The 57,671-nt window shown below is 72.1% G+C and carries 41 protein-coding genes (1 of these 41 running past the window's edge); 31 read left to right on the top strand and 10 right to left on the bottom strand.

The window, feature by feature from the left end; translation table 11 throughout:
* From ACWEF6_RS09680 to ACWEF6_RS09615, 14 genes are all read left to right on the top strand, one after another.
* Positions 1–137: the final stretch of an NAD(P)H-dependent oxidoreductase subunit E gene (locus tag ACWEF6_RS09680; RefSeq protein WP_449682514.1), read on the top strand. 1,609 nt of this gene lie to the left of the window's left edge; 137 of the gene's 1,746 nt are visible here — the last part of the coding sequence; its start codon lies off the left edge, out of view; its stop codon occupies positions 135–137.
* Positions 134–991: a 2Fe-2S iron-sulfur cluster-binding protein gene (locus ACWEF6_RS09675; RefSeq protein WP_449682513.1), complete on the top strand. Its 858-nt coding sequence runs from the start codon at positions 134–136 to the stop codon at positions 989–991. The genes ACWEF6_RS09680 and ACWEF6_RS09675 overlap by 4 nt, the downstream gene beginning before the upstream one ends.
* A gap of 140 nt (positions 992–1,131) precedes the next feature.
* Positions 1,132–1,944, top strand: coding sequence for a hydroxypyruvate isomerase family protein (locus ACWEF6_RS09670; RefSeq protein WP_449682512.1), 813 nt, complete (start codon positions 1,132–1,134; stop codon positions 1,942–1,944).
* Positions 1,941–2,828, top strand: coding sequence for an NAD(P)-dependent oxidoreductase (locus tag ACWEF6_RS09665; protein ID WP_449682511.1), 888 nt, complete (start codon positions 1,941–1,943; stop codon positions 2,826–2,828). Before ACWEF6_RS09670 ends, ACWEF6_RS09665 begins: the two co-directional genes overlap by 4 nt.
* 1 nt (position 2,829) lies before the next feature.
* Positions 2,830–4,518 (top strand): glyoxylate carboligase, encoded by a 1,689-nt coding sequence (gene gcl / locus ACWEF6_RS09660; protein ID WP_449682510.1) that lies wholly within the window; start codon positions 2,830–2,832, stop codon positions 4,516–4,518.
* A 193-nt stretch (positions 4,519–4,711) separates the two neighbouring features.
* Positions 4,712–5,581 (top strand): FAD binding domain-containing protein, encoded by an 870-nt coding sequence (locus tag ACWEF6_RS09655; RefSeq protein ID WP_449682509.1) that lies wholly within the window; start codon positions 4,712–4,714, stop codon positions 5,579–5,581.
* Positions 5,572–6,042: a (2Fe-2S)-binding protein gene (locus ACWEF6_RS09650; RefSeq protein ID WP_449682508.1), complete on the top strand. Its 471-nt coding sequence runs from the start codon at positions 5,572–5,574 to the stop codon at positions 6,040–6,042. The genes ACWEF6_RS09655 and ACWEF6_RS09650 overlap by 10 nt, the downstream gene beginning before the upstream one ends.
* Positions 6,039–8,330, top strand: a complete 2,292-nt coding sequence (gene pucD / locus ACWEF6_RS09645; protein WP_449682507.1) for a xanthine dehydrogenase subunit D — start codon at positions 6,039–6,041, stop codon at positions 8,328–8,330. Before ACWEF6_RS09650 ends, pucD begins: the two co-directional genes overlap by 4 nt.
* A 1-nt stretch (position 8,331) precedes the next feature.
* Positions 8,332–8,814, top strand: coding sequence for a nucleoside deaminase (locus ACWEF6_RS09640; protein WP_449682506.1), 483 nt, complete (start codon positions 8,332–8,334; stop codon positions 8,812–8,814).
* Between the two features lie 113 nt (positions 8,815–8,927).
* A complete protein-coding gene (locus ACWEF6_RS09635; RefSeq protein ID WP_449682505.1) occupies positions 8,928–10,373 on the top strand; it encodes an NCS2 family permease in 1,446 nt (481 codons plus the stop codon).
* 12 nt (positions 10,374–10,385) lie between these two features.
* Positions 10,386–10,763, top strand: a complete 378-nt coding sequence (locus tag ACWEF6_RS09630) for an allophanate hydrolase-related protein (RefSeq protein ID WP_449682504.1) — start codon at positions 10,386–10,388, stop codon at positions 10,761–10,763.
* On the top strand, positions 10,760–11,860 hold the full coding sequence (locus tag ACWEF6_RS09625) for a glycerate kinase (protein ID WP_449682503.1): 1,101 nt from the start codon (positions 10,760–10,762) through the stop codon (positions 11,858–11,860). Before ACWEF6_RS09630 ends, ACWEF6_RS09625 begins: the two co-directional genes overlap by 4 nt.
* Before the next feature lie 51 nt (positions 11,861–11,911).
* Complete coding sequence (locus ACWEF6_RS09620) at positions 11,912–12,607, top strand: TetR/AcrR family transcriptional regulator (protein ID WP_449682502.1); 696 nt, start codon at positions 11,912–11,914, stop codon at positions 12,605–12,607.
* Between the two features lie 264 nt (positions 12,608–12,871).
* Positions 12,872–15,094 carry a glycoside hydrolase family 15 protein gene (locus ACWEF6_RS09615; protein ID WP_449682501.1) on the top strand — a complete coding sequence of 741 codons (2,223 nt, stop codon included), beginning with the start codon at positions 12,872–12,874 and terminating at the stop codon, positions 15,092–15,094.
* Between the two features lie 66 nt (positions 15,095–15,160).
* On the opposite strand, the gene ACWEF6_RS09610 is transcribed toward ACWEF6_RS09615, so the two are convergent.
* Positions 15,161–16,030 carry a hypothetical protein gene (locus ACWEF6_RS09610; RefSeq protein ID WP_449682500.1) on the bottom strand — a complete coding sequence of 290 codons (870 nt, stop codon included), beginning with the start codon at positions 16,028–16,030 and terminating at the stop codon, positions 15,161–15,163.
* A complete protein-coding gene (locus tag ACWEF6_RS09605) occupies positions 16,027–17,028 on the bottom strand; it encodes an SPFH domain-containing protein (RefSeq protein WP_449682499.1) in 1,002 nt (333 codons plus the stop codon). The genes ACWEF6_RS09610 and ACWEF6_RS09605 overlap by 4 nt, the downstream gene beginning before the upstream one ends.
* Before the next feature lie 78 nt (positions 17,029–17,106).
* Between ACWEF6_RS09605 and ACWEF6_RS09600 the strand changes: the two genes are divergently transcribed.
* Entirely contained in the window at positions 17,107–17,784 is a 678-nt protein-coding gene (locus tag ACWEF6_RS09600) for an NUDIX hydrolase (protein ID WP_449682498.1), read from the top strand.
* A gap of 3 nt (positions 17,785–17,787) precedes the next feature.
* Here ACWEF6_RS09600 and ACWEF6_RS09595 read toward each other — a convergent pair whose 3' ends face one another.
* Complete coding sequence (locus tag ACWEF6_RS09595) at positions 17,788–20,625, bottom strand: glycoside hydrolase family 2 TIM barrel-domain containing protein (RefSeq protein WP_449682497.1); 2,838 nt, start codon at positions 20,623–20,625, stop codon at positions 17,788–17,790.
* A 99-nt stretch (positions 20,626–20,724) separates the two neighbouring features.
* Complete coding sequence (locus tag ACWEF6_RS09590) at positions 20,725–21,726, bottom strand: LacI family DNA-binding transcriptional regulator (RefSeq protein ID WP_449682496.1); 1,002 nt, start codon at positions 21,724–21,726, stop codon at positions 20,725–20,727.
* Between the two features lie 122 nt (positions 21,727–21,848).
* Here ACWEF6_RS09590 and ACWEF6_RS09585 point away from each other — a divergent pair, with 122 nt between their 5' ends.
* Positions 21,849–23,981: a restriction endonuclease gene (locus tag ACWEF6_RS09585; protein WP_449682495.1), complete on the top strand. Its 2,133-nt coding sequence runs from the start codon at positions 21,849–21,851 to the stop codon at positions 23,979–23,981.
* Between the two features lie 82 nt (positions 23,982–24,063).
* Here ACWEF6_RS09585 and ACWEF6_RS09580 read toward each other — a convergent pair whose 3' ends face one another.
* Complete coding sequence (locus tag ACWEF6_RS09580; RefSeq protein ID WP_449682494.1) at positions 24,064–25,452, bottom strand: amino acid permease; 1,389 nt, start codon at positions 25,450–25,452, stop codon at positions 24,064–24,066.
* A 160-nt stretch (positions 25,453–25,612) separates the two neighbouring features.
* Between ACWEF6_RS09580 and ACWEF6_RS09575 the strand changes: the two genes are divergently transcribed.
* Positions 25,613–26,518: a glutaminase gene (locus ACWEF6_RS09575; protein WP_449682493.1), complete on the top strand. Its 906-nt coding sequence runs from the start codon at positions 25,613–25,615 to the stop codon at positions 26,516–26,518.
* Positions 26,519–26,520: 2 nt separating this feature from the next.
* Here the strand turns inward: ACWEF6_RS09575 and ACWEF6_RS09570 are convergent, their stop codons facing one another.
* The gene (locus ACWEF6_RS09570; RefSeq protein ID WP_449682492.1) at positions 26,521–27,138 is read right to left on the bottom strand and encodes a helix-turn-helix transcriptional regulator; all 618 of its coding nucleotides are present in this window, start codon (positions 27,136–27,138) and stop codon (positions 26,521–26,523) included.
* Positions 27,135–28,244, bottom strand: a complete 1,110-nt coding sequence (locus tag ACWEF6_RS09565; protein ID WP_449682491.1) for a threonine synthase — start codon at positions 28,242–28,244, stop codon at positions 27,135–27,137. The genes ACWEF6_RS09570 and ACWEF6_RS09565 overlap by 4 nt, the downstream gene beginning before the upstream one ends.
* 769 nt (positions 28,245–29,013) lie before the next feature.
* On the opposite strand from ACWEF6_RS09565, the gene ACWEF6_RS09560 reads away from it, so the two are divergent.
* The 7 genes from ACWEF6_RS09560 (at position 29,014) to ACWEF6_RS09530 (ending at position 45,430) form a co-directional block, all read left to right on the top strand.
* Positions 29,014–35,766 carry an SDR family NAD(P)-dependent oxidoreductase gene (locus tag ACWEF6_RS09560; protein ID WP_449682490.1) on the top strand — a complete coding sequence of 2,251 codons (6,753 nt, stop codon included), beginning with the start codon at positions 29,014–29,016 and terminating at the stop codon, positions 35,764–35,766.
* Complete coding sequence (locus tag ACWEF6_RS09555) at positions 35,763–40,049, top strand: beta-ketoacyl synthase N-terminal-like domain-containing protein (RefSeq protein ID WP_449682489.1); 4,287 nt, start codon at positions 35,763–35,765, stop codon at positions 40,047–40,049. The genes ACWEF6_RS09560 and ACWEF6_RS09555 overlap by 4 nt, the downstream gene beginning before the upstream one ends.
* A complete protein-coding gene (locus ACWEF6_RS09550) occupies positions 40,046–40,351 on the top strand; it encodes an acyl carrier protein (RefSeq protein ID WP_449682488.1) in 306 nt (101 codons plus the stop codon). The genes ACWEF6_RS09555 and ACWEF6_RS09550 overlap by 4 nt, the downstream gene beginning before the upstream one ends.
* Positions 40,348–41,151, top strand: a complete 804-nt coding sequence (locus ACWEF6_RS09545) for an alpha/beta fold hydrolase (RefSeq protein WP_449682487.1) — start codon at positions 40,348–40,350, stop codon at positions 41,149–41,151. Before ACWEF6_RS09550 ends, ACWEF6_RS09545 begins: the two co-directional genes overlap by 4 nt.
* Positions 41,151–42,317: a glycosyltransferase gene (locus ACWEF6_RS09540; RefSeq protein WP_449682486.1), complete on the top strand. Its 1,167-nt coding sequence runs from the start codon at positions 41,151–41,153 to the stop codon at positions 42,315–42,317. The genes ACWEF6_RS09545 and ACWEF6_RS09540 overlap by 1 nt, the downstream gene beginning before the upstream one ends.
* 183 nt (positions 42,318–42,500) lie before the next feature.
* On the top strand, positions 42,501–43,337 hold the full coding sequence (locus ACWEF6_RS09535; protein WP_449682485.1) for an SDR family NAD(P)-dependent oxidoreductase: 837 nt from the start codon (positions 42,501–42,503) through the stop codon (positions 43,335–43,337).
* 62 nt (positions 43,338–43,399) lie between these two features.
* Complete coding sequence (locus ACWEF6_RS09530; RefSeq protein ID WP_449682484.1) at positions 43,400–45,430, top strand: DHA2 family efflux MFS transporter permease subunit; 2,031 nt, start codon at positions 43,400–43,402, stop codon at positions 45,428–45,430.
* Positions 45,431–45,495: 65 nt separating this feature from the next.
* On the opposite strand, the gene ACWEF6_RS09525 is transcribed toward ACWEF6_RS09530, so the two are convergent.
* A complete protein-coding gene (locus ACWEF6_RS09525; RefSeq protein WP_449682483.1) occupies positions 45,496–46,332 on the bottom strand; it encodes a PHP domain-containing protein in 837 nt (278 codons plus the stop codon).
* 65 nt (positions 46,333–46,397) lie between these two features.
* Between ACWEF6_RS09525 and ligD the strand changes: the two genes are divergently transcribed.
* Complete coding sequence (gene ligD, locus ACWEF6_RS09520; protein ID WP_449682482.1) at positions 46,398–47,339, top strand: non-homologous end-joining DNA ligase; 942 nt, start codon at positions 46,398–46,400, stop codon at positions 47,337–47,339.
* A gap of 113 nt (positions 47,340–47,452) precedes the next feature.
* Here ligD and ACWEF6_RS09515 read toward each other — a convergent pair whose 3' ends face one another.
* The gene (locus ACWEF6_RS09515; protein WP_449682481.1) at positions 47,453–48,649 is read right to left on the bottom strand and encodes a thiolase family protein; all 1,197 of its coding nucleotides are present in this window, start codon (positions 48,647–48,649) and stop codon (positions 47,453–47,455) included.
* A 130-nt stretch (positions 48,650–48,779) separates the two neighbouring features.
* Here ACWEF6_RS09515 and ACWEF6_RS09510 point away from each other — a divergent pair, with 130 nt between their 5' ends.
* The 5 genes from ACWEF6_RS09510 to ACWEF6_RS09490 all read left to right on the top strand — a co-directional run bounded on the left by ACWEF6_RS09510 (position 48,780) and on the right by ACWEF6_RS09490 (position 56,943).
* On the top strand, positions 48,780–49,220 hold the full coding sequence (locus tag ACWEF6_RS09510; protein ID WP_449682480.1) for a winged helix-turn-helix transcriptional regulator: 441 nt from the start codon (positions 48,780–48,782) through the stop codon (positions 49,218–49,220).
* 203 nt (positions 49,221–49,423) lie between these two features.
* Entirely contained in the window at positions 49,424–53,002 is a 3,579-nt protein-coding gene (locus ACWEF6_RS09505; RefSeq protein WP_449682479.1) for a discoidin domain-containing protein, read from the top strand.
* Between the two features lie 58 nt (positions 53,003–53,060).
* Positions 53,061–53,822 carry an SDR family oxidoreductase gene (locus ACWEF6_RS09500; RefSeq protein ID WP_449682478.1) on the top strand — a complete coding sequence of 254 codons (762 nt, stop codon included), beginning with the start codon at positions 53,061–53,063 and terminating at the stop codon, positions 53,820–53,822.
* 98 nt (positions 53,823–53,920) lie between these two features.
* Positions 53,921–56,215, top strand: a complete 2,295-nt coding sequence (locus ACWEF6_RS09495) for a glycosyl hydrolase family 95 catalytic domain-containing protein (RefSeq protein WP_449682477.1) — start codon at positions 53,921–53,923, stop codon at positions 56,213–56,215.
* Between the two features lie 59 nt (positions 56,216–56,274).
* Complete coding sequence (locus ACWEF6_RS09490; RefSeq protein ID WP_449682476.1) at positions 56,275–56,943, top strand: HAD family hydrolase; 669 nt, start codon at positions 56,275–56,277, stop codon at positions 56,941–56,943.
* Positions 56,944–56,949: 6 nt separating this feature from the next.
* Here the strand turns inward: ACWEF6_RS09490 and ACWEF6_RS09485 are convergent, their stop codons facing one another.
* Positions 56,950–57,111 carry a hypothetical protein gene (locus ACWEF6_RS09485; RefSeq protein WP_449682475.1) on the bottom strand — a complete coding sequence of 54 codons (162 nt, stop codon included), beginning with the start codon at positions 57,109–57,111 and terminating at the stop codon, positions 56,950–56,952.
* Positions 57,112–57,336: 225 nt separating this feature from the next.
* Here ACWEF6_RS09485 and ACWEF6_RS09480 point away from each other — a divergent pair.
* Positions 57,337–57,671 (top strand): IS110 family transposase (locus tag ACWEF6_RS09480; RefSeq protein WP_449682474.1); only part of this gene is annotated, 335 nt, incomplete at its 3' end.

Genomic DNA, 57,671 nt, shown 5'->3' with positions numbered 1-57,671 from the left:
TCGCCTCCGGTTCGGAGGAGCGGCCGCTTTTGCGCGAGGTCGGCGGCGTGCTGCGCGACTCGTCGATCTGCGGCCTCGGCCAGACCGCCTGGAACGCCATCGAATCCGCCATCGACCGGCTGGGGGCCCTGAAGTGACCATTGTGGACATCGGGATCCCGAAGCGGCTGGTCGAGTTCACTGTGGACGGTGAGCCGGTCCGGGTGCCGGACGGCTCGACGATCCTCGACGCGTGCACGGCGGCGGGCAAGGCCATCCCGACGCTCTGCTACGGCGACACCCTGGAGCCGGCGAACGCCTGCCGCGTCTGCATGGTCGAGGTCGAAGGCTCCCGGACGCTGGTGCCGTCCTGCTCGCGCCAGGCCGAGCCGGGCATGGTCGTCCGCACGGATTCGGAGCGGACGCGCACGAGCCGCAAGGTGGTCCTCGAACTCCTGGCTTCGGCCACGGACCTCTCGACGACGCCGGGCGTCGCGGAGTGGATGGCCGCTACGGGAGCCGATCCGGACCGCTTCGGCCCCGACGCGGCCACGGTGGCCCAGCCGGCCCTGGTGGACAACGAGCTGTACGTCCGGGACTACGGCAAGTGCATCCTCTGCTACAAGTGCGTCGACGCGTGCGGCGAGCAGTGGCAGAACTCGTTCGCGATCACCGTCGCCGGCCGCGGCTTCGACGCCCGGATCTCGACGGAATTCGCGAACCCGTTGCCGGACAGTGCCTGCGTGTACTGCGGCAACTGCGTCGAGGTGTGCCCGACCGGGGCGCTGAGTTTCAAGCGCGAGTACGACAAGCGTTCGGACGGCTCCTGGGACGAGTCCCGCCAGACCGCGACGACGACGGTCTGCACGTTCTGCGGGGTCGGCTGCAACCTGACGCTGCACGTCCAGGACAACGAGATCGTGAAGGTGACTTCGCCGCACGACAGCTCGGTGACGCACGGGAACCTGTGCATCAAGGGCCGGTTCGGCTGGCAGCACGTCCAGAACCGGTAGCAGGTACCCCGTTCGCCCGAAGGCGCCGTGACTCGACGAGTCGCGGCGCCTTCGCCGTCCGGGCGTTGACCCCGGCGCAGGTCAGCAGCTATTCTCGATATGCGAAAGAAAAATTCCGGATAGCGAAATTCGAGGTCGCGATGCCTGAAGAGGGCCACTCCCTGCCGTACGTCGCCAACCTGTCGATCCTGTTCAAGGAGGTACCGCTGCTCGAGCGCGCGGCCGCCGCGCGGGAGGCCGGGTTCACCGACGTCGAGTACTGGTGGCCGTTCGACACCGCGGTTCCCGCGCGCGACGAGGTCGACGCCTTCGTGCGGAGCCTGGACGGCGTCCGGCTGCGGGGGCTGAACTTCTACGCCGGGGACATGGCCGCGGGGGAGCGGGGCCTGGTGAGCTGGCTCGGGCGGGAGGCCGAGTTCGCCGACAGCCTGGTCGTCGCCCTCGGCATCGCCGAACGCACCGGGTGCCGCAGCTTCAACGCGCTCTACGGCAACCGGCTCGACGGTGAAGACCCGGCCGAGCAGGACGACCTGGCCCGCGCGCACCTGGACAAGGCCGCCGACGCCGCCGCGCGGATCGGTGCGCAGCTGGTGCTCGAACCGCTCTCCGGCGCGGACCGCTACCCGCTCAAGACCGCCGCGGACGCCGTGGCCGTGCTCGACGACCTCGGGCGCGAAAACGTGCGACTGCTGGCCGACCTGTACCACCTGGCCGTCAACGGCGACGACCTGGACGCCCTGGCGACGACGCACCTTTCCCGGATCGGGCACGTGCAGATCGCCGACGCGCCCGGCCGCCACCAGCCCGGCACCGGCGAGCTGGACATCGAGGGACACCTGGCGGAGCTGCAGAACGCGGGCTACGCCGGGTTCGTCGGGATCGAGTACGTCCCGGACCCCGACACCGTCACGTCGCTCGCCTGGCTGCCGAAAACCCGAAGGGGACGAGCATGAAACTGGGATTCATCGGACTGGGCGTGATGGGCGCCCCGATGGCCGCGCACCTGGTCGCGGCCGGCCACGACGTCGGCGGCTACGACGTCACCCCGGCCGCGGGCGAGAAGCTCGAGGCCGCCGGCGGGCGCGCCGCGACGAGCGTCGCCGACGCGGTCGCCGGGGCGGACGTGGTCATCACGATGCTGCCGAACCACCCGCACGTCGAGGAGGTGGTGCTGGCCGCGGGCGGCGTCCTGGACACCGCCGGGCCCGGCACGCTGCTGATCGACATGAGCACCATCCGGCCCGAGACGTCGATCGCGATCGCGGAAGCCGCCCGGGACAAGAAGATCCGCGTCCTCGACGCGCCCGTCTCCGGCGGGCAGGCCGGCGCCGAGCAGGCCTCACTGTCCATCATGGTCGGTGGCGACGCGGACGACTTCGAGGCCGCGAAGCCGGTCCTGGACGTGGTCGGCAAGACCATCGTGCACGTCGGGCCGCACGGCGCCGGCCAGGTCGTCAAGGCCGCGAACCAGCTCGTCGTGGGCGGGATCTACGGCCTGGTCGCCGAGGCGATCGTGCTGCTGGAAGCGTCCGGTGTGGACGCCGCCACGGGCCTCGACGTCCTCGCGGGCGGGCTGGCCGGCAGCCGGATCCTCGAGCTCAAGCGCAAGTCCATGGTGGCGCGGGAATTCACGCCCGGGTTCCGGATCGACCTGCACCACAAGGACATGGGGATCGCACTGGCCGCCGCCCGGCAGGCCGACGTCGCGCTCCCGCTCACCGGGCTGGTCGCCCAGCTCGTCGCCGCCGGCCGCGCCATGGGGTACGGCGCCGAAGACCACTCGGCCTTGCTGAAGGTCGCCGAACAGTTGTCGGGCCGCGTCCCGGCGGAGGTGTGACATGCCCCGGATCCCCGCGATGCAGGCGGTCGTCGACGTCCTGGAGAGCGAAGGCGTCGACACCGTCTTCGGCTGCCCCGGCGCCGCCATCCTCCCGCTGTATAACGCCCTGCAAGGCCGGCCGATCGAGCACCTGATCGTCCGCCACGAAGAGGGCGCGACGCACATGGCCGACGGCTGGGCCAGGACGAACGGCAACGTCGGCGTCGCGATCGGCACGTCCGGCCCGGCCGGGACGAACATGATCACCGGGCTCTACACCGCGCACGCGGACTCGATCCCGATCATCTGCATCACCGGCCAGGCCGCCACGGCCAAGCTGCACCAGGAGGCCTTCCAGGCCGTCGACATCGTCGAGATCGCCAAGCCGGTGACGAAGTGGGCGGTGCAGGTCAAGGAGGCCGCGCAGCTGCCGTGGATCTTCCGCGAGGCGTTCCGGATCGCCCGTTCGGGCCGGCCCGGCCCGGTGCTCATCGACCTGCCCATCGACGTCCAGAAGCAGGACATCGAATGGGACTCCTCGATCGACTCGCCGCTGCCGGTGACCCGGGTGACGCCGGCGCCCGCCCGGGTGGAGCGGGCGCTGGACCTGCTGCTGGCCGCCGAGCGCCCGCTGATCCTGGCCGGTGGCGGGGTCGTCCTCGGGGAGGCGAGCGAGCGGCTGCGGGCCGCGGCCGAGCGGCTCGACGTCCCGGTGCAGGTGACGTTGATGGGCAAGGGCAGCTTCCCCGAGGACCACGAGCTGTTCGCCGGGATGGCGGGCATCCAGACGTCGCAGCGCTGGGCCAACGCGGCCTTCCTGGAGTCGGACCTGGTGCTCGCGCTGGGCGCGCGGTTCGGCGACCGGCACACCGGCGAGCTGTCGGTCTACCGCGGCGACCGGAAGTTCATCCACGTCGACATCGAACCCACCCAGCTGGGCAAGGTGTTCGGCCCCGACCTCGGGATCGTCTCGGACACGCGGGAGTTCCTCGACGCGCTGCTGGCGGCCCTGGACAAGCGGGAAACGCCGCCGCGGCGCGAGTGGGTCGCCCGGATCGGCGAGCTGAAGGAGGCCCTGCCCCGGCGCGACGACTTCGACAGCCTGCCGATCAAGGCGCCGCGCGTGTTCAAGGAGATCAACGAGACCTTCGGCGAAGACACCTACTTCGTCACCGCGATCGGGCTGTACCAGATCTGGTCGGGCCAGTTCCAGAAGGCGCACCAGCCGCGCCACTACCAGGTGTGCGGCCAGGCCGGCCCGCTCGGCTGGGAGATCCCGGCGGCGATCGGCGTCAAGAAGGCCAAGCCGGAGGCGGAGGTCGTCGGCGTGGTCGGCGACTACTCGTTCCAGTTCCTGGTCGAGGAGCTGGCGGTGGCCGCCCAGTACGACGTCGGGTTCGTGCTGATCATGCTGAACAACGAGTACCTCGGGCTCATCCGCCAGGCCGAGACCGGCTACGAGATGAACTTCGAGGTCGACATCCACTACGACTCGATCGGCACGGACAACGTGAAGATCATGGAAGCCTACGGCTGCTCCGGCACCCGCGTGCACGAGCCGGGGGAGATCCGGACGTCCCTGGAATGGGCGCGCAAGGAAGCCGAGCGGACCAGCCGCCCGGTCCTGGTGGAAATCATGATCGAGCGCGAGGGCAACGCCGCGATGGGCGCCGCCCTCGACGCGGTGAAGGAGTTCGAGCCCGCGTAACACCCGCGTGACCACGGCCGCCGCACGAGTCCCGACCTCGTGCGGCGGCCTTGGCGTGCCCGCAATCAGGGCGTTGGAGGAAAGTACAAACGCGGGCCGGAAATTCACCCGTCTTTCAGGGGTTTTGCCGTGGTCGGGGCCACGCGGGAGCGTGTGTACTTCTTGCCGAAGCAGCCCCGAAAGGACGTCCACAGTGGAATTCCTCCGACCCGACTCGCTGGCCGCCGCGCTCGCCGCGAAGGCCGCGAACCCCGGTGCGGTCCCGCTCGCCGGCGGCACGGACGTGCTGGTCGAACTGAACTTCGACCACCGCCGCCCGGAGTCGCTCCTCGACCTCGGGCGCGTGCCCGAACTGCACGAGCACGGCACCGACGGCGGCCGGATCCGGATCGGCGCGGCCGTGCCCTACACCCGGATCATCACCGAGCTCGGCCCGCGGCTGCCCGGCCTGGCCATGGCCGCGCGGACGGTCGGCTCGCCGCAGATCCGCAACCGCGGTTCGGTGGGCGGCAACCTCGGCGCGGCCTCGCCCGCGGGCGACTCGCACCCGGCGCTGCTGGCCGCGGACGCCGAGGTCGAGATCGCCTCCGTCCGCGGGACGCGGGTCGTCGCGGCGAAGGACTTCTACGTCGGGGTCAAGAAGAACGTGCTGGAGCCGGACGAGCTGATCACCGCGGTGCTGCTCGCACCGGCCACCGGGCCGCAGCAGTTCAGCAAGATCGGCACCCGCAACGCCATGGTCATCGCCGTCGCGGCCTTCGGCCTGGCGTTGCACCCGGAACAACGCCGGATCGGCACCGGCGTCGGCTCGGCCGCGCCGACCCCGCGGCGGGCCTTCGACGCCGAGGAGTTCCTGGCCGCCGAGCTGGACTGGGACGCGCCGAAGCCGATCGCCGACTCGGTGAAACGCCGCTTCGGCGACCTGGTCGCGGCGGCCGCGTCGCCGATCGACGACGTCCGGGGGAGCGCGGCCTACCGGCGTCACGCGCTGAGCGTCATGGCGCGAAGGACGCTGACCTGGGCCTGGACCGAATACTGCGGAGGGAGCGCGAAGTGCGCGTGAACGTCACCGTCAACGGCGAACCCCGCCGGGCGGACAACGTCTGGGAGGGCGAGAGCCTGCTTTACCTGCTGCGCGAGCGGCTCGGGCTGCCCGGCTCGAAGAACGCCTGCGAGCAGGGCGAATGCGGTTCTTGCACGGTCTACCTCGACGGCGTCCCGGCGTGTGCCTGCCTGGTCGCGGCCGGACAGGCCGAGGGCCGCGAGGTGGTCACGGTCGAAGGCCTGGCCGACGGGGAAGCCCTGGACCCGGTGCAGGAGGCGTTCGTCGAGCGCGGCGCGGTCCAGTGCGGCTTCTGCACGCCCGGCCTGCTGGTGGCCGCCCACGACCTGATCGAGCGGAACCCCGAGCCGTCCGACGTCGAGATCCGCGAGGCCCTGGCCGGCAACCTCTGCCGCTGCACGGGCTACGAGAAGATCCTCGACGCCGTCCGCGACGCCGCCGCGCGCAAGGCCGTCCGATGAGCGCACCGGCCCGCTCCCCGCAGGAGCTGCACGACACGATCGCCGGCGGCATCGGCGAGAGCCCGCTGCGCCCGGACGGCACGCTCAAGGTGCGCGGCGAGTTCGCCTACTCCTCGGACCTGTGGCACGAGGACATGCTGTGGGGCGCGACCCTGCGCAGCCCGCACCCGCACGCCCGGATCGTCCGCCTCGACGTCTCCCGCGCGCTCGCCCAGCCGGGGGTGCACGCGGTGCTGACGCACGAGGACGTCCCGGGGGAGAACGTCTACGGCCTCAAGTTCCAGGACACCCCGGCGCTGGCCGCCGACCTGGTGCGCTACCAGGGCGAGCCGGTCGCGATCCTGGCCGCGGACCACCCGGAGATCGCGCGGCAGGCGCTCAAGGAGATCGTCGTCGAGTACGACGTCCTCGAACCGGTCACCGACCCCGAGCGGGCCGCGCACGACGACACGCTGCCGAAGCTGCACCCGGGCGGGAACCTGGTCCGCCACCAGCGGATCGTCAAGGGCGACCCGGCCGCGACCGCGGACGTCGTGGTGTCCGGCGTCTACGAGATCGGGATGCAGGACCAGGCGTTCCTCGGTCCGGAGTCCGGGCTCGCGGTGCCCGCCGAGGACGGTGGCGTCGACCTCTACCTGGCCACCCAGTGGCTGCACGTCGACCAGCGCCAGACGGCGAAGGCCCTCGGCCTGCCCCTGGAGAAGGTGCGGCTGACGCTGTCCGGGGTCGGTGGCGCCTTCGGCGGCCGTGAGGACCTGTCGATGCAGATCCATTCCTGCATGCTGGCCCTGCGCACCGGCCGTCCGGTCAAGATGAGCTACAACCGGCTGGAGTCGTTCTTCGGGCACGTCCACCGCCACCCGGCGAAGATGTACTACGAGCACGGCGCCACCCGCGACGGGAAGCTCGTCTACGTCCGGGCGAAGCTGTACTTCGACGGCGGCGCGTACGCGTCCAAGACGCCGGTCGTGGTCGGCAACGGCACGACGCTCAGCGTCGGCCCCTACGACGTCCCGAACGCGCACATCGAGGGCTGGGGCGTCTACACGAACAACCCGACCTGCGGGGCGATGCGCGGCCTCGGCGCGGTGCAGCCGACGTACGCCTACGAGTCCCAAATGGACAAACTGGCGGCCGCTCTGGGCCTGGACCCGGCGGAACTGCGGATCCGCAACGCGCTGAGCGAAGGGTCCACTGTGGTCACCGGACAGGTGGTCGACTTCCCGGCGCCGGTGGCGGAACTCGTCCAGCGGGTCCGCGACCTGCCGCTGCCGCCCGTGCCCACCGGCGCCCGGGACATCCGCGACCTCCCGGGCGGGGCGTCGAACACCACCCACGGCGAAGGCGTGGTCCGCGGGGTCGGCTACGGCGTGACGATCAAGAACATCTCCTACGCCGAAGGCCTCGACGACTACTCGACCGCCCGCGTCCGGCTCGAGGTGCTCGGCGGGGAGGCGGTGGCCATGGTGCACACCGCCGCCGCGGAAGTCGGGCAGGGGCTGGTGACGCTGCAGCAGCAGATCGCCCGCACCGAGCTGGGCGTGGCGCGGGTGAGCGTGCACCCGGCCGACACGAGCGTCGGCGACGCCGGCTCCAGCTCGGCGTCGCGGCAGACCTACGTCACCGGTGGCGCGGTCCGCAACGCCTGCCGCGCCGTCGCCGAAGCCGTCTGCGAGCGGCTCGGGGTGCCGGCCGAAGGCATGTCGCTGACCGGTGGGAAGGTCGTCGCGGCCGACGGCGAGGTCGTCGCGGATCTGGCCGAGCTGCTGGGGGACAGCGCGATCGAGGAGACCCGCGAGTTCCACCACCGGCCGACCTACCCCCTGGATCCCGAGACGGGCCAGGGCGACGCCCATGTCCAGTACGGCTTCTCCGCCCACCGCGCGGTGGTCGACGTCGACCTGGACCTCGGCCTGGTCAAGGTCGTCCAGCTCGACTGCGCCCAGGACGTCGGCAAGGCGATGAACCCCGACGCCGTCGTCGCTCAGATCCAGGGCGGCTCGGCCCAGGGCCTCGGCCTCGCCGTGATGGAGGAGATCCTGGTCAAGGACGGCAAGGTCCGGAACCCGTCGTTCACCGACTACCTCATCCCGACCATCCTCGACATGCCGCCGATGCGCGTCGACGTCCTCGAGCGCCCCGATCCGCACGCGCCCTACGGCGTCCGCGGCGTCGGCGAACCCCCCACGATCTCGGCCACGCCCGCGATCGCCAACGCCATCCGCGCGGCCACCGGCCTCGAGCTGCCGCGCGTCCCGATCCGCCCCGAACACATCACCGGAGTCTGAGATGACCGTGTCCCTTTCCGTCGAAACCGAATGGCTCGACGAAGCCGTCCGCATCGCGGAGACCAACGTCGCGAACGGCGGCGGCCCCTTCGGCGCGCTGATCGTCAAGGACGGCGAGGTCGTCGCGACCGGCGTCAACCGCGTCACGGCGAACCTGGACCCGACCGCGCACGCCGAAGTCGTCGCGATCCGCGCGGCCTGCCAGGCACTCGGCACGTTCAAGCTCGACGGCTGCGTACTCGTCTCCAGCTGCGAGCCGTGCCCGATGTGCCTGTCCTCGGCGCTGTGGGCGCGGGTGGACAAGGTCATCTTCGCCGCCGACCGCGACGACGCGGCCAAGGCCGGCTTCGACGACCGCGCCTTCTACGAACTCTTCGACCGCCCGCGCGAGACGTGGACGGTCCCGGTGACCCGGCTGTCCGCAAAGGACGGCTTCGCCCCCTTCGCGGCCTGGCTCGACAAGGCCGACCGCACCGACTACTGACCCACGAAGTCAGCAGCTGACCGGAGCACCACCGAATCGAACGTCCCGCTCGGCCAGGCACGGCGTGGTGCCTGGCCCTGGCCGAGCACCCCCCACCGGCAAGGGCAGGACGCATGACCCAGCTTGAAGTCCCCACCCCCGTAGTCGACGACGTACCCCCGCAACGCCGCTCGCTGCTCGACAAGCTCTTCGAATTGCGGGCCCGGCAGAGCACCATCGGCCGCGAAGTCCGCGGCGGCGTCACCACGTTCGTCGCGATGGCCTACATCGTGCTGCTCAACCCGCTCATCCTCGGCGCCTCCGCCGACATCACCGGCGCCCGGCTCTCGGCCGCGCAGGTGACCACGGCGACCGCGCTGGCCGCCGCCGTGATGACCGTCCTCATGGGACTCGTCGGCAATGCGCCCCTCGCGCTGGCCGCCGGCCTGGGCATCAACGGCATCGTCGCCTTCCAGATGGCCCCGGAGATGACCTGGGCGCAGGCGTTCGGCCTGGTCGTGCTCGAAGGCGTCTGCATCGTGCTGATGGCCGTCAGCGGGGTCCGCGAACGGATCATGAACGCCATCCCGCGGCCGCTCAAGATGGCGATCACCGTCGGGATCGGGCTCTACATCGCCCTGGTCGGCCTGGTCAGCGCCGGGTTCGTGACCCGGGTCCCGGACTCGGCGCAGACCACGGTCCCGGTGCGGCTCGGGGCGAGCGGGCACCTGCACGGCTGGCCGATCGTCGTCTTCTGCTTCGGCCTGCTGCTGATGATCGTGCTGATGGCCCGGAAGGTCCCGGGCGCGGTGCTGATCAGCATCGGGGTGGCCACCGTGCTCGCCGTCGTGCTGCACCAGGGCTTCGGCGTCGGCGGCTGGGGGCTCACGACCCCGGAACTGCCCGACCACGTCCTCGCCGCCCCGGACTTCGGGCTCTTCGGCCACATCGACCTCTTCGGCGGCTTCGCCTCGGCAGGCGCGCTCGCGGCGACGGTCTTCCTGTTCACCCTGGTGCTGTCGGGCTTCTTCGACGCCATGGGCACGATCACCAGCGTCTCCGACGAAGCCGGGCTGTCGAAGAACGGGAAGGTCCCGCGGATGGGCCGCATCCTGCTGGTCGACGGCGCAGGCGCGATCGCGGGCGGCGTCACCGGCTCGTCGCCGAACACGGTGTTCCTCGAATCGGCGGCCGGCGTCGGCGAGGGCGCGCGGACCGGGCTGGCCAGCGTCGTCACCGGCCTGCTGTTCGCCGGCACCCTGCTGTTCACGCCGCTGGCCGGGGTCGTCCCGGCCCAGGCCGCGGCGCCCGCGCTGGTGGTCATCGGCGGCATGATGGTCGCGCAGTGCCGGACCATCCCGTGGCACAACCCGGACTACACGATCCCGGTGTTCCTGACCGCGGCCCTGATCCCGTTCACCTACTCGATCACCAACGGCGTCGGCGCCGGCCTGATCGCCTTCGTGCTGATCAAGATCGGCCGGGGCAAGTGGCGCGAAGCCGGCTGGCTGCTCACCCTGCTGGCCCTGGTGTTCGCGGTGTACTTCGCCGTCGACGGCGTCGAAGCCCTCTTCCGGTAAAGGAGTTCCCTCGTGGCCCTGATGTTCTTCAACGGCGGCGCCATGCGCGGCGAGCCACTGCACCACCTGCTCGAAGGATCGCCGTTCGTGGGCGGCGCGCGGACCGCGGCCAAGTACCGGTTCTACGCGGTCGGCGACCAGTGCCCGGCGCTGTACCCGGTTTCCCACGGCGGCGCCGAGGTGACCGGCGAGGTCTACGACGTCTCGCTGGACGACCTGCGGGACCGGGTGCTGCCGTCCGAGCCGCACGAGCTGGAGCTGGGGGTGGTGGAGCTGGCGGACGGGAGTTCGGCGTTCGCGATGCTGCTGCGGCGGCCGTACACCTCGCACGTCGCCCTGCGCGACATCACCGAGATCGGCGACTGGCGGGCGTTCAAGGCGAGCGCGTGAAGGTCCTGATCGCGCCGGACAAGTTCAAGGGGTCGCTGACCGCGGGGGAGGTGGCGTCGGCGGTGGCGGCCGGTCTCGCCGACGTCGACCCCACGGCGGCGGTCACCACCCTCCCGGTGGCCGACGGCGGCGAGGGCACGGTCGACGCGGCCGTCGCCGCCGGGTACCGGCGCGTGCGGGTCCCCGCCCGCGGCCCCACCGGCCTTCCGGTGACCGCGTCCTACGCCGTCCGCGGCGACACGGCGATCGTCGAGCTGGCCGAGGCGTCCGGGCTGCACCGGCTGCCGGGCGCCCCGGCCCCGCTCACCGCGACCAGCGCGGGAACCGGCGACGTGATCGCGGCGGCGGTCCGGGCGGGCTGCCGCCGGATCGTCCTCGGCGTCGGCGGCAGCGCGGGCACCGACGGCGGCGCCGGCCTGCTGACGGCGCTGGGCGCCCGCCTCCTGGACGCGGCCGGGCGCGAACTCCCCGCCGGGGGAGCGGCCCTGTCCCGGCTCGCGTCCCTGGACGTGTCGTCGATGTCCGAAGTGGACATCGAGCTGGCGAGCGACGTGGACAACCCGCTCTGCGGGCCCCGCGGGGCCGCGGCCGTCTACGGCCCCCAGAAGGGAGCGTCCCCCGACGACGTCGAGACCCTCGATGCCGCCTTAGGGCACTGGGCCTCGATCGCCGGAGCCGAGTTCGCCGAGCGCCCGGGAGCCGGAGCGGCCGGGGGAGTGGGCTTCGCGGCCATGGCGGTCCTGGGCGCCCGCGTACGGCCCGGCATCGAGCTGCTCCTGGACCTGCTCGGCTTCGATGCGGCCCTGACCGGAGCTGCGCTGGTCATCACCGGCGAGGGATCCCTGGACGAGCAGACGTTGTCCGGCAAGGCCCCGGCCGGAGTGGCGGCAGCCGCGGCGGCCAGGGGCATCCCGTGCGTCGCGGTCTCCGGCCGCTGTCGGCTGTCTTCGGTGCAGTTGAAGGAGGCGGGTATCTCGGCCGCGTACGCGTTGACGGACCTGGAGCCGGACCCGGCGCGCTGCATGGCGGAGGCGGCCCCGCTGCTGCGCCGCCTGGCCCACCGGGTGGCGGCCGGCTACTTCTCGCTGTCGAGGTGATCGCCCGCGACACCGAACAGGTGCTACCGAAGATTTGTTACCATTGAAACCATGGCAACGAAGACGGCGCTGGACACCCGCGAGCGAATCCTCCAGGCGGCGGCGGCACTGCTCGCGGCCGAGGGGCGCGACGGGCTGTCGACCCGGGCGGTGAGCGCGGCGGCGGGCGTCCAGCCCCCGGCGCTGTACCGCCTGTTCGGGGACAAGGACGGCCTGCTGGACGCGGTGGCGGCGTACGGCTTCGACGAGTACCTCAAGAGCAAGCGCAAGCTGGGTTCGACGGGCGACCCGGTGGAGGACCTGAGGCGAGGCTGGGACTTGCACATCGAGTTCGGCTTGTCCCGCCCGGAGTTCTACGTCCTGATGTACGGCGACGCACGCCCGGGCCGAATGTCCCCGGCGGCGCGCGAAGCGGAGGCGATGTTGCGAAGCATCGTCGAGCGCGTAGCGGAGGCAGGGAGGCTCAGGGTGGGCGTGGAGAGGGCGGCCCGCCTGACCCACGCGGCAGGAATGGGCGTGGTCCTGACCCAGATCGCCACGCCGGAAGATCAGCGAGACCCAGAGCTCTCGACAACGGCACGTGAGACGGTCTTGACCCGAATCCTGACCGGAACCGAGCAGCCCAAGGAATCGGACCTCCCGGAGCGAGCGATAGCGCTGAGGGCGGGCCTAGAAGGCGCCACGGCACTGACGGAAGCCGAGCGAATCCTCCTGGCCGAGTGGCTGGACCGCATCGCAGACGCATAAAGCAACCACTCGCCAACCCAGGCCCCCCGCAACCCCGATCCGAAGCCAGAACACGGCCGGCACCACCGGGTCAAGGCACGCTTTCCCGCCTTGACGCGGTGGTGCCGGCCGTAGTCACAATCCAGGCTTCGGGGTTACGGACCTACTCCGTATGACCTAGCTCTGGATCGATAAAGAACGACCGGACATTGCCTGTCATCACCCCAGACCTCAATATGTTGCAGCCAACAACATATGCATCGACAACGCCGTCGGAGGCCCGCAATGATCAGGTGGAAAGCCGTCCTGGCCTGCACAGGAGCAGCAATCCTGCTTACCGCGGCCCTCCCGGCACCGGCCCAGGCGGCCGGAACGGCAACGGACTGCTGCGGAGGAGGAGCCTCCTGGGCCACGGGCAACAAGTCGGCCCTCGGAACGGCGACGACAAGCACCAGCCCGGTCTGGTTCACCGTCGCCAACGGCGTCACCTCGGAAGTCTTCTACCCCCGGGCGGACGTCCCCGACATGCAGGACATGCAGTACATCGTCACCGACGGCAGCACGTTCGTGGACCTCGAGCGAGACGCCACGAACCACGCCGTGACCATGCCGGACGAGAAGTCCCTCCAGTACACGATCACCAACACGGCCAAGAGCGGCAAGTACCGGATCACGACGAACTACGTCACCGACCCCGCCCGCGCCACCCTGCTGACGAACACCCGCTTCCAGTCCCTCGACGGCGGAACCTACCGCCTGTACCTCCTGGCCAATCCGTCGATGGCGGGCGGCGGAGCGAACGACAACGCCTGGTGGGACGGCACCGGCCTGGTCGCCGGCGGCACCGAAACCCTGTTCGGCGGCACATCCACCACGGTCGTCTCGGCCCTGCGCGCCTCCACCGGCTTCACGGCACACGACAACGGCTACACCGGAGCGGGCAGCGACTGCCTGGCCGACCTGCGCGCCGACAAGACCCTGAACAACCAGTTCGACACCATCGCGGGCAACGGCAACGTCGTCCAGTGCGGCCAGCTCCCGGTCGGCACGGACACCACGTTCACCGTCGCCCTCGGCTACGGCAGCACCGCGGCAGCGGCGACGTCGAACGCCACCGGCTCCCTGAGCAGCGGGTTCGCCGCGGTCTCGGCGTCCTACCGAAGCGGCTGGAACACGTACGTCAACGGCCTCAAACCGGCCCCGGCGAGCGTCTCGGGAGACGCCCAACGACGTCGCGCCTACTACGTGGCCGCCATGGCGCTCAAGACGGCGGAAGACAAGCAGCACCCGGGAGCGAGCGTCGCCGGCCTGGCCACCCCGTGGGGTGACTCCACGAACGGGGACCACCTCAACGACGGCTACCACCGGGTGTGGGGCCGGGACCTCTACCAGCAGGCCACCGGCCTGCTGGCCGCCGGCGACACCGCCCAGGCCAAGCGCATGGCCCAGTTCCTCTGGAACTCCCAGTGGATCGGAACCGCCACCGCAGGCGACGGCACGACCTACCCGGCCGGCTCGTTCCCGCGCTACAGCCCGGTTTCCGGGGTGAGCGGCGCCAGTGCCCAGCAACTCGGCTGCTGCGAACAACTGGACCAGGACGCCGACGCGATCCTCCTGGCCTGGCTGACCGGACTCACCGACTCCGCCACGTACGCCAAGGTCAAGACCACGGCCAACCACATCCTCGCGACAGGCCCGGACACGACCGAGCGCTGGGAGGAGCAGTACGGCAAGTCGCCGTCGTCGGTGGCCGCGGAGATCGCCGGCCTGATCGCGGCCGGCGCCATCGCCCGGGCCAACGGCGACCCGGCGAGCGCCACGTCCTGGGAGTCCACCGCGGACACCTGGCGCAATTCCCTGGCGGGCTGGACGGTGACGACCTCCGGCTACTGGGGCGGCCACACGTACTACGAGCGCCTCGACCGGGCCGGCAACCCGAACGACACGGCGACGATCTGCTTCGACGAAGGCTGCTTCTACGAGCACGACGTCACCGACTTCGGCTTCCTCGACCTGGTCCGCCTCGGCATCCGCCCGGCCGGGGACGCCACGATCGCGAACTCGGTGGCCCCGACGGCCGCCGCCTCGGACGGCAACTCCTCGGTGCAGGTCACGCTGCCCAACGGCGACATCTACTTCCACCGCTACCCGCACGACAACTACGGCGAGAGCACCGCGAACTGCAGCGGCTGGCCGGCGAACGGAAGCCAGCGGTTCGGCCGGCTGTGGCCGGTGCTGTCGGGGGAGCGCGGCCAGTACGAGCTGGCCAACGGCCGCTCGGCCGCGGTGTACCTGAAGTCGATGGCGGATTCGGTCAACGAGGGCTACTTCGTGCCCGAGCAGGTCTGGGACCGCGCGGACGTCGCCTGCTTCGGCCTCGGCCGCCCGACCGGCAGCGCGGGCCCGCTGATGTGGGCCGAGGGCCAGTACCTGCGCCTGGCCCAGAGCATGGACGCCGGCCACAACCTCGACACCCCGTCGATCGTCAAGGCCCGCTACGGCACCTGACCCGCCGGAGGGACGACACGCCCCCTCGCCGTGTCGTCCCTCCAATCACGCGTGTCGTCCGTTCCGTCACCGCACCAGGCGGACGGTCTTCGCCGCCGGGACGAAGGTCGCCGTCTGGCCGCGGGTGAGGGCGACGGTGTCGGCTTCGAGGCCGTCGCCGAACGCGACCAGCCGGTCCGATTCGACCTCGACCGTCAGCGGCGCCCGGGTCAGTTCCCCTTCGGTGCGGGTGGTCCCGGTCGTCGGTGACGGCCACGCCTCCCGCACGAACCAGACCAGCCGGGCCTCGCCGGGCGCCGGCAGGGGCAGGCCGCTGCGGCGTTCCCGCCACACCGACCCGCACCAGCCGGTCGCCCCGGTGCCCGTCCCGACCAGGATCCCCGACGACGCCTGGCGTTCCGCCGGCCCGCCACCGACCCCCAGCCGGTAGCGGGCCGTCTGGTGCCCGGCGTGCCCGAGGTAAATCTCGTTGAGGGCGAGCAGCCGCTGGCCGTCGTCCGCGGTGAGCTCGGCCATCGTCCGGTGTTCGACGTCGGCCGTGGACCGCACCAGGTCCGCGACCGCCTCGACCGGGTGCTTGACCAGGACGCCGGGGGCACCGGGCGCGACGCCGATCACCGGCTGGCCGTCGAGGTACTTGGCCACGTTCGCGATGAGGCCGTCCTGCCCGACCACCACGACGACGTCCTCGGGTGTGAAGAGGAACCGGTCGAGATCCGCACGTTCGACCTCGCCGCGGCGCCAGTCCAGCGGGATGGCGGCACTGGCCGCGGCGAGCGCGGCACGCAGGGTCGTGTCGGCTTCGAGCACCTCGGCGAGGTCGCGGCCGCGGGTGCGCAGGAAGAACTCGGCCTGGCCGCGCGTGCCGTGCCGGGCGACGAGCTCGTCCAGTTCGGTGCGGCGGTGGACGAGCACGACCCGCGGGGCGAGGCTCACGAGCGGATGCCCAGCTTCGTCAGCAGCGGCGCGAGCAGGTCCGGCGTGAGCACCAGGCTTTCGATCTGCGGCAGGTTGCCGGCCAGCTCCTTCAGCGCCAACCCGGTCAGCACGCCCTCGGGCAGGTCGCGGTACGCCGCCAGCCGCGCCGCCTCGCCCGCCGCTTCCGCTTCGCCGAGCGCTCGCTTGCCGTCGGCCTTCACCTGCGTCAGCCGTTCTTCACGCGACGCCTGCGCCTCCGTCTCGATCCGGTTCGCCGCCGCGGCTTCCTCGGCCTGCCGCCGGGCGTTCGCGCCGCGCTGGGCGAGCAGCTGCTCCTCGCGGCGGGCCAGCTCGATCTGGTTCTGCAGCTCGTTTTCGCTGATCGCGCGTTCCCGTTCGACGGCGAGCGCACGGCGTTCGAAGGTCGCGCGGTCGGCCTCCTGCTGCACCTTCTCCCGCGCGGTCGTCTGGAGCGCCTTCTCGACTTCCGGCTCGGCCCGGATCGCGACGACCCGGACGTCGATCACCGCCGAACCGGTCTGCGCGAGCCGCGTGTCCTCCTCGGCCAGGCCGGCGCGGATCCGGTCGCGGACCGCGCTGACGCCGTCGACCAGTGCGGTGGCCAGGTCGATGCGGGTCAGCACCTCGACGGCGTACTGCTGCACGTTCTCCGTGAGCAGCCCGCTGATCTGCGCCAGGGGATCGCTTCGCCAGCGGCCGGTGTCCGGGTCGATGGAGAAGTCGATGCGCTGGGCGGCCAGTGCCGGGTCCTGGATCCGGAAGGTGAGGGCGAGCTGGACGGTGACGTCCTGGAAGTCGGCCGTGCGGGCGTGGAACAACAGTGGCAGCTCGCGGTCGTCGACCGGGACCTCCGAGACGACCGCGGTCAGCGGCCGGTACCAGAACGACAGCCCGACGCCGTCGTGCGCGAGCTTGCCGCGGCGGTAGTGGCGGATGTGCACGGTGGGGGCACCGCGCAGGTGCCGGAACCCGAACCGGCGGTCGATGTCGGCCATGGAGCCCTCCTCTTATCGTCGAGGTGACGATATGGGCTCGGGTGGCTAATCGTCAAGCTGACGATTAGGGTGGGTGGCATGGGTCACCCACCGTTCGCCGTCACCGTGGATCTGGTCGTGCTCACCCTGACCGGGGAGGAGCTGTGCGCCCTGCTGGTGCGCCGGGGCGTCGAGCCGTACTTCGGCGAGTGGGCGCTGCCCGGCGGGTTCGTCCGGGAGGACGAGGACCTGGCGGACGCGGCGCGTCGCGAGCTGGCGGAGGAGACCGGGCTGGCGCCGGGGACCGTCCACATCGAACAGCTGGCGGGCTACGGCGCCCCGGACCGCGACCCGCGGATGCGGGTGGTGACGGTGGCGTACCTGGCGCTGGCGCCGGACCTGCCGGTGCCGCGCGCGGGCACGGACGCGGCGGAGGCCCGCTGGGCACCGGTGCGCGAGCTGCGGGCCGAGCGGCTGGCGTTCGACCACGACCGCATCCTGGCCGACGGCGTCGAACGAGCCCGGGCGAAACTGGAGTATTCCCCGCTGGGTACGGCGTTCTGCGCGCCGGAGTTCACGGTCGCGGAGCTGCGGAGGGTGTACGAGCTGGTGTGGGACACGCGGCTGGACCCGCGCAACTTCCACCGGAAGGTGACCGGGGCGGAGGGGTTGCTGGAGCCGACGGGCCGGACGACCACGCGTGACGGTGGCCGCCCGGCCCGGCTGTACCGGCGGGGTGCGGCGGAGGTGCTGTACCCGCCGATGCTGCGGAGCTGAGCCCTACCGGCCCGGCACCGCCCGGAACCACAGCGTGAACTCCGTCTTCTGCGGCGACAGCCGGTACTGCGGCAGCACCCCCGGCCCGCACGACGCCGTCCCGAGGCCGTGCTGGGCGACGTCCAGCGTCAGGTGCACCACGTCGTCCGGCACCAGGTCGTCGGTGTGGCGCGCCTCCTCCAGCGCCGCCGCGGTCCAGCGGCGGGCCGTGAACTCGAAGAGCGGGTCGCCGTCCACGCGGAGGCCCGCGCCGTCCGGGGTGGTCAGCCGAGCCCAGCGGACCGCCGTGCGGTTGCCGTTCTCCTGCGGGTACACGTACGGCGTCTGCAAACCGTCGACGCTGCTGGAAAACCGGCCGATCCGCGCCGCCAGGCGGCTGTCCGGGTACGCCTCGCCCGGGCCGCCGCCGAACCACTCCGCCGTGCCCCACTCGCCCGGGATGGCCATCGCCAGGCCGAGCCGGGGGAGTGTGCCGGGGAACTCCCCGTCCGGGGTCACCTCGACCCGCAGCCGGAGGCGGTCGTCGAACGCCGTCCACGTGTAGTCGGCGAACAGCCCGAACGGCTGGGCCGGCGGCGCGACCCGGGTGCGTACCACCAGTTCCTCGCCGTCGGCGTCGACCGTGATCACCCGGTGCTGCATGCGGTGCAGCCCGGCCTCGCGCCACTGGTCGGCGGCGGGCCGCCCGGCGAACGTGCCGCGGTCGTTGTCGGTCGTCGCGCGCCAGACGTCCAGGCGCGGGCCGGCCACCGCGTGCCCACCGAGGGCCGACAGGATGCCCGTCGCCGGGTCGAACTCGCCCGCACCCAGCACCAGCCGCCCGCCGGTACGGAACACCGGCCCGCGCGCGGGCAGCGGCGCCGCGACCGGGGCCGCCGACACCGGCAACTGCCCCCAGCCGACGACGTGCCCGGCCGGCGCCCACGCCGTCGCCGAGGCCAGCGACGCGGACACCGTCAACCACGCCTCACCGCCCGTCGCGGGCAGAGCGGGCAACGGGACCACTGTGCTCTGTCCTGATCGGACGGACGGAACGTCGAGAACACCTTCGGCGACCGCGATTCCCTCGTCCTCCAGCACCCAGGTGAACGTGAGGTGCCCGGTGTCGGCGAAGTCGTAGTGGTTGCTCACCGCGATGCCGTCATCGCCGGCCGAGATCCGCACCGGTTCGATCACCTTCGCGAACTCGACCAGACCGGGCGACGGCGTCCGGTCGGGGAAGAGCAGGCCGTCGATGACGAAGTTGCCGTCGTGGATCGGCTCGCCGAAGTCCCCGCCGTAGGCGAAGTGCCTGTCGGCGGCGAGCCCGTGGTCGATCCACTCCCAGAGGAACCCGCCCTGGCAGTTCGGGTACCGCTCGAACAGCTCGCGGTACTCCAGGAGGCCGCCCGGGCCGTTGCCCATCGCGTGCCCGTACTCGCACTGCAGGAACGGCAGGTCCCGGCGGCGCGCGTTGTCGTCGTCCCGGCGGCCGATCCGCTCGACTTCCTCGTGCGTGGCGTACATCCGGCTGTGCACGTCGACGTAGGCGCAGTCGTGGTCGCCTTCGTAGTGGATCGGCCGGCTCGGGTCGCGCCGGCGGACCCACTCGGCCATCCGCGCGAGGTTCTCGCCGGTGTGGCTTTCGTTGCCCAGCGACCAGAGGATCACGCTGGGCCGGTTCTTGTCCCGCTCGACCGTGCGCCGCATCCGGTCGAGGTACGCCTCGGCCCACCTCGGCTCGCCGCTGGGGTTGCCGGCCCAGCCGAGCAGCTCGAAGCCGTGGGTCTCCAGGTCGCACTCGTCGATCACCCAGAGGCCGAACGCGTCGCACAGCTCGAGGAACGCCGGGTCGGGCGGGTAGTGGCTGGTCCGGACCGCGTTGACGTTGTGCCGCTTCATCAGCAGCACGTCGGCCAGCGCCGTCTCCGGCGAGACCACGCGCCCGGTGCGCGGGTCGTGCTCGTGGCGGTTGACCCCGCGCAGCATCAGCGGCCGGCCGTTGACCTTGAGCTGCCCGCCCTCGACGGTGACGGTCCGGAACCCGATGCGCACCGGCACCCGCTCGGCCGCGGTGGTCAGCGCGCCTTCGTACAGCCGCGGGGTCTCGGCGCTCCACGGCTCGACCGGCAGCTCCAGCGCATCCCCGGCCGGGTGCCCGGCGACGCCCAGCTCGGGCAGGTCCAGCAGGACGTCCGGGCCGGTCTCGACCCGGATCGTGCCCAGGCCGGTGGTGTGGTCGTAGTCCGCGCGGACCCAGTAGTCGCCGATGCCGCCGGCCGGGCGGGCGAGCAGGGTGACGGCGCGGAAGATGCCCGAGAGCCACCACATGTCCTGGTCTTCGAGGTAGCTGCCCGCCGACCACTGGTGCACGCGCACGACGAGGACGTTCCCGGACGGCCGCAGCAGCGACCCGACCTCGAACTCCGAGGGGAGCCTGCTGCCCTGCGTGACGCCGAGTTCGGTGCCGTTGAGCCAGATCCGGCCGCAGGAGTCGATGCCGTCGAAGCGCAGCACCGCGGACCCGGCCGGCCAGTCCGCGGGCAGGTCGAACCGCAGCCGGTGGTCGCCGGTCGGGTTGTCCGACGGCACGTGCGGCGGGTCGACCGGGAAGGGGTAGGGCACGTTCGTGTAGGCCGGGCGCCCGTGGCCGTGCAGCTGCCACAGCGACGGGACCGGCAGCTCGTCCCACGCCGAGTCGTCGAAGTCCCCGTTTTCGATCCCCGCCGGCGCGGCCGCGAGGCTCGGCGACAGCCGGAACCGCCAGGTGCCGTTCAATGACAACGATGGCGCGTCGGAGGTGAAAGCCGCGCGCGGCGGAAGGGAACCGCGGCCCGGGCCGGGGTCTTCGAGGTACGACATAGGGTCCTTTCCGCACTCGGCAGGCGCCCGAGAACGTTCCCGTGAACGTTCACGGACCGCCCCGCAGTGTGCGGCGCGACGGCACCGGGTGTCAAGGGATCAGGCGGATTCGCGCAGGTGGAGGCGGGCGCGGACGATCAGTTCGGCGGGGTCGAGGGGCGCCGCGCCGGTGACCAGGCGGGCCGCCTGCTCGACGGCCAGCGCGCCGACCGCGCGCGTATCGATCGCGACGCTCGAGAGCTCCGGCTCGACCAGGGTGCCGAGGGTGAGGCCGTCGAACCCGATCACGGCGAGGTCGGCGGGCACGCGCAGCCCGAACCGGCGGGCCTCGCGCAGGGCGCCGATGGCCATCACGTCGTTGAAGGCGAACAGGGCGGTGACGTCGGGGTGGGCGGCGAGCAGGGTGGCCAGCGCCGCGCCGCCGCCGTCGACACTCTGGGCACCGGCGGCGATCCCGCCGGGCTGCACCGAGACCCCGCACCCGGCGGCGGCCCGCAGGAACCACCGGCGGCGGACGCTCGGGGCGGGGTGCCCGTCGAGCATGCCGATCCGCCGGTGCCCGCGCGAGACGAGGTGGGCGACGGCCTCCCGGACGCCGTCCTCGCCGTCGACCACGACCCCGCTGAACCGCGGCGTCCGCGGCTCGCGGTCGATGAGGACGACCGGGATCCCGGCGGTGAGCCGGTCGAGGTCCTCGTCGGCCCGGCCGAAGTAACCGGTGACGGCGTCGACCTGGGTGCCGATCACCCGCAGCGTGGCGAGTTCCTGGTCGGGGTCGTCGCCGGTGTCGTGCACGACGACGTGCCAGCCGCGCGCCCGCGCGGCCTCCAGGGCGCCCTTCGCGACCTCGGTGAAGAAGGGGTTGAGCAGATCCGGCACGACGAGGCCGATGGTGGTGGTGTCCGGCCGCACCAGCCCCCGCGCGAACCGGCTGGGCCGGTACCCGAGCTCCCGGGCGGCGTCGAGGACCCGCTGCTTGGTGCTGCCGTCGATCTCGGCCTTGTCGTTCAGCGCGCGCGAGACGGTCTGCCGGGAGACCCCGGCCGAGCGGGCGACGTCGTGAATCGTCACCCGCCGCGGTTCCGTGCTGCTCGAGGACACGGGATCGAGTATGCCCGCTCCCGCCCGGCGGTGAAGGACGGGCCGACCCCCGTGTTGGGCGCCTTCGTCCCCGGCAAGTCCGCTGTCGTCCGGCAGAATCCGGTGACCTCTAAAGTACTTTCATGACGTCCGTCGATTCGCACACCGCGGTTCCGCAACTCGCGGTGCAGAGAGCCCTTTATCGTGGTCAGGCCAGCTCGATACCCACCCTTCCCGGTGGCAAGGCGGTTTGGCTTCCGCTTGCCCTCGAGCTCGTCAAACAAGTGGGCGACGGGCGCGTGGTGGAGCTCGACACGAACGCGGAGTTGTCGTTCGACATCGGTCGGATCGAGCCCCGTCAAGGTGGTGCCGCACCGAAACTGACGCCGGCCACCTGGCGCGAGTACTACTCCTTTTTGCGAGGCCTTCGGCTGGCGGAGAGCACGGCGGGCAAAATCCATCTCACCGCCACCGGATTGGAACTGCAGTCGAATCCGACGCCGGAACGTCTTTCGGTGATCCTGGCCGATCGCACGAGGTTCTTCGCCGAGGTGCTGGCCATCATCGCGGAGGGGGCGCTGACCGTGGACGAGGTCGATGACCTGCTCCAGGCGCGTTACGGGCAGTCCTGGCGCAGCAGGGGGAACACGCGCAGCCGGATGGACTGGCAAGAGGTTCTCGGCTTGATCGAAGCCGGCGGCAACCGGCGCTGGCAGCTGACTCCGGCCGGGCGCACTCTGCTCGAGGGACGAACGATTGTCACGCCGGAAGCCTTCGGCGACGAACCCGAACGCGTCGTGGAGGTCGCGGATCCTCCCGCGGAGGTTGCTGCCCTGCTCGCCGACCTCGCCGCATCGAACCGCCCGCACGAGTCCCGGAGCACCTACAACATCTGGGTGCCGAGTCCGCCGTCGAAGCCCAACAAGGTCGAGAACCTCAGGATCATCATCAACGCTGCGTTCGAAAGGATCGAGCGCGATGAGCTCTTCACGTTCATCTGCCAGACGTTCGAGCTGAAGCGCAGCAGTGTGGCATCGATGTTGCCGTTCATGCGCGCGTCGGGAATTCTCGTCGAGGTCGGTCGTGGGGTGTTCGAGGCCACGCCTGCGGCGAAGGCATGGATCGATTCCGGCGACGACCTGAACTTCATCCGCATCCTCCACGCGAACATGCGGTTCGTCGGCGAGATGATCCGTGCGGTCGAAAACGACGCCACACGCAATGCGGTGTACGCCGAAGCCGCACTGTTCGGACTGAACGTCGACAAGAGCAGATGGATCGCCGGCTTTCTGCTCAATACCGGGCTCGTCGAGGAATCTCGGTACGGCAGTCTCCGGGCCACGCCGCGCGGGTCGGCCCTGGCTGCCGAGCTGCCTCTCGCGGAGGTACCGACAACGCAGGGTGCACCCGGTGGGGAAGTCGCAGTCAGCCGGGTCGTCGAAGAGGGGACGTCGCCGAATCTGCGGGAAACCTTGGTCAGGTTGTCCCGCGAACCGCACGCCGGGGGTGAGGGTTCGGGCCGGGCCTTCGAGAAGGCGGTCCGGGACACCTTCCTCGCGCTGGGATTCGAGGCCCGCGCGGTGAGCGGCGCCGGCGACACCGACGTGCTCGTCCGATGGCGCGACGAGGACGGCGCGCCGTCCACGGCGATCATCGAGGCGAAATCCAGGGCGAGCGGCAGTGTCACGCACACCGATGTCAGCGACGTGGCGATCGAGACGCACAAGAACCGGCACCGTGCGAGCCTGGTCGCGATCGTCGGCCCGGGCTTCAACGGGGACACGATCAAGCACATGGCGGCGCAGAAGAGCTGGGCCCTGCTGGATGCCGAGCGGCTGGGAACCCTTGCCGAGGTGTCCGTCGAGCTGGGACTTCGGCCGTGCGAGGTGGGCCGGATGTTCCAGGTTCCGAACGGGCTCTCGGACTTGGAGGACTTGATCGCCGATCGCCAGAGGGAGCTGGATGTGGCTTCGTTCCTGCTGGCCAAGCTGGCGGAAGAGGCGAGCGAATCCGGAGAAGCGATTTCGGCGCGCGACATCTCCCGGGATGGTCGTCGGACCGACCTGGCTCCCAGCGTCGACGAGGTGGTGGTGGCCATCGACGCACTGCTGCAGGCACAGATCGGAGCGCTGCGGCTGGTGGATGTGGCCGACGACCCGAAATTCGCCACCTACGTCCTCGGCGACGCATCGGCCGGAGCGGGGCAGCTCCGTGCTCTCGCGGGAGCGATCGAGCGCGGGGTGGCCTCGGCCGGCAGGTCCGGATCGGTGGGCTGACCGCCCAGTTGCGGCCACCGCGTTCGCGTTCGGAAGGGCCGGCACGCGTGTCTGGGACGTCGACACGCGTGCCGGCCGTCCGTCACTCGGCCGGGGTCCGTTCGCGGCGCTTGACGAACCGCCAGCCCACCGCCAAGACCACCGCGAGCACCGGGATCGAGTAAAACGCGATCTTCTCGGCGCCGTCCGAGAAGCCCATCAAGGCGACCACCAGGGCCAGGAACCCCAGCGTCGCCCAGCCGCTGTACGGGGCCCACGGCATCCGGTACGCCGGGCGCTCCAGCTCGCCGCGCAGGGCGGCCTGGCGCAGGCGCAACTGGCAGAAGATCAACGTCGCCCAGGTGCTGATCACACCCAGGGACGCGATCGCGATGGCGATGTCGAACGCCTCCTTCGGGACCAGGTAGTTCAGCACCACGCCCAGCACGTACGCGACCGACGTGAACAGGATTCCGCCGTAGGGCACCTGGCGGCGGCTCATCCGGCTGACGAACGACGGCGCCTCGCCCTTCTCGGCCAGCGAGCGCAGGATCCGGCCCGTCGAATACAGGCCCGAGTTGACGCTGGACAGGGCCGCGGTCAGGACCACCGCGTTCATCACGTCGCCGATGCCCGGGATGCCGAGGCGGCTGAACACCGTCACGAACGGGCTCTCGTCGCCGCTGTAGAACGGCCACGGCAGCAGCATCGCCAGCAGCAGCACCGAGCCGACGTAGAACACGCCGATCCGCCAGACCACGCCGTTGATCGCCTTCGGCAGGACCTTGCGGGCGTCCTTCGTCTCGCCGGCCGCGATGCCGACGACCTCGATCGCCGAGTAGGCGAAGATGACCGCCTGCAGCGTCATCAGCGCGATGCCGATGCCGGCCGGGAAGAGTCCACTGTGGCCGGTCAGGTTGTGCGCGCCGGCCGGGGTGCCGCCGATGTCCGCGCTCGTCACCACCAGGCCCGCGCCGACGACCAGGAAGACGACGATGGCCAGCACCTTGACCACCGAGAACCAGAACTCCAGCTCGCCGAACACCTTGACCGACAGCAGGTTCACCATGAGCAGAACGCCCAGCGCGATCAGCGCGGTGATCCACTGCGGCACGCCCGGCAGCCACTTGTGCACGTAGATCGCGACCGCGGTGATCTCGGCGATCCCGGTCATCGCCCAGTTCACCCAGTACATCCAGCCGGAGGCGAAGCCGGCCCACGGCCCGATGAACTTGCGCGCGTAGGTGACGAAACTGCCGGAGCTGGGCTCGTGCAGGACGAGTTCGCCGAGCGCGCGCATCACGAAGTACGCGGCGATCCCGCAGATCGCGTAGGAGAAGACCAGCGACGGGCCGACCTGGTGGAGCTTGCCACCGGCGCCGAGGAAGAGCCCGACGCCGATCGCGCCGCCGATGGCGATCATCTGCACTTGGCGGTTGCCCAGTGCTTTCGAGTAGCTTTCACCTTTTTCGGTGAGCAGCGAGGAATCCATGGTTACCGGACGCTAGAGCCGTGTGCGGCAGGTCACCAAGCAGGCTAAGGAAGACTTAAGGTGTGCCGGACATCACGCGGAGATCGGTCCGCGGATCGCGGACCCGGTTCCACCCGGGGTGCCCGCGGCCGGTTCCGGAGCGCCTTCTACGCTCGGGCCCGTGGATCTCGCGGCGCTGCTGGACCGGATAGCCGACGACGTCGCGACCGACGTCGGCCGCGGCGCCGTCGCGGCCTACATCCCCGCGCTGGCCAGGGTGGAGCCGGGGCGGTTCGGCATGGCGGTGGCCGAAGTGGACGGTGCGGTGCACGGCGTCGGCGACTGGGAGCACCCGTTCTCCGTGCAGAGCATGTCCAAAGTGTTCACCCTCGCGCTGACGCTTTCGCACGGCGATGGCGTGTGGGCGCGCGTCGGCCGGGAACCGTCCGGCGACCCGTTCAATTCGCTGATGCAGCTGGAACACGAGGACGGCATTCCGCGCAATCCGTTCATCAACGCGGGCGCGCTGGTGGTGACCGACGAACTCGCCCGCCACGGTGACGCGGCGGACGCGTTGCTGGCTTTCCTCCGGCAGGAGAGCGGTCGTCCCGGGATCGCCGTGGACCCCGAAGTGGCGGCCTCGGAGGCGGGGCACGCCGACCGCAACCGTGCGCTCGCCTACTTCATGGCCTCCTACGGCAACATGCGCCACCCGGTGCCGTCGGTGCTGGACCAGTACGTCCGCCAGTGCTCGATCGCGATGAGCTGCGCGGACGTCGCCCGCTCGGCGTTGTTCCTGGCCCGCCACGGCCTCCGCAACGACGGCTCCCGCCTGCTCGGGCTCAGCGCGGCGAAGCGGATCAACGCGGTGATGCTGACCTGCGGCACGTACGACGCGGCGGGCGAATTCGCCTACCGCGTCGGCCTGCCGGGCAAGAGCGGCGTGGGCGGCGGCATCGTCGCGATCGTGCCGGGCCGCTGCGCGGTCTGCGTCTGGAGCCCGGGCCTGGACACGCGCGGCAACTCCGTCGCCGGCGTCGCCGCCCTCGACCGCTTCACGACGCTGACCGGCTGGTCGATTTTCTGACGTCAGCGCAAGTAGTTGTAGACGCTGGCGCGCGAGATCCCCAACAGGTCGGTCAGCGACGGCACCGCGTTCTTCAGCTCCAGGAACCCTCGCTCCTTCAGTGACCGCACCAGGTCCTTCTTGGCGGCCGCCGGGAGACTGCGCGGCGTGTGGCCGCGCTCGGTCGCGTAGTCCTCGACCAGGGCGCGCAGCTCCTCGCTCGTCCGGGCCCGCAGGGACTCGGTGACCGGGGCCGGTCCGTCGGTGGCGGCCAGCCGGGTCAGGGCGTGGGCCGCCGAGCCGAGCAGCGAGACGTCGAGGTTGAGGCACAGCGCCGCGACGTACTCGCCGTCCGAGTTGCGGAGGCCGATCGACGTGCTCTTCGCGGGCCGGCCGTCCGGGAAGCGGTTCGGGTAGTTCTGCAGCACGTCCGGGAACCCGGGGTCGGCGATCCGGGCCAGGCCCAGCTCGGTCGCCGGGTCGCCGGCCGCGCGGCCGGAGAGGCCGCCTTCGATCGCGCGCACCGCGTGAGCCGGGTCGCGCAGGTCGTGCAGCACCACCTCGCACAGGCCCGGGAACATCCGGCCGACGGCGTGGGCGATCTTCTCCGCCTCGCGCAGCAGCAGCTCGTCCTCGGTCATCCGATCAGCTCCCGCAGCTTGTCGGCCGCCTTGAGGCCGGAGCCGGTGAGCACGACGACCGTGGTTTCGCCGTCCCGGATGGCGCCCCGCGCGCGGAAGACGTCGATCGCCGCCGCGGCCGTGGCGCTGGTCGGTTCCGCGTACAGGCCGACGGCCGCCAGGCGCCGGGCGGCCGCCGCGATGGCGTCCTCGCCGATCGCCGCGGTGTCCCCGCCCGAGCGCCGGATCGCCGCGAGGACCTCCGGCAGCCGCACCGGACGGCGGATCGCCGTGCCTTCGGCGACGGTCGGGGCGAACTCCGGCGGCTGGCGGTCGTGGAAGGCCGCGTCGAGGGGAGAGCAATTGCGCGGCTGCGCGACCAGCAGCCGCGGGCGCCGCGTGATCGACCCGGCTTCGAGGAGCTCCCCGAACCCGAGGTCGCAGCCCAGCACGATGCTGCCCGCGCCGGCCACGGTGACGACGGCGTCCGGGGCGCGGAAGCCGAGGTCTTCCCACAGCTCGTAGGCCAGGGTCTTGGTGCCCTGCAGGAAGAACGGGTGCCAGTTGTGGCTCGCGTAGGTCGTGCGGCCCGACCGGCGGACGGCTTCGGCGGCGGTGTCGTCGCGGGTGCCCGGCACCAGCTCGACGACCGCGCCGTACGCGCGAGCCTGGAGCACCTTCGCCGGTGACGTCCCCTCCGGGGCCAGCACGGTCGCCGCGATCCCGGCGGCGGCGCTGTAGGCCGCCACCGACGAGCCGCCGTTGCCGGAGCTGTCCTCCAGGAGCGCCCGGACCCCGGCGCCGGCCAGCGCGGAGACCATGACGCTGGAGCCGCGGTCCTTGAAGCTGCCGGTCGGGCTGAACCACTCGAGCTTGAACCGGACGTCGGCACCGGCCCAGTCCCGGGGGACGAGCGGGGTGCAGCCTTCCCCGAGCGACACCGGGCGCAGGTCGCCGGGCAGCGCGGCCCGGTAGCGCCAGAGCGAGCGCACGCCGGTGTCGACGTCCTCCGGGCGCAGGCCGGGCCGGGGTGCCACGGTCAGCGGGGCACCGTCGTCGCCGCGCCAGCGCAACGGGTCGCCGGGGTAGCGCGTCCCCGATCGCTCGTCGGTGTACCAGTACTCCACCGCCACCTCCAGGTCTGGACGAACAGTCCAAGTTTAGACGTACTGTCTAGTACTACTCCGGAGTACGCGAAATGTCTTCAGCTTCTTCTCAGGAAAAGCCTGTAACGCGGCGGCGGGAAATCTCGATCACGCGCGCCTGCCCGGCGCACCGCCGGTGGTCGCCCGAATACCGGCGGTCGCCCCGGCTGGGATGGATGTGGCCTCCGACGTCCCCGTTCGTGGTCTCGTGAGCACCGAAAATCCCGGAGGGCGGCGAATCCACTGTGGACTCACCGCGTTGCGGGGAGGTGTGTCGTCAATTCCTGCGCCGATTCTTCCGCGGCCTGTGAGAATTCCGGGTAAATCGTCGGCGGCAGGCATTCGGCTGCGGCTTGTTCGGATCGGCGAAGCGACCGTCTCGGGCCCTCTGCTTTACCGGCGGGATAAGCGCCGGGGGTCCCCGGGAAACGTCGGACCCGACGGACGGCGTGGTCCGGATCGGCCAGTGCACGCAGGTCCACCAGGCGGGATGGCTTGCGCCGTCCGGCGGTGCGTGGCGGGTGGACCACGTCCCGAACCGGTCCACTCCCGGCCGGACCGGGCAATGGTCGTGGCCTGTGCCGGGGCGGGAACGTGACGGCGACGTTAAATTCTTGCGCCGCCGACCTGGTCGCTCCCGAATTTTCTGAACCCCGGCGATGAAATCGCGGTGGGTTGTTGACGGCGCGGAAGGAACCCGCTTAAGTACTCCCCGTTACCCTTCACCCTTTCGTGCGTAGCGGGAGTTCCCATGCGTCTCTCGAAAGACGACTCCGTGCCGGCCGGGCTGGTCGTCGCCGTGTCGCCGCTGCGATGGCCGTCGGCGCGCGGGGTCGCCGCCGCCGCACGCGGGGGCGGGCTCGGCGTGCTCGACCTCACGGCCGGAGGCACCGCGGCCGCGGATGAGCTCGCGCTGCTCGGCGAATGGGGCGTCCCGGCGTTCGGGGTCCGGCTGGCCGGCCCGGCGGACCTGCCCGACGCCGTGACCACCGTGCTGCTGACCGAAGACGCCGAGGGCACCCCGCGGGACTTCCCGGGACGGCGAGTGCTGGCCGAGGTCACCTCCCGCGCCGCGGCCGGCCGGGCCGTCGCCGCCGGCGTCCACGGCCTGATCGCCCGCGGCCACGAAAGCGGCGGCCGGGTCGGGGAACTGAGCACCTTCGTGCTGCTGCAGGCGTTGCTCGCCGACGGCACCCTGGACGTCCCGGTGTGGGCCGCGGGCGGCATCGGGCCGCACACCGCCGCGGCCGCCATCGCCGGTGGCGCGGCCGGCGTCGTCGTCGACACCCAGCTCGCCCTGCTCCCGGAAGCCGAACTGCCGTCGGCCCTGACCACCGCCGTCACCGGGCTCGACGGCTCGGAAACGACCGTCACCGACGGCGTCCGCGTGCTGGCCCGCCGCGGCATCGCACCCCTGGAAGCTGGCCAGGACGTCTTCCTCGCCACCCGGTTCCGCGACCGCTGGGGCACGGTGACCGCGGCGGTGCGCGGCCTGGCCGACGCCGTCGGCGAGGCCCTCCGCCTGCCGGACGCGGTGCTGGGCCCCGGCAGCGCGGGCAGCCACGCGCTCGGCACGGCCCTCCCGGTCGCCCAGGGGCCGATGACCCGGGTCAGCGACCAGCCCGCCTTCGCGGCCGAGGTCGCCGCGGGCGGCGCGCTGCCGTTCATCGCGCTGGCCCTGTCCGGCCCGGAGCAGACCCGCGACGTGCTGGAACGGACCCGCGCGGCGGTGGGCGGCGCCCCCTGGGGCGTCGGCGTCCTCGGGTTCGCCGCCGACGACGTCAAGGCCGCGCAGCTGGCGGTGATCCGCGAACTCCGGCCGACGCACGCGATCATCGCCGGCGGCCGGCCCGCGCAGGCCGTGGCGCTGGAAGAGGCCGGCATCGCCACTTTCCTGCACGTGCCCTCGCCGGGCCTGCTGAAGCAGTTCCTCGAAGCGGGCGCCCGCAAGTTCGTCTTCGAAGGCTCCGAGTGCGGCGGTCACGTCGGCCCGCGCACCAGCTTCCCGTTGTGGGAGGCCCAGCTCGGCGTGCTCGCCGACTTCCTCGCGGCCGGCCCGGACGCGGCCGCGGACCTGCAGCTGCTGTTCGCCGGCGGCATCCACGACGAACGCTCGGCGGCGATGGTGGCCGCCCTCGCCGCCCCGGTGGCCGCGCGCGGCGCGGCGATCGGCGTGCTGATGGGCACCGCCTACCTCTTCACGCGCGAGGCCGTCGACGCGGGTGCCGTGCTCCCGTTGTTCCAGCGCAGCCTCCTCGAAGCCGAGCACACCGACCTCCTCGAGACCGCGCCGGGCCACGCCACCCGCTGCGTGCGCAGCCCGTTCACCGAGGAGTACGCGGCGATCAAGGCGGACCTCGCCGAGCGCGGCGTCCCGAGCCGCGACGCCTGGGAAAAGCTGGAAACGCTGAACGTCGGGCGGCTCCGCCTGGCGAGCAAGGGCATCGAGCGCGTCGGCGCCGAGCTGCGGGACGTCGGCGAAGATCGTCAGCACGCCGAAGGCATGTTCATGGCCGGCGAAGTCGCCGTGCTGCGCTCGGCCGTCACCACGATCGCCGACCTGCACCACTCGGTCGGCGAAGGCGCCAACGCGTTCCTCCGGGCACGGGCAGCCCAATTCGGCGTCACCGAGGCCGAACCGAGCGCGCCGGCGCCGCTGGACATCGCGATCGTCGGCATGGCGTGCATGTTCCCGCAGGCCCCGGACCTGGCCGCGTTCTGGGCGAACGTGCTGGCCGGCACCGACGCGGTCACCGAGGTGCCCCCGCAGCGCTGGGACACCTCCCTGTACTACGACCCCGAGGGCCAGGGGGAGCGGACGCCGTCGCGCTGGGGCGGGTTCCTGCCCGAGATCGGCTTCGACCCGCTGAAGTACGGCATTCCGCCGTCGTCGCTGGCCAGCATCGAACCGGTGCAGCTGCTCGCTTTGGAGGCTGCGCATCGCGCGCTGGCCGACGCGGGCTACGCCGACCGCGCGTTCGACCGGGCCCGGACGTCGGTCGTGTTCGGTGCCGAAGCGGGCAGCGACCTGTCGAACGCGATGACCCTGCGGTCCGTGCTGCCGTCCTACCTCGGCGAACTCCCGTCCGAACTGGACGAACGGCTGCCGAAGATCACCGAGGACTCCTTCCCGGGCGTGCTCGCCAACGTCATCGCCGGGCGCATCGCCAACCGGCTCGACCTGGGCGGCGCCAACTACACCGTCGACGCCGCGTGCGCGTCCTCGCTGACCGCGGTCGACGTCGCCTGCAAGGAACTGACCGCCGGCACCAGCGACCTCGTCCTGTGCGGCGGCGCGGACCTGCACAACGGCATCAACGACTACCTCCTCTTCGCCTCGGCGCACGCGCTCTCGCCGACCGGGCGGTCGGCGACGTTCGACAGCGCGGCCGACGGCATCGCGCTCGGCGAAGGCGTCGCCTGCCTCGCCCTGAAGCGCCTCGCCGACGCCGAACGCGACGGCGACCGCGTGTACGCCGTGATCAAGGGCGTCGGCGCGGCTTCGGACGGCCGCGCGCTGGGGTTGACGGCGCCGCGGCCCGAGGGGCAGCACACCGCGCTGACCCGCGCCTACCGCAACGCCGGTGTCTCGCCCGCGCGCGTCGGGCTGGTCGAGGCGCACGGGACCGGCACCGTCGTCGGCGACCGGACCGAGCTGGGCACGCTGACCCAGGTGTTCACCGAGGCCGGCGCCGCTCCGGGCGCGTGCACGATCGGCTCGGTGAAGTCCCAGATCGGGCACACCAAGTGCGCCGCGGGCCTGGCCGGGCTGATCAAGGCCGCCCTCTCCGTGCACACCGGCGTGAAACCGCCGACGCTGCACCTCACGGCGCCGAACCCGGCCTGGGACCCGGCGACGAGCCCGTTCGTCTTCCAGTCGGCCGCGCAGCCGTGGACCGCGCCACCGGCGGAGCGGCTGGCCGGGGTCAGCGCGTTCGGCTTCGGCGGCACCAACTTCCACGTCGTGCTCGCTGCCCACGACGGCGTCCCGCCCGCGCAGGCCGCCGACGAGTGGCCGGCCGAGCTGTTCACCTTCGCGACGGAGCCGGCGGCGCGGGATCTGCTCGACCTGGCTTCGGAAGTCCCTTCTCCGTGGCGGTTGCGGGACCTCGCCCTGGCGGCGGCCCAGCGGGCGCAGGGACGTCCCGCCCGCCTCGCCGTCGTGGCGTCCACTGTGGACGAACTGGCCGGACTGCTGCGGCAGGCACTGGACGGGCACGACGCCCCCGGGGTGTTCCGCGCGGACGACACCGTGGCGGGCGAAGTCGCGGTGCTGTTCCCCGGGCAGGGCAGCCAGCGGCCGGGCATGTTCGCCGAGCTGTTCGTCACCTTCCCCGAGCTGCAGCGGTACCTGCGGCTCGACCTGGCCACGGCCGAGGTCGTCTTCGGGCCGGCGGTGTTCGGGGAGCCGGCGCGGCGGGACTGCGTCGAGCGGGTCACCGACACGCGCGTCGCCCAGCCCGCGCTCGGGATGGCCGGGCTGGCCGCGTTCCGGCTGCTGACCCGCGCCGGCGTGCGGCCCGCGATGCTCGGCGGGCACAGCTACGGCGAGCTGACGGCTCTGGCCGCGGCGGGCGCCTTCACGCCGGAAGGACTGGTGCACGCGAGCCACGTCCGGGCGGCGGCGATCCTCGACGCGGTTCCCGCCGACGACCCGGGCGCGATGGCCGCGGTGTCGGCGTCCGCCGCCGAAGTCCTCGCGGTCCTCGGGGAATCGCCGGTCGTCCTGGCGAACCACAACTCGCCCGAGCAGACGGTGATTTCCGGGCCGACGGCCGACGTCGAAGCGGCGGTCGGGCAGCTGCGGGCCGCCGGGCTGGGCGCCAAGCGGATCCAGGTGGCGTGCGCGTTCCACAGCTCGCTGGTGGCGCCGGCGGGGGAGACGTTCGGCCGGGCCCTGGAGGCGATCGGCGTCGTGCGGCCCGCGGTTGCGGTGTACGGCAACCGGACGGCCGGGCCCTACCCGGAGGCGCCGGACGCGATCCGCGGCGAGCTGGCCGCGCAGCTGGGCTCACCGGTCCGGTTCGTGGAGCAGGTCGAGGCGATGTACGCGGCCGGGGCGCGGGTGTTCGTCGAGGCCGGGCCCGGGGCCGTGCTGGCCAGGCAGGTCGCCGCCATCCTCGGCGACCGGCCGCACCGGACGGTCGGGTTCGAGCAGCCGGGCCGTCGTGGCCTGCCGGGCTTCCTCGGCGCGCTGGCGCAGCTCGCGGTGTCCGGGGTGCCGCTCGAGACGGGCTGGTTGTTCCGCGGGCGTGACGCCGTGGACGCGTTCGTGGTGCCGCGGCCGAAGCGTCCCGGGTGGACGGTCGACGGCCACCTCCTCCGCACGGCGGACGGCACGATCCCGGCGGGCGCCCTCCGCCCGGCGGAGCGGGTCTCGTTCGGGGTGGCGGCTGCGGCCCCGGCGGCGGCGACGTCGGAGGCGATGGTCGCGGACTTCCTGCGCACGAGCCGCGAGATGATCGCCGCCCAGCGCGACGTCCTGTTGGGCTTCCTCGGCTCGGACGCTCCGTTGCCTACCCCGGTCCCGGTCGTCGAGCAGCCCGCGGTGGTGGTGCCGGTCGCGGTGCCGAAGCCCGCCTCGGTGCTGCAGACCGTCGTCGAGGTGATCGGGGAGCGGACGGGCTACCCGGTGGAGATGATCGAGCCGGACCTCGATCTGGAAGCCGACCTGAGCGTGGATTCGATCAAGCGGGCGGAGATCGCGGGCGAGCTGGCGTCCCGGCTGCGGCTGGCCGGCGGTGACGTGGAGGAGTTCGCGAAGGCCCGCACGGCGGCGGCGATCGCGTCGCTGATCGGCCCCGCGCCGGCCCCGGCGGCTGCGGTGCCGGTGCTGGCGACCGTGGTGGCGGTGATCGGGGAGCGGACGGGCTACCCGGTGGAGATGATCGAGCCGGACCTCGATCTGGAAGCCGACCTGAGCGTGGACTCCATCAAACGCGCCGAAATCGCCGGGGAACTGGCGACGCGCCTGGGGCTCGACCTGGGTGGCGACGTCGAGGAACTGGCCAAGGCCCGCACTGCCGCGGCGATCGCCGACCTCATCGACGGCGAACGTCCCCCAGCGGCATCGGACGCCACCTCGGGACGCTGGGAGCCGGGCGAACCCGCGCCGCTCATCGTGGCACCGAAACGCCTGGTCATGGCCGAAGCCGCCCTGCCACCCGCCGAGACGCCCGACGTCACCGGGCGGAAATTCCTGCTCCTCGGGCGGGGGCCGCTCGCCGAAGCCGTCCGGACCCACCTCACCGGGCTCGGCGCGACCGCCGAGGTCGCCGACGAGGTCCGCGCCGGGTTCGACGGGGTCCTCTTCCTCCCCGGCACCGCGCTGCCCGCCGCCTTCCCGCAGTACCAGGCCGCCCTCGCGACGAACCCGGCCTGGCTGCTCACCGCCGGGCCGGGCGAAGGCCTGCGCGGCTTCCACCGCAGCCTCGCCCGCGAATACCCCGGCACTCTCACCCGCGTGGTCGAGCTGTCCCCGGACGAAACACCCGGCAACCAAGCCACCGCACTGGTCCAGGAACTGTCCACAGCAGACCGTGAACCGGTCGTCGTCCGGGAAGACAACGCTCGCAAGGGCTTCCGGATGACCGAACAGGACCTCGGCCCGCTCGCCACCCACGGCGCGGGCCCGGCCGGCGACGGCGCCGCCGAAGCCGCCGCCATCGGCCTGACGCGGGACTCGGTCGTCCTGCTCGTCGGGGGCGCCAAGGGCATCACCGCCCGGTTCGCCACCACCCTCGCCGCGGCCGCCGGGTGCCGGATCGAACTCCTCGGCCGGACCCCCGTGCCCGCCCACCACGACGAACACCCGCAGGCCACGACGGCCCAAGACCTCCGCGCCGCGCTCATCGGCACCGGCCTGAAGAGCCCCGCCGAGATCGAACGGGCCGTCCGCCGGATCCAGGGCGAACGCGAGGTCCGGCAGACCCTGGCCAAGCTCGAAGCCCTCGGCAGCCCGGCGCGCTACCAGTCGGTCGACATGCTCGACGCCGAAGCCGTGCACCGCGCGGTCAAGGAGATCCACGCCGAGCACGGCCGGCTCGACGGCATCGTCTACGCGGCCGGCGTCATCGAGGACAAGCTCGTCGCCGAGAAGACGCCCGAGTCGTTCGAGCGCGTCTACAGCACCAAGGCCGACGGCGCCCGCACCCTCCTCGAAGCGACCGCCGACCTGCCCGAAGAGCCCGCTTTCGTCGTCCTGTTCGGCAGCATCGCCGCTGCCCTCGGCAACCGCGGCCAGTCCGACTACGCCGCCGCGAACGACGCCCTCGAGGCGCTCGGCCGCCAGTGGCCGGCCGGGCGGGCGGTGACCGTCCACTGGGGACCGTGGGCCCCGACCGGTGAGCACGACGGCATGGTGACGCCCGCACTCATGCGCGACTACGCCCGCCGCGGCATCGCGCTGATCGACCCGGAGGAGGGCACCCTCGGGCTGCTGCGCGAGCTGGCCTGGGGCCGTCCGGACACCGGCGCCGTCGTCCACACCGCCTCGGGCTGGTGACCGGCGTGCGCGTGGCCATCGTCGGGATGTCGGTCCTGCTCCCCGGCGCCCCCGACCTGGCGAGCTACTGGCGCAACCTCGCGGGCGGCGTCGACGCGATCACCGAGGTGCCGCCCGGCAAGTGGGACCACGCGCACTACGCGCCGGACGAGCAGCGCCGGGCCGACCGGGTCTACTGCCGGCGCGGCGGGTTCGTCGACGAACTGGCCGAAGTGGACGTCACCGGCTTCGGGATCATGCCGAACTCCGTGCCCGCCACCGAGCCCGACCAGCTGATCGCCCTGCGCGTCGCGGCGCAGGCCGTCGCCGACGCCGGTGGCCCGGACCGGCTGCCCGCCGACCGCGCCAAGGTCGGGGTCGTGCTCGGCCGCGGCGGGTACCTGACGCCGGGGCTGGTCCGGCTCGACCAGCGGGTCCGCACCGCGAGCCAGCTCGTCCGCACCCTCGGCGAGCTCCTGCCCGACCTGGACGCCGACCGGCTCGACGCCGTCCGCCAGGCCTTCACCGACCAGCTCGGCCCAGAGGCACCCGAATCCGCGATCGGGCTGGTGCCGAACCTGGCCGCGTCCCGGCTGGCCAACCGCCTCGACCTGCGCGGCCCGGCCTACACGGTGGACGCCGCGTGCGCGTCCTCGCTGATCGCCGTCGACCACGCCGTGCGGGAGCTGGCCACCGGCCGGTGCGACGTCGTCCTCGCCGGCGGGGTGCACCACTGCCACGACATCACCTTCTGGAGCGTGTTCACCCAGCTCGGCGCGCTGTCGCCGTCGGAGCGGATCCGGCCGTTCCACCGCGACGCCGACGGGGTGCTGATCGGCGAAGGCACCGGTGTCGTCGTCCTCAAGCGCCTCGAAGACGCCCAGCGCGACGGCGACCGCGTCTACGCCGTGATCACCGGGACCGGGGTCGCCTCCGACGGCCGGACCGCGAGCCTGGCCAGCCCCGACTCCGGCGGCCAGGTCCGGGCCGTCCGCCAGGCGTGGGCCGCGGCCGGCCTCGATCCGGCCGCCCCGGACTCCATCGGCCTGCTGGAGGCGCACGGCACCGCGACCCCGGCCGGCGACGCCGCGGAACTCACCACGCTGAGAGAGGTCTTCGGAAGCGCGGGCGCTGCCGTTCTGGGCTCGGTCAAGTCGATGATCGGCCACACGATGCCCGCGGCCGGGATCGCCGGGCTGGTCAAGGCGGCCCTGGCCGTGCACCACGGCGTCCTGCTGCCCACGCTGCACTGCGACGACCCGCACCCGGAACTGGCCAGGACCCGCTTTTCCACGCTGGCCGCCGCCGCGCCCTGGGACGCGCCGGTGCGCCGCGCCGGGGTCAACGCGTTCGGCTTCGGCGGGATCAACGCCCACGTCGTCCTCGAACAGGCCCCGGGTCGCGCGAAGCCGGTCGTGGTGCGCGAGCCCGAACGCGTGCTGCGGCTCGCCGCCCCGACCCTCGACGCGCTGCGCGAGGCGTTCGACCGGCCCGGTACCCGGGAACCCGGCGAAGGTCCGGTCCGGCTCGGCATCGTCGACCCGACGGAGAAACGGCTGGCCCTGGCCCGGAGAGTCCTGACGCGCGGCCGGGCCTGGCGCGGCCGCAACGACGTCTGGTTCGCCGACCGCCCCCTGCTCGGTCCCGGCGGCGGCAAGATCGCCTTCCTCTTCCCCGGCCTGGAATCGGAACTCACGCTGAACTGCGGCGACGTCGCCCGCCACTTCGGCCTGCCCTGGAAACACGCGGACGTCGAGGTCGGTGACGTCGGGCGGCAGGGGGCGGCGGTGTTCGAGCTGGGCCGGCTGCTGCACGGCGCCCTCGGCCGGCTCGGCGTCACGCCGGACGCCGTCGCCGGGCACAGCCTGGGCGAATGGACGGCGATGGCCGTCGCCGGCGTCTACGCCGAAGAAGAGGTCGACACCTTCCTCGCCGGCTTCGACCCGGACGCGCTCGTCGTCCCCGGCCTCGCCTTCGCCGCGATCGGCGCGCCCGCGCCGCGGGTGACCGACGAGCTGGCCGGGCGGGCGGATGTCGTGCTCTCCCACGACAACTCCCCGAACCAGGCGATGATCTGCGGGCCGGAAGCGGCCGTCGGCGCGCTCGTGCGGCGGTTCCGCGACGACGGGATCGTGGCGCAGGTGCTGCCGTTCCGCTCCGGCTTCCACACCCCGATGCTGCGGCCGTACCTGGACCCGATCCGGGCGGCGGCCGAGCGCTTCACGCTGCACCCGCCCGCTCTGCCGCTCTGGTCGGCGACCACGGTGTCGGAATACCCGGCGGGCGAGGCCGAGGTCCGCGAGCTGTTCGTGCGCCACCTGCTGCAGCCGGTCCGGTTCCGCCCGCTCGTGCGGGCCCTGCACGGCGCCGGGTTCCGCGCGTTCGTCCAGGTGGGCGCCGGGCAGCTCGGCTCGCTGGTCGGCGACACCCTGCACGGCGAGGAACACCTGGTCGTGGCCGCGCACTCGGCGCACCGACCCGGGCTCGCGCAGCTGCGGCGGGTCGCGACCGCGCTGTGGGCCGACGGTCTGGACGTCGACTTCTCGCGCCTGCCCGGCGAACGCCCGGCCGCGCCCAAGGCGGTCAAGCTCGATCTCGGCGGCCGCCTGATCTCCCTGGACGACCGGGTCCGCGCGCGGATCGCGCTGCCGGCCGCCCGGTCGTCTACTGTGGACGATCTGGCCGCGAAGGGCCCGCTCGCCGCGGAGTTCGCTGCCCTGCTGGCCGACACGGCCGAGCTGGCGTCGACCGTGCTCGCCGGCCCGGCGCGCCGGCTCCCGGCACCGCGGGCGCTCGACACCACCCTCACCGTGTCACTCGCAACGATGCCGTACCTGCTCGACCACTGCTTCTTCAAGCAGCCACCCCGAGCCGACCCTGGCGATCGCTGGCCGGTCGTCCCGGCGACCACGGTGATCGACCACCTCATGCGGTTCGCCGAGCAGGCCGCCCCCGGACGGCAGGCGGTCGCCGTGCACGACGTGCGGCTCAGCCAGTGGATCACCGCGGTCCCGGCGGTCACCGTGCCGGTGCGCGTCCGGCCCCAGGGCCCGGACCGGGTGCACGCGGCCATCACCGGCTACTCCCAGGCCGTCGTCGAGCTCGCCCCGCAGTACCCGGCCGCCGCACCGGCGCCGTGGCGGTTCCCGGTGTCGGCCGAGCACGTGCCCGAGACCACGGCGGCCCAGCTGTACGACGAGCGCTGGATGTTCCACGGCCCGCGCTTCCAGGGCGTCACCGAACTGACCGCCGTCGGCGACCGGCACGTGCGGGCCGTGCTGACCACCCCGGCCGCGCCCGGCGCGCTGCTCGACAACGTCGGCCAGGTGCTCGGCTACTGGATCATGTCCCGGCTGCCCGAACGGACCACCGTCTTCCCGGTCGCCATGCGCGAAATCCGGTTCCACGGCCCGCACCCGGCGCCGGGCGAGCGACTGGAGTGCCTGGTCCGGATCACCGGGCTGACCGACGAGTTCCTCGACGCGGACATGCAGCTCGTTCACGACGGCCGGGTCTGGGCCGAATTCACCGGCTGGCGCGACCGGCGGTTCGACAGCACGGCGCACATCCGGCAGGCCGACCGGACGCCGGAGCGGTCGACGCTGTCGCACGAGCAGCCGGGCGGCTGGGCCCTGGTGCGCGAGCAGTGGCCCGACCTGGCCACCCGCGAGCTGATCATGCGCAACTACCTCGCCGGCCCCGAACGCGACGCCTACGACCGCCGTCCGCCGCGCGGGCGGCGCCAGTGGCTGCTCGGCCGGATCGCGGCCAAGGACGCGGTCCGCCAGTTCCTCTGGGCCCGCGGCGAACCCGAGATGTTCCCCGCCGAACTGCGGATCGGCAACGACGAGAGCGGCCGGCCGTTCGCGACCGGCGCCTACGGCCGGGAACTGCCCCCGGTGACGATTTCCGTGGCGCACCGCGCCGAAGCCGGGGTGTCGATCTCCCGGTTCGGGCCGTGCGGCATCGACATCGAAGAGGTGGCCCCGCGCGCGGAGTCCACTGTGGAGGCCGCGCTCGGCCCGGGCGAGCTGGCGCTGTTCGCGAGCCTGCCGGGCGACCCGGAGCAGTGGTTCGCCCGGTTCTGGACGGCGAAGGAGGCCGTCGCGAAGCTGCGCGGCACCGGCCTGCGCGGGGAACCCCGGGACTTCGAGGTCGTCGCGGCGACCCCGGAAGAGCTGACCGTCCGCGTCGCGGGCCGCGCGTACCGCGTGTGCTGTGCCGACGTCGAGAACCCGTCCGGTGCGCCGCCGCGCCGCTACGTCGTCGCCTGGACCGAAGAGACGAAGGAGACTGCCGGATGAGCATCGAGACCACGGCCGCGAACGAGGTGACCGTGCTCGCCCAGCTCAGCGGGATGCTGCGCGAGCTGCTCGAGGAGTACGGGCTGGACGACGCGGAAATCACCATGGAGACGACGTTCCACGACGATCTCGAGCTGGAGAGCGTCGACCTGGTGGCGCTGTCCGGGCAGCTGCGCGAGCACTACGGCGACCGCGTCAACTTCGCCACCTTCATCGCCGAACGCGACCTGGACGAGATCATCGCGCTGACCGTCGGCGAGCTCGTCCGGTACATCGTCGCCTCCCTGCGGGCGACGGCGTGAGCCGGATCCGTGCGGGCGAGCTGGACGTGCACGTCCAGCGGCTCACCCCGGACGTGCCCGCGGGCGGCGACGCGCCGATCGTGGTGTGCGTCCACGGGCTGCTGACCGACAGTTTGGCCAGCTACTACTTCACGCTCGGCCCGGCCTTCGCCGAGCGCGGCCTCGACGTGCTGATGTACGACCTGCGCGGGCACGGCCGGACGACCCGCCCGGCGTCCGGGTATCAGCTGGAGCGGTTCGTCGACGACCTCGTCGCGGTCCTCGACGCCTGCGACGTCACCCGGCCCGTCCACGTCGTCGGCAACTCCTTCGGCGCCTCGGTGGCGCTCGGGCTGGCCGCCGCCCGGCCCGACCGGGTGGCCAGCGTGGTGGTGCTCGAAGGCGAACCGCCGACCGAGGAGTGGACCCGGCACATGGCCGACGGGCTCGCCGACGCCAAGACCCGGCTGGCGATCGACGAGGTGATCGGCTGGATCGCCGACCACCACGGAGCGCACACCGCCCGGCTGTCCAGAGCCGCGAACAAGATCCTGCAGACCACCACGATCGCCGAGGACATCCCGCGCAGCGCCACGATCGCAGCGGACCTCTCGGCGGTCCGCTGCCCGGTGTTTGCGATCTTCGGCGGCGACTCGGGGCTGGCGGCGCAGGTGCCGCACTTCGAGACGCACCTCGAAGGCCGCTGCGTCGTGCTGCCCGAGCAGGGGCATTCGGTGCTGGTCGAGCGGACCGCGGAGGTCATCGAGCTGATCGCGGACTGGGTCCGCGACACCGCGCGCACGCAGGCGCGGGTGCGGTAGTGGCGCGGTTCCTCTTCGTCGTCCCGCCCTTGGTGGGGCACGTCAACCCGGCCGTCGGCGTGGCGGCCGAGCTCATCGCGCGCGGCCACGAGGTCGCCTGGGCGGGCCACGGCGAACTGCTGTGGCAGCTGGCCGGCCCGGAGGCGCTGGTGTTCTCCTGCGCCGCGGGGGACCCGCCCGTGCGCCCGGCCGGCCTGAAGGGCCCGGCGGCGCTGCGGTTCCTGTGGCAGGACTTCCTCGTCCCCCTGGGCGACGCGATGGCCCCCGGCGTGGCCGCGGCGCTCGACGCCTTCGAGCCGCACGTCGTGGTCGCCGACCAGCAGGCCCTCGCCGGGGGCCTGCTCGCCGAAGCCGCCGGCCTGCCGTGGGTCACGTCGGCGACGACGTCGGCCGAGCTCGTCGACCCGCTGGCCGGGATGCCGAAGGTCGGGGCGTGGGTCGGCGAACTGCTCGACGGGCTCCGCGCGCGGATCGCCGGCGGCCGGGGCGGGGCGGACCCGCGGTTCTCCCCGCACGGCGTCCTCGCCTTCACCACCCGCGAACTGCTCGGCGCGGCCACCCTGCCCGCGGCGGTCCGGCTCGTCGGGCCCGCCCTCGGCGCCCGGCAGTCCACAACGGACTTCCCGTGGGAGTGGCTCGACCCGCTGCGGCCGACCGTGCTGGTCTCCCTGGGGACGGCGAACACGTCCGCGGGCGCCGGGTTCCTGGCGGCGACGGCGGAGGCGTTCGCCGGGACGAGCGTGCGCGCGGTGATCGCCGACCCGGGCGGCGTGCTCGGCGACGTCCCGCCGAACGTCCTGGTGCGCCCGAGCGTCCCGCAGCTGCCGCTGCTGTCCCGGGTCGACGCCGTGCTGTGCCACGCGGGCCACAACACGGTCTGCGAAACGCTGTGGCACGGCCTGCCGCTGGTGGTCGCGCCGATCCGCGACGACCAGCCGGTCGTGGCGGCCCAGGTGGTCGCGGCGGGTGCGGGCGTCCGCCTGCGGTTCGGCCGCGCGGACGCACCCCGCATCGCAGCGGCGGTCGAGGAAGTCCTGACGGAACCGTCGTACCGCCGCGCGGCCGAGGTCGTGGCGGCCTCGTTCCACGCGGCCGGCGGCAGCGCGGCGGCGGCCGGGCACCTGGAGCAGCTGGCGTTGGAGAGCCTGGCGCACCTTTCCCACTGAAGGCGTGATACCCCGGAAAACCGGGCCGTTGGCCTGGGCACGGGAGCGCGGCGCGAACGAAATGACCGTGCAGGCGTACGCGCAGAACGCCGGTGCACTCGAATTCCACCGCACGCACGGGTTCCGCCCGTTTCTGGTGTCCTTGACGCGCAGCTGAGCCGGTCCCGCGGCACACTGGAGGCCATGGGCTTCCTGGACGGGCGGGCCGTGGTGATCACCGGTGCCGGACGCGGGCTGGGGCGGGCGTTCGCGCGGCACGCGGCCGCGAGCGGCGCCGCGGTCGTCGTCAACGACGTGGACGGCGCACCGGCCTGCGAGACCGTGGCCGCGATCGTCGCCGACGGCGGGACCGCGGAAGCGAGCGTCGGCTCGGTGGCCGATCCGGCCTACGCCCGGTCGCTGATCAGCCTGTGCCGCAGCCGGTTCGGGGCGCTCGACGGGCTCGTCAACAACGCCGCCGTCGGCTACCAACCGCCGCCGTGGGAGGACGACGACGCCGAGCGGACCCGGGCATTGGTCGAGACCAACGTGCTCGGTCCGTTCCACTGTGGCACCGCGGCCGCGAAAGTCATGTGCGCCCAGGGCCGCGGTGTCATCGTGAACGTGACGTCGGGGTCGATGGTCGGCCAGCGCGGCGCCGCCGCGTACTCGGCGTCGAAGGGCGCGGTGGCGTCGATGACCTATTCCTGGGCCTCGGACCTGGCGCAGCACGGCGTGCGCGTCAACGCCATCAGCCCGATCGCCTGGACGCGGCTGATGGCCGCCGACCCGAACGGCAACCGCGACGCCGCGCCGCCCGAACGGGTGGCGCCGCTGGTGACCTACCTGCTCAGCGACCTCTCGGCCGCTGTCACCGGGCAGGTGCTGCGGCTCGCCGACGGGCACCTGCACGCCGTCCGCCAGCCCGCGATCATCCGGCCGGTCCTGCACCGGGAAACCTGGACGGTGGAGGAGATCGCCGCAGCCGTCGACAGCGAGCTCGTGCTCGAATCGCCGCCGCGGGAGCGCTGGACCCTGTGAGCGGCCCGGACCACCGGAACGGGTGGCTATCCACAGTGGACAACGGCCACTAACTTGAGGGGATGACGGCCACCGCCGAGGTCACCCCGGGCGCCGCGGCGCCGCCGGCGCTCAGCCGCGGCCGGGTCAACGCCGTGTTCGGCGCGGTGCTGCTCGGCATGCTGCTGGCGGCGCTGGACCAGACCATCGTCGGCACGGCGCTGCCGACCATCGTCGGCGACCTCGGCGGCGCCGGGCACCTGTCCTGGGTGGTGACGTCCTACCTGCTGGCCGAGACGATCATGACGGTGGTCGTCGGCAAGCTCGGCGACCTGTTCGGCCGCAAGCTGATGTTCCAGCTGTCGGTGATCGTGTTCGGCATCGGGTCCTTCTGCGCCGGGTTCGCCGACAGCATGGTCTGGCTGATCGTCTGGCGCGCGGTGCAGGGCCTGGGCGGCGGCGGGCTGATGGTCACCTCGACCGCGCTGATCGCCGACGTCGTCCCGCTGCGCGAGCGCGGCAAGTACCAGGGCGTGCTCGGCTCGGTGTTCGGCGTGGTGACCGTGGCCGGCCCGATGCTCGGCGGCTTCTTCGTCGACCACCTCTCGTGGCGGTGGGCGTTCTACGTCAACATCCCGCTGGTCGTCGTGGTGCTGGTGGTGGCGTCCTCGGCGATGCCGAACGCGCGCGCGGCGGTCAAACCGGTCATCGACTACCTCGGCATCCTGCTCATCGGCCTCGCCGCGACCGGCCTGACCCTGGTGACGAGCTGGGGCGGCACGCAATACGCGTGGGGCTCGCCGACCATCATCGGGATGGCGCTCGGCTCGGTCGTGCTGCTGGCGGCGTTCGTCTTCGTGGAGCTGCGGGCGAAGGAACCGATGCTGCCGATGCGGCTGTTCCGCAACCCGGTGTTCACCGTCGGCGGGATCATGAGCTTCGTCGTCGGCTTCGCGATGCTCGGCGCGCTGTCGTACCTGCCGACGTACATGCAGTACGTCCAGGGCACGTCCGCGACGACGTCCGGGGTCCGGCTGCTGCCGATGGTGCTGGCCCTGCTGGTGGCCTCGATCGCCGCGGGCAACGCGGTGAGCCGCACCGGGCGGTACAAGATCTTCCCGCTGGCCGGGGCGGCGGGCATGACGATCGGGCTGTACCTGCTGTCGCGGCTGGACACCGGCACCGGGTTCTGGGAGGCGTCGGCGTACATGGCCGTGCTGGGGCTGGGCATCGGGCTCGGCATGCAGGTGCTGACCATCGCGGTGCAGAACACGGTGGACTACGCCGACCTCGGCGTCGCGACCTCGGGCGTGACGTTCCTGCGCTCGATCGGCAGCTCGTTCGGCGCGGCGATCTTCGGCACGGTGTACGCGAACCAGCTGACGCCCAAGCTGGCCGCGCTCCCGGTGCCGCCGGGGGTGGACCCGCGGGCGCTGCAGGTGCCCACGGCGTTGCACGCGCTGCCTTCGTCGGTGTCGGCGCCGGTGATCCGCGCGTACAGCGACTCGCTGCACGTCGTGTTCCTCGCGGCGGCGCCGGTCGGGTTGGTGGCGCTGGTCCTGGCGTTCTTCCTGAAGGAGGTCCCGCTGCGCGACACGGCTCGCGCGGCGGCACCGGACCTGGGCGATGGCTTCGCGATGCCGGAGGCCCGCACGGACGACCGCGAGCTGGAGCGGGCGGTGGCGACGCTGTTCTTCCGCGAACGCCGCCAGGTGGCGCCGTCGATCATCGAGCGCGCCGGGGGAGACCTGGACGAGGGCGGGATGTGGTGCCTGCTGCAGGTCCACCTGCGTCGTCGCCGGGGTGAGCCGGCCACGTTGCCGGCGATCGGCACGTACTTCGGCGTGCCGGCGCAGGTGCTGGAGCCGGCGTTCAACCGCCTGGAGCTGACGGGCCACCTGCGGTACACCCGGGACGGCTGGGAGCTGACGGCCGCGGGCCGTGCCGAGTTCGGCAAGGTGGTCCAGGCCTGGCACGACTGGCTGGCCGACCGCCTCGGCGACTGGGGGCAGGGTGACCGGGCCGAACTGGACGCGGCGATCGGCCGGGTCGCGGCCCGCCTGATGGACCAGAGCGCCGAGTCCCGCGCCTCCGGGCGGCACGCCCTCGTCTGACCTGCCGCGCCGGCTCACGCGCCCCGAAGTGGCATTGGGCGCTTGGGGGTGGCCGAGCGGGAGCGTCAGCGGCGCCAGAAGTCGTGCGGGGTGCGGCCCGGCCGGAAGCCGCACGACTCCACCAGGGCCGCCGCCTGCTCGAAGCCGTGGCCGACCAGGCCCGGCTCGTGGGCGTCGCTGCCGAACGACACCGCCTCGCCGCCCACGTCGAACCACCACCGGACCACCTCACCCGGCAACGGCACCTTCGTGTTGACTTCCAGCGCTCGGCCGCTCGCCTGCAACGCGCGCAGTACCGTCCGGAACTCCTCCTCGAAGTCGGCCGCCACGAACGGGGGACCTTCGGCCGGCCACGAGCGCAGGGCGTAGTCGATGTGGGCGAGCACCGCGAAGTCCGCCGTCGACTCGACCAGGCCCAGCACCTCGGCGAGGTACGCCCGCAGCAGCTCACCCGGCGGCCGGCCCGAGACCACCGTCAGCTCCTGGTGGTGCTCGCCGTCCGGGAGGGAGTGCACCGAGCCCAGGACGCGGTCGAAGCCGTGGGCCGCCAGGAGGGCGTCGGCGCGGGGGCGGTGCCAGTGCGGCTCGCTCAGCTCGACGCCCGACAGGATCCGCAGCTCCGGAAACCGCGCGCGGCACTCTTCGACGCACGCCAGGTACCCCGCGACGTCCAGCTCCGGCGGCTCCAGGACGCCGTCCGGGCGCAGCCGCACCCGGAAGTGGTCCGGCAGCAGCGGCCGGACCGGCTCCGGGATCAGCCAGGGGGTCAGGTCCGCGTGCTCGGTGAACGCCACCGACGGCAGGCCCAGCTCGATCGCCCGCTCGCACGAGCCGACCATCGAACCGGTGACCGTGTCCCAGGACCATTCGGTGTGGACGTGCCCGTCCGTCGGGAGGCTCACCACGCCGATTGTGCACCACCGCCTTTCTCCCACCGCCGCCCTTCGCGCCGCTGTACGGTCATGCCATGGCGTCCAAGGCTGTGGAGCTCGAGGTCGGCCCGCACACCGTGCGGATCTCCAGCCCGGACCGGGTCTACTTCCCGGCTCGGGGTGAGACGAAGCTCGACCTGGTCAACTACTACCTCTCGGTGGGCGACGGCATCGTCAACGCCCTGCGCGAGCGGCCCTGCATGCTGCACCGGTTCCCGTCCGGAGTGGCGGGGGAGAAGGTGCACCAGAAGCGGGTGCCGAACGGTGCTCCGCCGTGGCTGGAGACGGTCCGGGTCACTTTTCCGCGGTACAACCGGCACGCGGACGAGCTGTGCGTCACCGAGCTGGCGCACGTCGCATGGGCGGTGCAGATGGCCACTGTGGAATTCCACCCGTGGAACTCGCGGCGGTCCGACACCGAGAAGCCGGACGAGTGGCGGATCGATCTCGATCCGATGCCCGATTGCGGTTACGACCGGGTTCGGCGGGTTGCTCACGTGGCGCACGAGATCTTGGACGAGCTTGGTGCGGTGGGCTTTCCGAAGACGTCCGGTGGGCGGGGGCTGCACATCTACGTCCGGATCGAGCCGCGGTGGGGTTTCGCCGATGTCCGGCGGGCTGCGCTGGCCTTCGCCCATGAGGTGGAACGGCGGGCTCCGGATGACGTCACCACCACCTGGTGGCGGAAGGACCGGGACCCGCGGTTGCTCTTCGTCGACTACAACCAGAATGCCCGGGACCATACGATCGCCAGTGCATACTCGGTTCGCGGGAATCCTGAAGGGACGGTTTCGACGCCGGTTCGGTGGTCGGAGATCGATGATGCCTTGCCGGGCGATTTCACTATTGCCACTGTGCCTGGGCGGTTCGCCGAGATCGGCGATCTTCATGCCGGGATCGATGATGCTGTTTTTTCGCTTGAGCCGTTGCTCGAGTGGGCTGATCGGGATGGTGTCGAGGTGCCTGATCCGGGGTGATTGTTTGCAACCCCGAAGCGGTCATTGTGCCGTGTTCTGGCTTCGGATCGGGGTTGCGGGGGCCTGGGTTCCGTCGTGGGCTGGTAGTGCGTGCTGCTTCTGTTTTGGTGCGGTTAGTCCAGGCGCTCGATGATTGTTGCGTTGGCCAGGCCTCCTGCTTCGCACATTGTCTGGAGGCCGTAGCGGCCGCCCGTTTGCTCCAAGACCGACAGCAGTGTCGTGGCCAGCCTTGCTCCGCTTCCTCCCAAGGGGTGGCCCAAGGCTATTGCTCCTCCGTTGACGTTCACCTTCGCCAGGTCCGCTCCGGTCTCGTGCTGCCAGGCCAGGACCACGCTGGCGAAAGCCTCGTTGACCTCGAATGCGTCGATGTCCGATACCTTCAGGCCTGCCTTGGCCAGGACCTTGTTCGTGGCCGGGATGATGCCCGTCAGCATCAGGAGGGGGTCGTCGCCCGCTACCGCGAAACTGTGGATCCGGGCTCGGGGCTTCAAGCCCAGGTTCGCTGCCGTCTCGGCGCTTGTGATCAGCAGTGCTGCCGCGCCGTCGTTGATCGGGGACGAATTGCCCGCCGTCACCTGCCAGGCCAGGTGGGGGAAGCGCTGCTCCCAGATGTCCGCCCGGAACGCCGGCTTCAAGCCCGCGAGGACTTCCGTTGTCGTGCCGGGGCGGACCGTCTCGTCGGTGGTGACCTCCCGCAGCATGCCGTCCGGTCCCGGTGCCTTCAGCGGGGCCACCTCGGCCGCGAACTTCCCGTCCGCCCACGCCTTCGCTGCTCGCTGGTGGCTTTGCGCCGAGAACTCGTCCAGCTGTGCTCGGGTGAAACCCCACTTCGCGGCGATCAGCTCCGCGCTGATGCCCTGCGGCACCAGACCGTCCGGGTAGCGGGCCGCCACCTGGGGACCGAACGGATCGCGGCCCGCCACCTGGCTGCCCATCGGGACCCGGCTCATCGACTCGACACCCGAGGCGATCACCACGTCGTACGCACCCGCGATCACGCCTTGGGCCGCGAAGTGGACGGCCTGCTGGCTGCTGCCGCACTGGCGGTCGACCGTCACCGCCGGGACCGACTCCGGGAGCTCGGCCGCCAGCGCCGCCCAGCGGGCCGTGTTCATGCTCTGCTCGCCGATCTGGCCCACCGCGCCGCTGATCACGTCGTCGATGCGGGCCGGGTCCACGCCCGTGCGCTCGACCAGCGACCGCAAGGCGTGGGCGTGCAGGTCCACCGGGTGCACCCCGGCCAGTGTCCCGTTCGGCTTGCCCTTGCCGATCGGGGTTCGTACCGCGTCGACGATCACCGCGTCCGTCATGGCGTCTGCCTCCTCGCAGATCGGGGTCCCTTCGGTATACGCCCGGTCGGTTGGAATCCACAACTCAGCTGTTCGCCACGTCACACGCGGTTGACGTGCTAGGTTGGATTTTCAACCCCGTGGAGGTGGCATGGTCCGGCGTGGTCGCGAATGCTCGGTCGCCGAGGCGCTGGAAGTCGTCGGCGAACGGTGGAGCCTGCTCGCGCTGCGGGAGATCATGCTGGGGGAGCGGCGGTTCAACCAGATCGCCGAGAACACCGGCGCGAGCCGGGACATCCTGGCCGCGCGGCTGCGCAAGCTCGTCGACGCCGGCGTCCTCGAGAAGGTCCAGTACGAAGCCCACCCGCCGCGCCACGAGTACCACCCGACCGAAGCCGGCCGCGCGCTGCAGCCCGTCCTGCTCGGTCTGATGGCCTGGGGTGACAAGTACGTCCACCAGGGCGAACCCCCCACCCTGTGGCGCCACGCCTGCGGCGAAGTGCTCGAGCCGGCCACCGTCTGCGCCTGCTGCGGCGGCCCGGTCGACGCCCCGGGCACCCACGCGATCCGGCTGGGCGCCGTGCACGCCTGAGCCAAGCCGGTACGGCCTCCTCGCATCCCTCGCGAGGAGGCCTTTTTGCTGCGCGGGCGTTGACTTGTGGCCCCGGTCACTGTAAGTCTTGAACGAATCAGTGCAAGAACCTGACAGATGACCGGCAGATCGCGGCAGACGTCAGGAAGATTCCGGTTTCGCTCCGAGTCGTCTCCCTCCCCTCCCCGGATCAGAGGAACCGCATGAGAACGAAGCGTGTGTTGTCACCCGCGGCCGCCTTCGCCGCCTTGTCCCTGCTCCTCACCACGCCCGCCGCTCCGGCGAGCGCGGCGCCGGCCGCACCCGCGCCGGCCGTCCAGGCCGCCTCCGCGACCTACACCGCCAGCAGCCAGTTCGCCGGCTACCCCGTTTCGAATGTCGGCGACGGCAACCAGGACACCTACTGGGAAAGCGCGAACAACCAGTTCCCGCAGTGGGTCCAGGCCGACCTCGGCACGCCGACCGACGTCGCGCAGCTCGTGCTCAAGCTGCCGGGCGCGAACTGGGGCGCCCGCACGGAGACCTTCAGCGTCCAGGGCAGCACCGACGGGACCACCTTCACCGACCTGAAGCCCTCCGCCGGGTACGTCTTCGACCCGGCCAAGGCCAACACGGTCACCGTCGACGTCAGCGGCAAGCCCCGGTTCGTGCGGCTGAACGTCACCGCCAACACCGGCTGGCCCGCCGCCCAGCTCTCGGAGTTCGAGGTGCACGGCCTCGCCGGCGGCGACACGCAACCGCCGTCCGCGCCCGGCAACCTCGCCTACACCCAGCCCGCGAGCGGCCAGCTTCGGCTGAGCTGGTCGGCGTCGACCGACAACACCGGCGTCACCGGCTACGACGTCTACGCCAACAACCAGCTCCGCGGCAGCGTCGCCGGCAACGTCCTGACCTACACCGACAGCCAGCCCGACGGCGCCACGGTCTCCTACTTCGTCCGGGCGAAGGACGCGGCGGGCAACCAGTCGGCCCCCAGTAACACCGTGACCCGCACCGGTACCCAGGCCGGGACGAACCTGGCCCTGGGCAAGCCGATCACGGCGTCCTCGACGGAGTGGACGTATGTGGCGGGCAACGCGAACGACGGCTCCCTAACCACGTACTGGGAGGGCGGCGGCGGGACCTACCCGAACCTGCTGACCGTCGCCCTCGGCGCGAACGCCGACCTGAACCAGGTCGTGGTCAAGCTCAACCCGGACCCGGCGTGGGGGCCGCGGACCCAGACGATCGCCGTCGAAGGCCGGGAGCAGAGCGCGTCCGCCTTCACCACGTTGGCCGCCGCCCAGAGCTACAGCTTCAACCCCGCGAGCGGCAACACCGTGACGATCCCGCTCGGCGGGCGCGCCGCCGACGTCCGCCTGCGCGTCACCGCCAACTCCGGCGCGGGCGGCGGGCAGGCCGCGGAGTTCCAGGTCTTCGGCGTCCCCGCACCCAACCCCGACCTGACCATCTCGGGCGTGTCCTGGTCGCCGCAGAACCCGGTGGAGACCGACGCGATCACCGCGTCGGTGACCGTCCGCAACGCGGGCACGGCGGCTTCGGGCGCGACGAACGTCAACCTCTACCTCGGGACGACCAAGGTCGGCACGGCGAACGTCGGCGCGCTCGCGGCCGGCGCTTCGACGACGGTGTCGGCGAACATCGGCATCCGGGACGCGGGCAGCTACCAGCTGACCGCCAAGGTCGACGAAGCCAACGCCGTCATCGAACAGAACGAGGCCAACAACGCCTACACGAGCTCGACGGCGCTCGTCGTCAGCCCGGTGCAGAGCTCCGACCTGGTCGCGGCCACGGCGTGGTCGCCGAACAACCCCTCCGCGGGCAACACGGTCACCTTCACCACGACCCTGCGCAACCAGGGCACGGTGGCGAGCGCCGGCGGCGCCCACGGCATCACGGTGACGATCACGGACCAGAACGGCACCGTGGTGAAGACACTCAGCGGAACCTACACCGGCGCGATCGCCGCCGGGGCCACCGCGAGCCCGGTCACCGCCGGCACCTGGACCGCCGCCAACGGCCGGTACACCGTCAAGACCGTCGTCGCGAACGACGCCAACGAGCTGCCCGTCAAGCAGGGCAACAACACCGGCACGCAGGCGCTCTTCGTCGGCCGTGGCGCGAACATGCCCTACGACATGTACGAAGCCGAGGACGGCGTCCTGGCGGGCGGCGCCGCCGTGGTCGGTCCGAACCGCACGATCGGCGACCTCGCGGGCGAGGCGTCGGGCCGCAAGGCCGTGACGCTGAACTCGACCGGCTCCTCGGTGGAGTTCACCACCCGCGCGGCCACCAACACCCTGGTCACGCGGTTCTCCATCCCGGACAGCGCGGGCGGCGGCGGGATCACCTCGACGCTGAACGTCTACGTCGACGGCACCTTCCTCAAGGCCATCGACCTCACCTCGCACTTCGCGTGGCTCTACGGCGCCGAGACCGGCCCGGGCAACTCGCCGGGCGCCGGCCCGCGGCACATCTACGACGAAGCCTCGGTGCTGCTGGGCACCACCGTGCCCGCCGGTAGCCGGATCAAGCTGCAGAAGGACGCGGCGAACACGACGAACTACGCGATCGACTTCGTCAACTTCGAGCAGGCCACCGCGGTCGCCAACCCCGACCCGGCACACTTCGCGGTGCCCGCCGGGTTCACCCAGCAGGACGTGCAGAGCGCCCTCGACAAGGTCCGGCAGGACACCACCCTCACCGGCGTCTACCTGCCGGCCGGGACCTACGCGTTGTCGAGCAAGCTGAACGTCTACGGCAAGGCCGTCACGGTCACCGGCGCCGGGCCGTGGTTCACGAAGTTCTCCGCACCCGCCGGGCAGGAGAACACCGACATCGGCATCGACGTGCAGGCGAGCGCGAACGGCTCGACGTTCAGCGGGTTCGCCGTGTTCGGCAACTACACGTCCCGGATCGACGGCCCCGGCAAGGTGTTCAACCTGACGAACGTCGCGAACCTGACGATCGACAACATCTGGGTCGAACACCAGGTGGTCATGGTCTGGGGCACCAACGTGGACAACACCACGATCAAGAACTCCCGGATCCGCGACACCTTCGCCGACGGCGTCAACCTGACGAACGGGAGCACCGGCAACCACGTCACCAACATCGAGGCCCGGTCCACCGGTGACGACAGCTTCGCGCTGTTCGCCGCCACGGACCTCAACCCGGGCAACCAGTACGACAACGTGTTCGAGAACCTCACCGCGCTCACGCCGTGGCGCGCGGCCGGGCTCGCGGTGTACGGCGGGTACAGCAACACCTTCCGGAACCTCTACATCGCGGACACGCTGACCTACTCGGCGATCACGATCAGCTCGCTCGACTTCGGCTACCCGTTCCTCGGGTTCGGGCCGCAGCCGACGACGGTCCAGAACGCCTCGCTGGTCCGGGACGGTGGCCACTTCTGGGGCCAGCAGACCTTCCCGGCGATCTGGCTGTTCTCCGCGTCCAAGGAGTTCCGCGGCATCCGGGTGTCCGATGTGGACATCCAGAGCCCGACCTACAGCGGCATCATGTTCCAGACCAAGTACACCGGCACCACGCCGGAGCACCCGGTCGAGGACACCGTGCTGGCGAACGTGTCGATCACCGGCGCCCACCGCAGCGGGGACGCCTTCGACGCGAAGTCCGGGATCGGGATCTGGGCCAACGAGCTGCCGGAGCCGGGTCAGGGCCCGGCCGTCGGCTCGGCGACCTTCACCGGGCTGACCCTGGCCGACAACGCCGAGGACATCCGCAACCGCACCACCACGTTCACCATCAACCGCAGCTGAGCCAGGCCGCGCGGGCCCGCCGGGAAGCCGTTCCCCGGCGGGCCCGCGCCGTGCCAGGATGACGCCGGAGGTGGTCGACGTGCGGATCCTGGTCACCGGCGGCACCGGGCAGCTCGGCTCGGCGGTCGTGACGCGGCTGCGGTCGGCGGGCGCGGAAGTCCGCGTGCTGAGCAGGCGGGCGGCGCCGGACGTCGTCCGCGGCGACCTGCGGACCGGGCGCGGCATCGACAGCGCCGTCGCCGGGGTGGACGTCGTCGTGCACTGCGCCACCGACTACTTCGGGCGGGAGACGCAGCTCGCGCGCACGCTGATCGAGGCGGCGCGGTGGGCGGGCGGCCCGCACCTGGTGTACGTCTCGATCGTCGGCGTCGACCGGGTCCCGCTCGGCTACTACCGGGCCAAGCACGAGACCGAGGAGCTGTTCGCGGCCTCGGGCCTGCCGTACACGATCCAGCGGGCCACCCAGTTCCACGGCCTGGTCCGCGCGCTGCTCGCGGGCGCGTCCCGGCTCCCGGTGGTGCCGGTGCCGCAGATCTCGTTCCAGCCCGTCGACGTCCGGGACGTCGCCCGCCGCCTCGCCGCCCACGCGCTGGCCGACCCGGCCGGCCGCGCGCCCGACTTCGGCGGCCCGGAAATCCTCACCGCGACCGAGCTGGCCCAGGCGGTCGGCGAGGTGACCGGGCGGCACAAGCGGATCGTGCCGCTGAAGGTGCCGGGGGAGACGTTCCGGGCCTACGCCGACGGTGGGCACCTCACGCCCGGGCACCGCGAAGGCGAGATCACCTTCCGCGAGTACCTGGCCGAGAGCGTTCGTAGGTAATCGGATTAATTACCAAGAATCTTGACCTCGGCTCCGAATAGGTCATATGTTTGGCGGGCTGCACGCCGGTCCTGCCTTCGACGCCGAACGGATCCGACATGTCGAACCCTCCCTCTCGCCGTACGTTCTTCAAGCTCGGAGGCGCGGTCGGCGCCGGTCTCGCCTTCAGCGGCATCCCGCCCTTCGTGGCCAGCGCGGACGTGCTGCGGCCGGCCGTGGCGGACCTGGTGCCGGACGCCCGGGCGACCACGCTGTGGTACCCGGCTCCCGCGGCCGAGGACAAGATCATCGAGCAAGGCCTGTCGATCGGGAATGGTCGGATCGGTGCTCTCGTCGGCGGTGACCCCGCCGCCGACTTCCTCTACCTCGCCGACGCGTCGCTGTGGACCGGCGGCGCCAACGACGTCCTCGACGACGACGGCCAGTTCCCGTACGAACGCGAGAAGTTCGGCACACTCGGCCTGCTGGCGAAGCTGCGGATCTCGGTGCCCGCGCACACCGGCGTCACGGACTACCGGCGCGCGCTCGACCTCAGCAACGGCCTGGTGGTGATCACCTACCGGTACCAGGGCGTCCGGTACCACCGCGAGTACTTCGCGAGCCACCCCGACGACGTCGTGGTGATCCGGTTCAGCGGCGGCCCCGTCACCGGCTCGGTGTCGCTGGAGCCCACCCGCGGCGAGACCTCCTCCGGCGCGACGGCGTTCACCGGCACGTTCGCCAACGGCCTGAAGTACGCGTGCACGGTGGCCGGCGGGGCCACGTTCAGCGGCGACGACGTCGTCATCGTGCTCAGCGGCGGCACGAACTACGTGCCCGACGCGGCGCGGAAGTTCCTCGACGCGTCGCTCGACCCCCTGGCCCTGGCGAAGCGGAAGGCGGCCGCGGCGCAGGCCGCGGGTGGCGGCGCCCTGCGGGCCACCCACGTGGCGGACTACCGGCGGCGGTACGACCGGATGAGCGTCGACCTCGGCCGGTCGTCACCGGCCCAGCGGGCCCTCGACACGTGGTCGCGACTGGTCGCCCGGCACGACCGGCCGGAGGTGCCCGACCCGGAGCTGGAGGCGAGCTACCTGCAGTTCGGGCGCTACCTGACGATCACCGGCTCGCGCGACGGCCTGCCGATGGGCCTGCAGGGCCTGTGGCAGAACACCAACACGCCGGACTGGATGAGCGACTACCACACCGACATCAACGTCCAGATGAACTACTGGCTGGCCGACCGCGCGGCGCTGCCGGAGAGCTTCACTGCCCTGGCCGGCTACTGCCTCGCGCAGCTTCCGGTGTGGACGGACAGCACGAACCGGCTGTTCAACGACCCGCGCAACCGCTACCGGAACACCAGCGGGAAGGTCGCGGGCTGGGCGGTCGCCTTCTCCACCAACATCTACGGCGGCTCCGGCTGGTGGTGGCACCCCGGCGGCAACGCCTGGCTGTGCAACTCGCTCTGGGACCACTACGCCCACACGCAAGACAAGGCCTACCTCGCCCGGATCTACCCGCTGCTCAAGGGGGCGGCCGAGTTCTGGGACGCGCGGCTGCTCCCGATGACCGTCGACGGCCGCGAGGTGCTCGTCGACGACCACGACTGGTCACCCGAGCACGGCCCGCAGGACGCCCGCGGGATCACCTACGCGCAGGAGATCGTCTGGGACCTGTTCGAGCACTACCGCGAAGCCGTCGCGGTGCTGGGCCGGGACCGCGCCTACGGCGACCGGATCGCCGGGCTGCAGAAGAAGCTGTACCTGCCGAAGGTGAGCCCGGCCACCGGCTGGCTCGAGGAATGGATGTCGCCGGACAACCTCGGCGAGACCACGCACCGGCACCTGTCCCCGCTGATCGGCTTCTTCCCGGGCGACCGCATCGCGGCCGACACGGCACCGCGCGAGCTGCTCGACGGCGTCCGGGCGTTGCTGATCGCGCGCGGGATGGACAGCTACGGCTGGGCGACCGCGTGGCGCTCGGCGTGCTGGGCGCGGCTCAAGGACGCCGAGCGTGCGTACCAGCTGCTGCTCACGGTGCTGCGGCCGTCGGTGGACAACGGCAACGGGACCGCGCCGAACTTCTTCGACATGTACAGCCAGGGCAGCTACGCGATCTTCCAGATCGACGCGAATCTCGGCGCGCCCACGGCGATGCTCGAAATGCTGGTGTACTCGCGGCCGGGGGTGCTGGAACTGCTGCCCGCGCTGCCGTCGGCGTGGGCGGCGTCGGGCCGGGTGACCGGGATCGGCGTGCGCGGCGGCTTCGAGGTGGACGTCGCATGGCAGGCCGGGAAGGTCACCAAGGCGGTGATTCGCAGCGTCGGCGGCACCCGGACCGAAGTGCGGGCCGGGACGTGGCGGCGGACCATCACCCTGCGGCCGGGAGCGTCGATCACGGTCCGGCCGTGAATGAGGCCGGCCCGGTGTGGGTATCCGGACGGCTGCACCGACGCAGGGGAGAGGACAGGATGATCCGCTGGGCGACGTTCGACTGCTTCGGCACGCTCGTGGACTGGCGCCACGGCATCACCACCGGGCTGGAGCTGCTGTTCCCCGGCCGCGGCGCGGACCTGCTCGAGGTCTACAACCGGATCGAGCCGCAGGTTCAGGCGGAAGTGCCGGTGCGGCGCTACCGGGAGGTGCTCGCCGAGTCCGTGCGCCGGACCGCGGCCGAAGCCGGGCTGGAGCTGGTGACCGACGACGCGTCGGTGCTCGGCACCGGGCTGCCGTACTGGCCGGTGTTCCCGGACGTCCGGCCGGCCCTGTCCGCGCTGCGGGAAGCGGGCTGGCGGCTCGCGCTGCTGACCAACTGCGACCGCGACCTCATCGGCGAGACCCAGCGGCGGCTGGTGGTGCCGATCGACGCGATCGTGACCGCGGAGGACGTCGGCGAGTACAAGCCGGGGCACGGCCACTTCCGGCGGTTCGCCGCGTCCTTCGACGCGACCGCCGCGAACTGGGTGCACGTGGCGCAGAGCCACTTCCACGACATGGTGCCCGCCCAGGCGCTGGGCATCCCGCGCGTGTGGGTCAACCGGCACGACGGCCCGCAGGACCCGGCGGTGGCGGACGCGGTCCTGCCCGGCCTGGACACCCTGGTCGAGACGGTCGAGCGGGTGCACGCCGGAGCCCGCTGACCGCCGTCACGGGTGGCGCACCACGGCCCGGCGCGGCGGGAACAGCGCGGCCCACAGCGTTTTCCACGGGTGCGAAGCCGGCCGCTCGCGCACCACCGGCGCCGGGCGCTCCCCGGCCCGGTACGCCATCTCCACCTGCACCCAGTCGTGGATCCAATCGCCTCGCATGAGGGCTCCCTAAGGTTGATGTTGTTCGGGGCGAGTGCCCTGGATGCCCAGGGCGTCGGGGTGTGGCTGATGAGGCTCTGCCCGTGTGGTGGCTCGGAAGGAATGGCCGCCCCGTCGTTCTGGACGCCCTGGCCACTGATTCAGATCTGCTGCGAACCGTCGCTGTTTAGGGACCTGCTGGCGGGGTTGTCCACGGGCTTGACTTGCAACAACAGGAGAACGAGGGTGACGGATCGATCGCTGGTGTGGGTCGGTGTCGATGTGGGCAAAGCGACGCATCATGCGTGCGCGATGGACGCGGCCGGCGAGGTGGTGTTCTCGCAGAAGGTCGCCAACGACCAGGCCGCGATCGAGCAGCTGGTCGCCCGCGCCGGTCAGGCTGCCGGCGAGGTGCGGTGGGCGATCGATCTGACCAGTAACGCCGCCGCGCTGCTGGTCGCGGTCCTCATCGCGACCGGGCAGCAAGTGGTCTACGTTCCCGGCCGGGTCGTCAACCGGATGACCGGTGTGTTCCGTGGCGAGGCGAAGTCGGACGCCAAAGACGCGCGGGTGATCGCCGA

The sequence above is a fragment of the Amycolatopsis sp. NPDC004772 genome, assembly GCF_053601215.1.
The sequence above is the reverse complement of the archived record's forward strand: the minus strand, read 5'-3'. Positions and strand labels throughout refer to the sequence as shown.

What these genes read in the sequence shown, in the direction of transcription:
- ACWEF6_RS09670 (WP_449682512.1), top strand. Translation starts at nt 1,132, where the DNA reads ATGCCTGAAGAGGGCCACTCCCTGCCGTACGTCGCCAACCTGTCGATC.
- ACWEF6_RS09665 (WP_449682511.1), top strand. Translation starts at nt 1,941, where the DNA reads ATGAAACTGGGATTCATCGGACTGGGCGTGATGGGCGCCCCGATGGCC.
- gcl (WP_449682510.1), top strand. Translation starts at nt 2,830, where the DNA reads ATGCCCCGGATCCCCGCGATGCAGGCGGTCGTCGACGTCCTGGAGAGC.
- pucD (WP_449682507.1), top strand. Translation starts at nt 6,039, where the DNA reads ATGAGCGCACCGGCCCGCTCCCCGCAGGAGCTGCACGACACGATCGCC.
- ACWEF6_RS09640 (WP_449682506.1), top strand. Translation starts at nt 8,332, where the DNA reads ATGACCGTGTCCCTTTCCGTCGAAACCGAATGGCTCGACGAAGCCGTC.
- ACWEF6_RS09635 (WP_449682505.1), top strand. Translation starts at nt 8,928, where the DNA reads ATGACCCAGCTTGAAGTCCCCACCCCCGTAGTCGACGACGTACCCCCG.
- ACWEF6_RS09620 (WP_449682502.1), top strand. Translation starts at nt 11,912, where the DNA reads ATGGCAACGAAGACGGCGCTGGACACCCGCGAGCGAATCCTCCAGGCG.
- ACWEF6_RS09615 (WP_449682501.1), top strand. Translation starts at nt 12,872, where the DNA reads ATGATCAGGTGGAAAGCCGTCCTGGCCTGCACAGGAGCAGCAATCCTG.
- ACWEF6_RS09605 (WP_449682499.1), bottom strand. Translation starts at nt 17,028, where the DNA reads ATGGCCGACATCGACCGCCGGTTCGGGTTCCGGCACCTGCGCGGTGCC.
- ACWEF6_RS09600 (WP_449682498.1), top strand. Translation starts at nt 17,107, where the DNA reads ATGGGTCACCCACCGTTCGCCGTCACCGTGGATCTGGTCGTGCTCACC.
- ACWEF6_RS09595 (WP_449682497.1), bottom strand. Translation starts at nt 20,625, where the DNA reads ATGTCGTACCTCGAAGACCCCGGCCCGGGCCGCGGTTCCCTTCCGCCG.
- ACWEF6_RS09585 (WP_449682495.1), top strand. Translation starts at nt 21,849, where the DNA reads ATGACGTCCGTCGATTCGCACACCGCGGTTCCGCAACTCGCGGTGCAG.
- ACWEF6_RS09580 (WP_449682494.1), bottom strand. Translation starts at nt 25,452, where the DNA reads ATGGATTCCTCGCTGCTCACCGAAAAAGGTGAAAGCTACTCGAAAGCA.
- ACWEF6_RS09570 (WP_449682492.1), bottom strand. Translation starts at nt 27,138, where the DNA reads ATGACCGAGGACGAGCTGCTGCTGCGCGAGGCGGAGAAGATCGCCCAC.
- ACWEF6_RS09560 (WP_449682490.1), top strand. Translation starts at nt 29,014, where the DNA reads ATGCGTCTCTCGAAAGACGACTCCGTGCCGGCCGGGCTGGTCGTCGCC.
- ACWEF6_RS09550 (WP_449682488.1), top strand. Translation starts at nt 40,046, where the DNA reads ATGAGCATCGAGACCACGGCCGCGAACGAGGTGACCGTGCTCGCCCAG.
- ACWEF6_RS09535 (WP_449682485.1), top strand. Translation starts at nt 42,501, where the DNA reads ATGGGCTTCCTGGACGGGCGGGCCGTGGTGATCACCGGTGCCGGACGC.
- ACWEF6_RS09530 (WP_449682484.1), top strand. Translation starts at nt 43,400, where the DNA reads ATGACGGCCACCGCCGAGGTCACCCCGGGCGCCGCGGCGCCGCCGGCG.
- ligD (WP_449682482.1), top strand. Translation starts at nt 46,398, where the DNA reads ATGGCGTCCAAGGCTGTGGAGCTCGAGGTCGGCCCGCACACCGTGCGG.
- ACWEF6_RS09515 (WP_449682481.1), bottom strand. Translation starts at nt 48,649, where the DNA reads ATGACGGACGCGGTGATCGTCGACGCGGTACGAACCCCGATCGGCAAG.
- ACWEF6_RS09510 (WP_449682480.1), top strand. Translation starts at nt 48,780, where the DNA reads ATGGTCCGGCGTGGTCGCGAATGCTCGGTCGCCGAGGCGCTGGAAGTC.
- ACWEF6_RS09505 (WP_449682479.1), top strand. Translation starts at nt 49,424, where the DNA reads ATGAGAACGAAGCGTGTGTTGTCACCCGCGGCCGCCTTCGCCGCCTTG.
- ACWEF6_RS09500 (WP_449682478.1), top strand. Translation starts at nt 53,061, where the DNA reads ATGACGCCGGAGGTGGTCGACGTGCGGATCCTGGTCACCGGCGGCACC.
- ACWEF6_RS09495 (WP_449682477.1), top strand. Translation starts at nt 53,921, where the DNA reads ATGTCGAACCCTCCCTCTCGCCGTACGTTCTTCAAGCTCGGAGGCGCG.
- ACWEF6_RS09490 (WP_449682476.1), top strand. Translation starts at nt 56,275, where the DNA reads ATGATCCGCTGGGCGACGTTCGACTGCTTCGGCACGCTCGTGGACTGG.
- ACWEF6_RS09485 (WP_449682475.1), bottom strand. Translation starts at nt 57,111, where the DNA reads ATGCGAGGCGATTGGATCCACGACTGGGTGCAGGTGGAGATGGCGTAC.